Genomic DNA, 57,671 nt, shown 5'->3' on the forward strand with positions numbered 1-57,671 from the left:
GTGGGACGAGCGGTTGTGCCTGGCGCCCAACGGCGATCTGTTCAGGGTCATCCGGCACGGTAAGGCCGACGTGGTGACCGACACGATCGATCGGTTCACCAAGACCGGGATAAAGCTGGCGTCTGGCGAGGAGCTCGAGGCCGATATCATCGTCACCGCAACAGGTTTGAACCTGCAGCTGTTCGGTGGCGCGGTGATCTCACGCAACGGCGAGGCGGTCGAGCTCAACAACACGATGGCCTACAAGGGCATGATGTTGACGCACATGCCCAACCTGGCGTTCACCATCGGCTACACCAACTCGTCGTGGACCCTGAAGGCCGACCTGGTGTCCGAGTTCGTCTGCCGCGTCCTCAATTACATGGACGCCAAGGGTTATGACGTCGTCGAGCCGCAGCATCCCGGCAACAGTGTCGACGAGCGGCCGCTGATGGACTTCACACCCGGTTACGTGCTGCGCGCACTGGACTACCTGCCCAAGGCCGGAGCCGTTGCCCCGTGGCGGCTCAAGCAGAACTATCTGCTCGACCTGCGCCTGATCCGCCACGGCAAGGTCGACGACGAGGCGCTGAAGTTCACCAAACAGCGCGCACCGGTCACGGTTTAACTCGCTTACGGGGTGACCACGACGATGCCGTCGTCGTCGCTGTAGGCGATATCACCGGGGGCAAACACCAGACCGCCGAAGCCGACGGGGATATCCCGTTGTCCGGCACCGGTTTTGGTGCTCTTGCGCGGGTTGGTGCCTAAAGCCTTGACGCCGATGTCGAGCGTGCGCAGCATCGCCGCGTCCCGCACGGCACCGTTGATGATCAGTCCCGCCCAGCCGTTCTCCACGCCAAGACCGGCGATCACGTCGCCCACCAGCGCCGCGTGCACCGAGCCGTCGCCGTCGATCACCAGCACCCCGCCGTCACCGGGTTCCGACAGCACCGATTTCAGCAACGCGTTGTCCTGAAAGCATTTCACCGTGGTGATCGGACCGGCGAACTGTGCGCGGCCGCCGAACTGGCGCAGCTGCAGATCGCAGCTGCGCACGTCGGTGCCGATCTCGTCGACCAGGTCTGCAGTCGGGCGGGGCTCGATGCTCACCGTTTGATGCTAGCCACGATGATGTCGTGCACGAACTGGGCCAGGCCCGGTTCGGCGTCGTCGTAGTAGCGGGTGAACCGTTCGTCGGCCACGTACATCTGCCCGAGGCAGACGTGCATGTCATCGCTGCACTCGTAGTACCGCTCGATCGACGCGCGGTGCCGGGCCGCGAGCGCGTCGCCCTCGGCCGAACCGGGCGTCACGCCGTCGCGTTTGGCCTGAGCCAACGCCGCCAACAGCGCGTCGTTCTGCTCTTTGGCGTCGATCCAGTCCTGTTTGGTGAACGTCGAGACCCGCTGCTGGGACTGCTTCCATGCGTCGGTATCGCCCCAGCGCTGTTCGGCTTCCTGCGCGTACTCCTCGCTGAATGCGGTCGTGCCGAAGATCTCGATCTGCTCGTCGGCGGTCAACTGGATACCGCTGCGGTGTGCGTTCATCAGTTCCTCCACTGCCTTGATGGTGTGCTGTAGCCGGTCGGCCTGCTCGAGCAACAAACCGTGCTGGCGTTGCAGGTGCTCGAGCACATCGGCGTCGGCGTCGTCGAGCAGCGTGCGGATCTGCTCGAGTGACATGCCCACCGATCGGTAGACCAACACCAGGTGCAACCGTTCGACGTCGGCGTCGGTGTAGCCCCGGTAGCCCGACGGCGTGCGGACACTGGGCACCACTAGACCGATGTGGTCATAGTGGTGCAGGGTGCGCACGGAGACACCCGTGAGGGCGGCTACCGCGCCGACGGTTCTGGCGTCCATGACGCCACTATCGACTATGACGTCGCGTGAGGGTCAACTCTTGTCGGAGCCGCGGCGCACCAGCAGTACCACGAGGATGGCCAGCACACCGGCCGCGACGGCGGCCGCAACCGGCAGCCGCGAGGATTCCGGGCCGGGCGGCGGAACCGGTTCGGGCCCCGACACCGGGTTGCTCGCCGTCGCCACCGTCGCCTTCGCCTGCGCCGCAGTGACTTTCGCCGCCGACGTCAGGGTGTCCTCAGCCGCGGGCGGCTTCGGCGCCGCGGGCGCTTCCGGTGCCTTTTTGGCCGGTGCCTTTTTGGCCGATGCTTTCTTGGCCGGCGCCTTCTTGACGGCCTTCTTCGCCGGGGCCTTCTTGGCTGCCTTGGCCGGGGAAGCCTTCTTAGCCGCCTTGGCGGGCGGTTCGGTGGACTGCGCGTCCGGCGCCGGCGGCTTCGACTCGGGAGCCGGCGGCGTATTTTCCGGCTGCTCGTCGGGTCGGCCCTGCTGGTCTGCCATCGGGCTGCTCCTTTGCAGTATCTTTTGTCTCGGCCTGTCGGCATGCGCGCGGGAACCGGCAACGGTCCCATCATGCCAGGTCGGCCAAGCGCTAACCGGTGACGGCCAGCCCAGCGGCCAAGGCCAGTGCGACGGCCATCATCGTCAATTCGACCATCGACCGCGACCGCGATGCCCCCGCGGTGGCCCGATGCGAGCGCGCGGCGGGCAGCCACATCGTTCGGTTGCGCCAGCCCAGCACCACCAAGGCGACCGTCACCAGGATTTTCGCCGACAACACCCGGCCGTATCCGGTGGCCCACAGATCCGCAGCGGAATCCAGCCGGACCACCGCGCCGACCGTGCCCGCGGCCACCAACGCCAGCACACACCCCAGCGATAGCGTCGAAAACCCCGGCAACATCCGGGCCCACTGTCCGCGGTGCTCGACCGTCAACACCAGCGCGGCCAGCGCTCCGCACCACAGCGCCGCCGCCAGCATGTGCACCGCCACCGCCAACCCGCCCAACGCACTGTGCGCGAAGTGACCCGTCAACGGTCGCGCCACCACGCCGATGGCCGCCACCCCGGTCAGCGCCACCGCCGTCGACACCGCCCGAGGCGCGGCAAGCGCCGCCACGGCCACCACCGCGGCCGCGACCAGCGCCACCAAGCCGGACCGTCCCGCCGCCGTCGCGACCGCGAAATCAGCGACCGTACCGGCGCCCAGCGCACGGACCGGGACGCCAACGCTCTCGGCGGCCGCCGCCACCAACCGGGTCAGCTCCGAGAGCAGCCACACCGCGGCCGCGACCGCCAGCGGGGTCGCGGCCCGCGAGATCACCTCGGCGCGGTGCCGGCTTGCGTCGAGCATCGGCACCGCGGCCAACCCGAGCGTGACGACCGCCGCGCATACCGACACCGCGCGCACCAGCGTCACGGTCAGCGACGCCTGCGGATACGCCAGCGCCCACGCCAGCACCGAGGCGGCCGCCACCACCAGCGTCGCGCCGGCCACCGCCCTGCGAGGCGTCACGAGCGGCGCCGCACCGCCCACAGGACGGCCCCGCCGACGATCACGACGACGCCGGCGTAGAGCGGCCACATCGGGAACCCGTCGTCGCCCGGATCATCGGCCGTCGTCGCAGGCGACCCCGGGGCGCCGGCGCCCGCCACCGTCAGCTCAAAGGCCCAGGACCCGGAGATGACGTGCCCGTCGGCCGAGGTCGCCCGGTAGTTGACGGTGTAGGTGCCGGTCGGGCCCAGTGGTCGCACGCCGACGCTGACGACGGCACCGTCGACCTTCGGTTCGCCCGTCGACCACAGGTTGTCGTCGGGTCCCACCACGGTCATCGCCGCGAACTGCGGTTGCATCGCCTCGCTGAACGTCGCGGCGACGGTGGCCGGTGACTCGGTCAGCCGGGCGTTCTCGGCGGGGTCGGTGGCGATGCGGGTGGCGTGCGCCGACGCGCCCGCTGCCGTCGCCAGTGCGCCGGCCACCACCGCGACCGTCAGAAGCGCCGTCGCGACAAGGCGTTTCATGACCGCCTCCGCGCCAGCAGCGCTCCGGCCCCCACCACTGCGGCCAGCGCCAACGCGCCGCCGGCCAACCAGCGCGCCGTGGTGTCGGCGCTAGCGGGCTGCGGTGCGGTCGACCCGGTCAACTCCAGAACGGGCACGGGGAGTTCGGGCTCGCCGCCGTCGGGCAGCGGAGGCTGGTCCCAGCGCACGACCTCGCCGTCCGAATAGGTCTGGGTGGCCGGGAAGCTAACCGATTCGCTCTCGGGCAGCCGCACCGTAATCCGGAACAGCGCGAACTGGTCGGAGGAGATGCCGGTGCCGGGCGCCGCGGTCCAGGTGACCGACGAGACGGTGCCCGCGGCGACGTCGCGGTCGAGGCGAGCCGTCCAGCCCGGCATCACCTCGGTTCGCGCGGACGGCACATCGGGCAACTCAACGCTCAATTCTGTTGTCAAAGCGCCGGTTTCGGACTCACCGGGCACACGGAACGTGACGGTGGCGGTGCTGCCTGGGTCAGCGTGGTCGGCCTCGGCGTGGACGTGGGCCGAGGCCGTCGCTGCGGTCGCCAACGCTCCGATCAGCCCGGTCGAAACAGCGGCGGCGCCGGCGATCAGGGCGCGCGAAGACGCCTTCGCGAAGGAACTCATGTGTATGGATGCTTTCTGGTGTCGGTTACGGGGTTCGGGTCAGCGGCAGGCGCGGACCGGTGGACCCCGATGTGACACCGAAGCGGCGAGCAACAACGCCGAACGCATCGGCTGCTCGGCCCGGTGAACGACGGCGACCGTCGTCGCGGCCACCGGCGGGCGCTCGACGCGCACCACCGCACGCACGACCCGCAGCGCGGCGCGGTACCACCGCTCGCCGGTTGCGATGAGCGCGGCGCCGACCCCGACGGCCACCACATGGGCGGCCGGCATGACCCAGGCGGGTAGGGCGGCAGCCTGGGTGTGGTCGTGGCCGACGACCAGCATCGCGTGGCCGAGGAGTTGGCCGACCGCCAGCAGCCCGATCAGGACGCGGATTTCACCGGCGCGCGGTAGGGCCGCGGCCACCGCGCCCACCGTCGCGGCCAGCACGGCCAGCTGCGTGGCCGACGCTCCGGTCGGCGGCACACCGCTGCCCACCCCGTGCGCGGCGACCGCCAGTGCCGCGGTCAGCAGACCGCAGGACAACCCGCGGATGCGGACCGCGACGCGTGCCGGCGACATGGACACCTCAGCTGCCATCTCGGCTGCCACCTCAACTCACGCCAAGCCGTGCCATCAGGTCGGCGTCGATGCCATCGAGCTGGCGGGCGATCGCGGCGTGCGAGGAGCGCCGACGCGGCGTCGGCATGTGCTCGGCGGCGGTGACGGCGGCCGACAGGTCGCTGAGCCGCTCGGTCATGGCCGCGACGAACTGCTTGGTCTCGGCGTCCTTGGGCTTCTTCTGGGCGACCAGTCGCACCGAGTTCTCCGCACCGGCGATGCGCGCCGACAGTTCGGCGCCATGCCCGGAGAACTGGCCGAGCTGGCTGAGCGGAACACCCAGCCGCTCGGCTCGGCGTTCGTCGAGTACGCCCCGCACCGAGGTGGCGGCGCGGTAGGCCAGCGGCACCACGACCGGGGCGAGCAACCGGGTCACCGTGAGCATCCTGCGGATCCGCCCCGGGGCGAACACCTTGCCTTCCTGGGCGGCCTTCAACTGCGTCTCGGCCACCTTGAGCGCGGCGCGGTCGCTGTCGCGCTGAGCTTTCAGCTGCGCCTTGAGCGCCTTGTTCTCGGCCTTTTGCTCGGCTTTGAAGCGCCGGACCTCGTTCTTGGCCGACAGCTTGGCCTCGAGCTTGGCCTTGGCCTTGATGGCACGCGCTTCGGCCCGACGGGTGGCGCGGGTTTTGCGTCGCTTGAACGGGCTCATCCCGGCTGCCTCCCGGCTCTAGGTTCTGGTCACGGTGCAGCCCAACATTATCGTCCGGCAGATCGGGGCCGAAGGTGGCGGTGTTGGCAGCACCATCGGTAACGGGCATGCTGGACCCACGGGGCACCGCAAGGTTGGTCAACCGAGCGGAATCGCCCGCCTCATCGGGGCGGAGCGAGCATAGTGGACGTCGTTGATAGGGGGTTTGTATGGCTGCCAGCCGCCGTGTCACCCGAGCCGTGGGTGCGGTCCTGGATCTGGCCCCGCGACACGGGGAAGTGTCGCTGACCCGTCTCGTCGATGCGGTCAGCAAGGACCGCGGCCGCCCGATCGAGCTGAAGATGGCCGAACTGCCGCCCGGCGTGTGCGGCCAATGGCGCCAGTACACCGACCGCGACGTGTTCTTGATCCAGGAGGGTCTGCCCGCCTGGGACCGCACCTTGGCCCACGAACTCGGCCATCTGGTACTCGGCCACGAGGGCACACCGGTGGTCGAGGCGGCCCGCGAGAACGTCGAGGTGGCCAGCTTCGACCTCATCGGATACATGCTCAACCAGCGGACCGGCTGCATGGGACCCGCAGGTGAGGACGCCGAGCAGGAGGCCGAGGACTTTGCCGCGCTGCTGCTCTACCGGCTGGGCCGGCTGCCATCTGACCGCTCATCGATCGTGCAGGTACGGCTCGGAGAGGCGTTTGGTTGATCGTCTGGGTGATCGCCGGTCTGCTCGGGTTGGCCACCGGTCTGCGCATCGGCTGGGCGCTGGTCAACAAGCAGTCGCTGGTGAGCACCGCGATGATCTTGGCGTTGGGCAGCCTCGGGTTGGTCGCCGCGCTGAACTGGCAGCCGCTGACCCTTCTGATCGATACGGCGCTGCACTGGCCGAACATTTCGATGGGGCTGACCCAGATCGCGTTGATCGGCTGCGCGGCGGGCAGCTCGGTGATGATCACCACCGTCTCATCCGGCCGTAAACCCGCCACGATCCGCAAGATCGCCACGGTGCAGTACGGCGTCGCCGCCGTCATCGCCACGATCAGCCTGATCGCCTTCTTCAGCGCCGGTCAGCAGCCCGAGATGGCGCCCGACGAGTATCTGCGGCAGAACCTCGATTCCGGCGGTAACTCGCTGCCGTGGTTGTTGCCGCTGCTCTACGTGCTGCTCGCGCTGTCGTTGGTGTCGTGGGCGGGGATGCGCTACTCCAACCGCAGCCGACGCGGGCGTGCGCTGTTCGTCTTCACGGTCGGCATCGTGCTGATCGTCGCCGCGGCGGGGTTTTTCTTCCTGCGCGTGGTCGGCGATGCCGGCCCGGTGGGGGTGCGTACCGCGGCGACGCTGCTGGGCTGCGCGATGCTCGTCGTCGCGGCCGGATCGCTGCTGCCCAGCATCGAGGACTATTTCGGCGCCCGCCGCGAATTGCGGGTCATTCAACCGCTGCTGACCGAACTCGGGCGTCGGCAGCCGGACATCGGGATCGGGGTGCGTCCGCGCGGCCCGCTGGCCTTTCGGGTGGCCGAACGGATGTCGCTGATCTCTGACGCGCTGTTTCTGGAGGCCACCGCCGCAGACCACAAGCGCAAGCTACGGGTCGACGCCACCGGAGCCGGTTCGGACGTCGAGGAGGCTGGCGAGGAGGCCGAGACGCCGGACGTGCCGCCGCGCGAACAGGCGCGCGCCATCGCGCAGTGGATCTACACCGGCCGCCCGGACGCCGCAGACGCGGAGAAGGCGGTTTTTCCCGGTCCGGGCTGGCTGCGCCAACCGGAAAGCTATTCAGACCGCGAATGGATACTCGAAATCGCAGAGCAGTACCGCATGCTCGCCCGAGCCGGGAACCGCTCGGGGGACGCGTCCGGAAATACGCAGCCTCAACCGGCGTCGCGGTAAATCAACCCTGGTACTTCGCCGGGCCCTGGGGCCCGGCGAGCGGCGGGCTAATCGTCCAGGTGCTCCCGGCGACGCAACTCATCCACCTTTTGCGCAATGTCCTGCTGCGCTTCAGGGGACAGCCCGACGGTGCGTGCCGCAATACGGCGGACGCCTTCGTCGCGCATGTTGGCGAGCCAGGTCAGTTCCTTGTCGAGCTTCTCGTAGTACTCGTCGTCGGTGAAGTACGCCGGCTTGATCCGGAAGAAGTTGGCAAGGGCTGCCATGGTGGTCGCGGACGGGTTGGTGCGGTTGCCTGAGCGCAGCTGAGACAGGTACGGGGCTGACATCGTGACGCCCTCTGCCTTGAGCGCTGCGATCACTTCAGCCGACGTGTGCGGGCCCCGACCCGGTGGATAAACCGTGTCGAACAGCCGGTTTAGTCGGGCGGCGAACGTCGTGCTCATCGATATGACCTCCACATGCGTAGACGAGCGGGTTTATTGGCGGCATATTTGCTGATCATCGTAGCGAGTGTTGTGCTGTCAACCAAGTGCAAACCGCGTAAAAGTTGACCCACCTTGTCGTTGTCGGTAGCCGCCACGGGCGGTGGCGACGTCTGTAGGGTATGCGCATCGCGCAGGCCTGTGGGGCGTTCTGGCAAATAATGACGCTCGCGTCGTATTTGATTTGCCAGCCCGCCCGGCGCCCGCGCCTCAGTAATGGTGTCCAATCCCACTGGCAACGTCCATCACGCCGCCGCCGGGCGCTGTGAGCGTTTGCTGTTATCAAGTTGAGCTTAGTAACGAGGCGGCGTCGGCGCAGGCAGGCCGCCGGCCGGCACGCGTCGACGCCGCACGAGGCTGACAAGCAGCCAGCAGCCGGCGCCCGCGACCACCGAACCGGTGCCCAAAAGCGCGGCCCATCGCATCCCGAGGGCCGCGTCGAAGAGAATCCACACGCCGAACGACAGGAACAGCACACTCGCCAGGTTGTGCAGGAACCGCACGGGCAACCGCCTGTGCAAAAAGGCGCCCGCCGCGATCGCCACCGCGTCGGCGGCCACCATCCCGACAGTCGCGCCGATCCACACCCCGGACCAGCGGTGGTCGCTGGCCAGCGTCACCGTCGCGAGCATCGTTTTGTCGCCCAGCTCGGCGAGCACGAACGACGACACGATCGCGGGAATGATCCACCGGGTTTCGGCGACCCGAACGTCACCGTCGTCGCCGGTGCGGGCGGAACGCCACGTCCACGCGGCGAACAGCACGAAGGCGATGGCTGCGGCGAACGCGATCGGACGGTCGGGCAGCGTCAGCCCGAGGAAATGGCCGATGGCCACCGATAGGCCGTGCACCAGCAGCGCCGCCAGGCCGACGCCCGAGAGCACCACCCACCACCGGTGCCGCAGCGCGTAGGTCATGGCGATCAGTTGCGATTTGTCGCCCAGTTCGGCGACGAATACCACGGCGAGGCTGATCGCTATCGCGGTAAGCATGAATACGACCTTTCGACGCGTCGCCGTCGGACTCCGTGCTCAGCGGCCCGTCCGGCTTCGGTCGAAGGTCTCGCCCACCGCGCCCTTCAAGAGGTCGCGGTTCGCCGGCCGGGCTCGCGCCAGTATGTCGACACGACGATTGGGGGCTACTCCCCTTCGCTGATGAGACCGACCATAGCGGCGATATCCGAGGCGCGCCACCGCATACGGGGTTTTCGGGTGCCCGAATCAAGTGTTCAGGCAGGCGAATCTGGGTATTCGAAACCCCTTACGCCGCAAGCAGCATCGCCAGAATCGCGGTGTCGGGATGGCTGATGGGATCCACTCCGACGCGGCTCACCATCGAGGTGACCGTGCCGTCGGCTTCAGCTTCCACCCACGCAGCGCGGTGTTCGAGACCCAGGTGCGGAAGCCCGGGCAGCAGGACACAACCCGACGCGGCGCCTGTGCACTCGGGCAGTGACGGCATGGTTTCGGACGGCGGGTGCAGCATGAGCAGTGCGGGTGGCTGGTGCTGCGCGAAATGTCCTGGCGCAACCGCCGAATCGCCGACCACTGTGCCCTCGGCGACCACCAGCCCGACGGTGTCGGGTTCGGGTTCATCGGGCAACTCCTCGCGAGCGCCGAAAATCGTTGTGGTGTCCAGCAAGCCGGGCAGAGACGCGACCCGCACGGCAAGCGTCAACAGCTGCGCCCATTCTTTGGTGGAGTCTGGCCAACGTCCGGAGATGACGAAGCCCTTCAAGGCACCTCGTGAATGAAACGGGGCGATGCCGATCGCCCGACCGGAGCTCTGTTCCATGTCGCCTCCGCGCCATTGTTATTGGCTCAGGATGCGTGGCAAACGCTTGGCACACAAGACGACACGACTGCTAACGGTCGACTTTCCGTCGGACGACCCACACCACGCGGTAGGTATCTGCTGCGGCGACCCAGCCGAACTCACGCGAATCCATGGCGCCCGGTACACCGGGATTCTCCGAGCGGGCCTCGAAAGTCGTACTGCTACCGGCTCGGCGCACCTCGCCGACGCGCTTGACGAGCCACCGGGTGGACAGCAGCGGATCGCGGAATGCCCGCAGTTGCCCGGGCCGGGGCGTTCCGCAACGCAGTGCGAGCAGACCGTCGCCCGGCGTCAGGGTGGGGCGCATCGAATCTTCGACGACGGTGAATCGACGCAGCGGCCAACTGAACGGTCCATGGTTGCGGTCCACCCCCGAAGGGTAAGTTAGAGGCCATGCTGCATCGACTGTTCGCCAACGCAACCCCTGCCCATGCCCACTGCGATTTGTACTGCGGCGTGTACGACCCCGCCCAGGCCAAGATTGAAGCGCTTTCGTGTCTGAAGACACTGCAGAAGTACCATGATTCAGACGATGACCACTTCCGCACCCGCTGCGTCATCATCAAGGAGCGGCAGGCCGAGGAGGTCAAGCACCACCTGATGGTGCTGTGGGCCGACTTCTTCACCAAAGAGCACTTCGAACAATTCCCCAACCTGCACCAGTTGTTCTGGGACGGTGTGCACGGTGCCGGTGACGTGAAGAAGTCGACCGACGTGGCCGTCGCTGAGAACCTGCTCAAGACCATCGACGAGATCGCCGACATCTTCTGGCAGACCGAGAAGGCCAAGGGCATGGGCGTCTACCCGCCCGCCTGATCGACGTCCCTTTCCATCCCGCACACAGCCGCCGGAACGCTTTCAGTTCCGGCGGCTTTTTCGTATCGCTTAGGGCGTCGAGGTCAGAACAGGACGATCAGGGCGAGGATGCCCAGCAGCACCAAGGCGATGATGCCGGCGCGCACGCAGGCCACCAGCTGCGAGCGGTTGTAGACGTTCGAGGAGGACTGCCACTCAGATGGCGGTATCGCGGATCCCGGACCCATCGGATATGACCCCATCAAGTACTCCTGACCTGCACGTTCGCTAGTTCTCCTCAGTGAGCCCTGTCACAAGTGCGAGTTGTGACGCCGATCATAGCGCTTGTGGACGGTGCCGTGAAATCGCCCGGCCGCCACGGTTCGGCGGGTAGTCGTCGCTGCGGCCAGACACCCAGCTAGTACAGCTATCGATTTCGCTCGGCTCGGTGGAGTCTTGGTCAGAAGATGTCCAGGTTATCCACAGTGATCTTCAGCAACCGCACAGATTGAGCGGCTCACAGCGGATACCGGCCGATCATGGACCTGTGGATGAACCTGTGGAAACTGTGGATAGCTCGAAATTGCTGACATCGGGCATCGGGCCGCAACTGCGAGGTCGGGTGCCGCCGTCGCTAGGCTGGTCGGATGATCCAGGTGTGTTCCCAGTGCGGAACGCGGTGGAACGTGCGCGACCGCCGCCGGGTCTGGTGCCCGCGCTGCAACGGCAGCCTCCTGGCCCCGACCGGTCCCGAACCGGGAACCGAATGGAGCGCCCCGGCGACTTCCGCGCGTCCGGCGTCACCCGGCGCGACGCCCCCGCGGCTGCCGCCGGGCTATCGCTGGATCGCGGTGCGCCCGGGCACTCCACCGCCGCCGCGACGGGTAGGCAGACCGCTGGGCCCCACGCCGCGCTACCCGTTCATCCCCCGATGGGGGCTCACCGACCATTTCGAGCACGTCGAACCACAGCAGTCGACGCCGCAGACGGGTCCGGTGCCGGCGAAGGTGCGCACGCTGCTCGTCGCGACCATGGTGGTGCTCGGCGCGGCGGCGCTGATCCACCTGGTGCGCTATGCGCTGCTGATCATCAACCGCGGCACGCTGCTCAACCCGTGGATCGCCGGGTCGGCGACGTGGTTGGGCGTCGGCATCAGCGTGATCGCGATGTTCTGCGTGGTCGCCAGCATCGTGGTGCTGGCCAACTGGCTGGTCACCCGGCGCGCGGCCGCGTTCGCCCATCGCGGGCACGACGATCCTCGGCCGGCCTGGGCGCTGCGAGCCGGATGCCTGGTTCCGCTGGTCAACCTCGCGTGGGCGCCTGTGTTCGTGCTCGAACTCGCCGGTGTCGAGGAGCGGCTGACGTGGCTGCGCCGTCCCGTGGTGGTGTGGTGGCTGGTGTGGCTGGCCAGCTACGCCGTATCGATCTGGTCCATCGCGACCAGCTTCACCCAGGACGCCCAGGGCATCGCCGACAACACCGTGACGACCACCGTGGCCTACCTGCTGGCGCTGGCCGCGCTGCTGCTGGCCTACAAGGTCTTCGAGGGCTTCGAACGGCAACCCGTCGAGCGGCCGTCCAAACGCTGGGTGGTGGTTACCGAGCCCGAAACCGCAGAATCGGCCGAGGCTTCGGAGCAGCGCCCGGCAACCGCCGCCGTATGACTTCGGATGACGGCGGAGCCGCCGGATCGGCGAGTCCCGGGCCAGCACCCGGGACTCACCCCTTTGTCGTTGCACACCGCGGCGCCTCGGCCGACCGGCCCGAGCACACCCTGGCGGCCTACGAACTGGCGCTGGAAGAGGGCGCCGACGGCGTCGAGTGCGACGTGCGCCTGACCCGCGACGGCCATCTGGTGTGTCTGCACGACCGCAAAATCGACCGCACGTCAAACGGCACCGGTGTCGTCAGCGAGATGACGCTGGCGCAGCTGCGTGAACTCGACTACGGCTCATGGCATCCCAGCCAGCGCAACGACGCCGGCGACACCGGGTTGTTGACGCTGGACGAACTGATCTCGCTGGTGCTGGACTGGAACCGTCCGGTCAAGCTGTTCATCGAGACCAAACACCCCGTTCGCTACGGCGCGCTGGTGGAGAGCAAGGTGCTGGCCCTGCTGCACCGCTACGGCATCGCGGCACCGCCGTCGGCTGATCTGGCCCGCGCGGTGGTGATGTCATTCTCCGCGGCCGCGGTGTGGCGGATCCGGCGTGCGGCGCCGATGCTGCCGACGGTGCTGCTCGGCGACACGTCGCGCTTCTTGGGCGGCAGCGCGGCCACCACGGTCGGGGCCACCGCCGTCGGCCCCTCGATCATGACGCTGCGGCAATATCCCGAACTGGTCGACCGGGCCGCCGCGCAGGGCCGGGCGTTGTACTGCTGGACCGTCGACCATTTCGAGGACGTCGGCTATTGCCGTGATCTCGGGGTGGGGTGGGTTGCCACCAACCATCCCGGCCGCACCAAGACCTGGCTGCAGGACGGGTTGACCGGCGCCGGTCGCTGACCCGCCCGCTGGTTACAGTAGGCCGCCGGCGGCCTTCGGAGTTACGAAATCCTTTGCGCACGAGGGTATTCGCGTGAAAGGACATCTTCGAGGTGGTCGAGCAGATACTGCACCAGCATTAGCTGGCAAGGATTATGGCTGGGCGTCGAGGACAGTTTGGGGCACCGGTGAATCGGTACGCAGCGCCTCGAATAATTGGTCCGCCGCGTCGTCGTCCCAAACCACCACCGAACCCGAATTGCTGCCGGTGAATTGGCCGATCGGCACGGTCACGGTGGTGACGTCGCCGCGCAGCGCCCATGCCAGCCGCACCAGGTCCCAGATGTGGGCGCCCTCGTCGACGGCGACGGCCTTGCTGACCGACTCGGCCATCGGCTGCCAGCGCAGCGGGTTGAGCAGTACCGCGGGGCTGGCCGCCCGCTGCAGGAGGGCGGCCATGAAGGCGCGCTGATGGATCATCCGGTCCAGGTCGGCGCGTGGTGTCGCGCGGGTGCGGACGTATCCGAGCGCGCTGCGTCCGTCGAGCTTCTGGCATCCCGCGGGCAGGTCGATGCCGGCCAGCGGGTCGGAAATCGGTTGGTCGAGGCATATCGTCACGCCGCCGACGGCGTCGACCATTTCCGCGAAACCGTCGAATCCGATCTCGGCGTAGTGGTCGAGGCGCAGCCCGGTGGCCTGTTCGACGGTCTGGGCCAGCAGCGGTGCGCCGCCGAGGGTGAACGCCGCGTTGATCTTGTCGCTGCCGTAGCCGGGCACTTCGACGTAGGAGTCGCGCGGGATGGACACCATCGTGGTTTCGTTGCTCGACCCGAGCGCGGGGAGGTGCACCAGCAGGATGGTGTCGGTGCGGCCGTCGCCGATGTCGCCGCCGGTGGCGAGGTCGTTCTGTTGTTCGGGTGTCAGGTTGGCGCGGCTGTCGGATCCGACGAGCAGCCACGTGGTTCCCGCACCCGCCGCGGGACGGTCGCCGTGGTTCGGCAGCGCCGGTATGCGGTGCAGCGAGCGGTCCATCCACACCCCGGTGGCCACCAACGCGACGATCGCCACCAGCAGGCACGCGAGCAGCAGGCGGCCCCAATGTCGTTTGCGCCGAGGCTTTTTCGCTGTCGGTGCGGGTGGGGGCGGTGGTGGTCGGCGCGGCGGCGGTTTGCGCGGCGGCGGGGGAGGGGACGGTCTGTGTGACGGTGGTATCGGTGGCGGTGGTGGACGAAAGTTGGGGTCCCGGCGGATCACCTGCGACGGCTCCCGGCGGCTGCGGGGGTCCACACCCCGAGGCGGTCGCGGGTCGTCATTCACAGCAAGAAATCTACGTGGCGACCGCCGGTTTTTACTGGAGCCAGCTGAGGTGCCCCGCCGCCAGGGCATATCCGACGAACGCAACCGCGTCGATCAACGCGTGCGCGATGATCAAGGGCCACAGCCGCCCGGTGCGCAGGTAGACATAACCGAACACCACGCCCATCGCGACGTTGCCGAGACCGGCGCCGAAGCCCTGGTAGAGGTGGTAGAGCCCGCGCAACACGCTCGAGGCGACGACGGCAACCCACGGGTTGACCCGCAGTTGACGCAGCCGGGTGAGCAGGAAGCCGACCACGATCACCTCCTCGGCCCAGCCGTTGGCGAACGACACCAGCAGCAACACCGGGATGCGCCACCACGTGTCGTAGAGTTCGGCGGGTTCCACCGACGCGTTGAGGCCGAGGATGCGCGCGATCTGGTACAGCGCCAGGCCCGGCACCCCGATCAGCGCGGCAAGCCCGATGCCACCGAGTACGTCGGCCCGCCACCTCGGTAAGCCGAGACCGATCCGGTCAGGACCAAAACCGCTGCGCCACAACAGGTATACCGCCAGCGCGCCCCATGCCAGCAGTTGGAACACCCCGGCCAGGTTGAGGCCGAGGTCGATCAGGTCGAACTGTGAACGGCGCGGGTTGAGCGCGACCACCTGCGCGGCCAGGCCGAGCAACGCCGATTCGACAAGGCGCAACAGCGCGGTATAGGCCGACAGCGCGAACGTCACGGCCAGCACGACGGTGACCTCGATGCGCAGCGCGCGTCGCTGCGTTTCGGTCAGTTCGTCTGGGCCGCCAGTCACCGCAGCTACGGTAGCGGGCGGCGAATCGGGTCAGGGCCGGCGCGCACGTAGCCCGTTGAGGAAGGGGCAGCCCAGCAGCACCCTGATGGCCTGGGACAGGCCGGTGACGTCATCGACCGGTTTGGCGAACGGCAGCCGCACGTCGTGGTCGCCCTCGTCGTTCTCCACCCGCAGCCGCACCCCGTAGCGGTCCAGCCCCAGCGGGCGGACACGGCCCCGGCGCAGCGACATCGGCAGCCGGGTGGCCAGCCGGTCCACCACATCGCCGTGTGCCGACTCCAGATGCTGGATCCAGCAGACCTCCATGGCGCAGAACGGGTCTGGCTGCGCATCGAGTAGTTCGCTCACACCGATCGATTCGGCGCCGGTGGAATCGGCGACCACCACCGAATCCACCTCCAGGCGCACCAGTGCGTAGCGCACATCGCCGTCGTCGCGGGCCGGACCGGCGTTGACCGAAAGCAGCGCGGGGTTGGGATCCTCGGAGGCGATCAGGTCGAGCAGGGCCGGCACCTCGGCGCCGGGTACGTGATGCAGCCGACCGCGGCTCCACACCAGCGAGCGCACCGGCTCGCGCAGCGGCAGCGGCGCGTAGTCGGTCATCTCCAGGACGGCGGGCACACCGGTGGGTCCCGCAGCGGCCACCGTGGCGGCCAGCGTGCCGCCGAGCGGAACGGTGATCGCGAACGAACCGTCACGCAGCAGATGGTGCACGGGGGACTCGGTGGGATCGATGCCGTCGATCGCGAGCATCGCCGTGCCGGCCCTCGCGCATGCGCTGCGGATTCGTTCGGCCGTCGTAGGTGCCATCAGGGTCGCAACCATGTCACTCCTTGGATTAGGTGAGCCTAACTTAACTAGTGTCCAGCGAATCGCGCAAGGCTTACGTGCAGCGGAACGGGGTTACCCGGGGTGAACCGATAGGGTTGGCCTCGTGCCGCGCATCGCCTATCTCGGACCCGAGGGAACCTTCACCGAGGCGGCACTGCGCAAAATGGCAGCCACCGACATGGTCCCGAACACGGCGGCGAACGACGACGTGGTTCCGGTCGCGTTCGACAGCGCGGCAGCTGCGCTGGCGGCGGTACGGTCCGGCAACGCCGATTTCGCGTGTGTGCCGATCGAGAACTCGATCGAGGGTGCGGTGCTGCCGACGCTCGACAGCCTCGCGGCGGGAACGCCGCTGCAGATCTTCGCAGAACTCACCCTCGATGTGGCGTTCACGATCGCCGTTCGGCACGGCGTCACGGCCGCCGACGTGGCCACCGTCGCGGCGTTTCCGGTGGCCGCGGCGCAGGTGCGCCAATGGCTGGCGGCCAACCTGCCCGCAGCGCAGGTGGTGCCGGCCTATTCGAACGCCGCGGCCGCACACGACGTCGCCGAGGGACGCGCCGACGCCGGGGTGAGCACGGCCCTGGCCGCCGCACGCTGCGGGCTGGCGGCGTTGGCCACCGGCGTCGTCGACGAGGCCAGCGCCCGCACCCGATTCGTGCTGGCCGGGTCGCCCGCGGCGCCGCCGCAGCGCACCGGCGCCGACCGCACGTCGGTGGTGCTGCGCCTCGACAACGAGCCGGGCGCGCTGGTCTTGGCGCTGACCGAGTTCGCCGTGCGTGACATCGACCTCACCCGCATCGAATCCCGCCCCACCCGAACCGAGTTGGGCACCTACGTGTTTTTCCTCGATTGTGTCGGGCACATCGACGACGCCGCGGTCGCCGAGGCACTAAAGGCGTTGCACAGGCGTTGTGCAGATGTGCGCTATTTGGGTTCCTGGCCGACGGGATCGGCCGCCGGCGCGGTGCCGCCACAGTTGGACGAGGCATCCCGCTGGTTGACGCGGTTGCGGGAGGGCAAACAGTGAGTGGTCGGTTGGTATTGGTTCGGCACGGACAGTCACATGCCAATGTCGAACGGCGGCTGGACACGCGCCCGCCGGGTGCCCCGCTGACCGATCTGGGACGCAACCAGGCACGCACATTCGCCAGGCGCGCCGCGTCGATGACCCGCCCCGGTCTGCTTGCGCACTCCGCGGCCGTGCGGGCCGGCCAGACCGCCCATGAGATCGCGGCCGAACTGCGGTTGGACACTTACGAATTCGATGGCATCCACGAAGTTCAGGTCGGCGATCTGGAGAACCGCAACGATGACGCGGCCATCGCCGAGTTCGAGTCGGTCTACCAGCAGTGGCATCAGGGCGACCTGGAGGTGCCGATGCCCAACGGCGAATCGGGCCGCGACGTGCTCTACCGGTATCTGCCCGCGATCACCGAGCTGCGGCTGCGCCACCTCGACGACGCCTCCTGGCACAACGACATCGTCGTCGTCAGCCACGGCGCGGCGATCCGCCTGGTGTCGGCGGTGCTGGCGGGTGTGGACAGCAGCTTCGCGCTCGACCACCACCTCGGCAACGCCGAGTCGATCGTGTTGGCTCCGATCACCGACGGCCGCTGGAGCTGTGTGCAGTGGGGTGCGCTGACGCCGCCGTTCTATCCGGAGCCCGACGTGAGCCCGGTCGAGGATGCGCTGCAGTCAGCTGATCCGATGGGCTGACACCGCGACGCCGCACGTGCAGCCGGCGGCCTCGCAATCGATTTGAAAGACGTGCACCACCTCCGGCATCGCGCAGTCGGGTTCCGTGCACTCGGCGCGATCGGCCGCGTGATGGATGACGGTGCCGTGGCAGTGTTCGAGGCCCGTTCGGCATTCGCGGCACGCACTGCTCATGGCCCGTTCATAGCACTGTGTGGCGACAATTCGCGGATGCCGCGCCCGCCTATCCCCAACCCAGTTCGTGCAGGCGTTCGTCGTCGATACCGAAGTGGTGGGCGATCTCGTGGATGACCGTGATCGCCACCTCCTCGACCACCTGCTCCTCGGTTTCGCAGGCGTCCAGCAGCGCATCGCGGTAGATCGTGATGGTGTCCGGTAGCGAGCCCGCGGCGTACCAGGAGTCGCGTTCGGTCAGCGCGATGCCCTGATACAGCCCGAGGAGATCGGGTTCCTCCTCGCTGCGGTCCGCGACGAGCACGACGGCGTTGTCGATCGCAGCGGCGAGCTTGGGCGGTATGAGATCGAGCGCTTCGGAGACCAACTCGTCGAACCGTTGCGGGCTCATCCGCACCGCCACTACGGCACCGGTGGTGGCGGCGGGGCGGGCGCGGGCGCAGGTACCGGTGGTGGCGGCGGCAGACCCGGCGGCGGGGGTGGCGGCGGAAGACCCGGTGGCGGAGGCGGCGGCGGAACACCCGGCGGCGGTGCCGGCGGCGCCCCAGGAGCCGGCGGCCCGCCGAGGAAGGTGTTGCCGGGCTGTTCGACCTCCGGCGCGCCCTCGCTGCCCGGCGGGCCGTGGTGGGTCCCATCCGAGCTGCCGCCGCTGTGGGTGTTGCCGCTGCTACTGCCACTGCTCGCGCCGCTGCTGCTGCTTCCGCTGCTCGAGGACTGATTACTGCTGGCGGCCGAGGAACTGCTGACCTCCGGCATCGGGATCGGCGGGAAGTTCAGTCGCTCCTGCGGGATGTCGGGTGGCGGAATCGGCGGCTGACCGTTGATCAGCAGCGGGCCCTTGGCGCTGTTGAGCAGCGTTGACCAGCCACCGTTGCCCAGCGTGGCCCCGATGCTGCACGACACCTGACGGCTGCCCGCCGACCAGCTCGGCAGCGAAATTGTGCTGTAGATCAACGTCAGCGTGGTGCTGCGCAGCTCGATGGGTGCCAGGTATTCGTCGGTCATCCGGGTGCACGCGTCCTTGATGAACGCGTCCTGCTCGTTCTCCGGCGGAAGCGCGTCGGGGAACCGCTCGGCCAGGTTGACCGCGCCGGTCACCTCCATTGCGTGAGGTGCCGCGCAGTCGACGGGAACGTCGGTGGGCTGATTGGTCGACGGATCGATGCCCAGGCAGGTGCCCGCTGGCCACACCTTGGACTGGTCGATGTCGGCGACCTTGCCCTTGAACGGCAGCTGCTGGTTGTTGGGTCCGGGCAGCTGCAGACCGCACAGCATGCGCCTTTCGTCCTGGTTGCGCCACGCCCGTTCGCCCGACCACAGCATGCTCACCGTGAAACGGCTGTTCGGGTCGTAGTTGGCGCCGAGGTAGCGCCGCACCGACGTCGAGCACTGCTCCTGGCTGATCTGCTGGATGCGCGCCGGCGATGGCGGCTCGGCGTCGGGCCCGTACTCACTGCCCGGGTAGATACGCATATCGACCGACTGGGCGACCTCGAAGCGGTGCTCGTCCTTGCAGTCGACGATCTCGGCGGCGTCCGGCGTACGTTCCGGCCAGTTCAGACAATCACCGGCCTTGGCGTGCTCGAAGGTCTCGTTACCCCGCGGGCCCAGCGAGATCGTGCTGGCGGTCAGCCCCGTCGCACCGTCACGCTGCGGCACCGCGGTGATCAAACCGGCGATGAGCAGGGCACCGAGCGCGGTCAACAGTAGCCCGCGGCGCGTCGGCGTGGCATTCAAACTCTTCCACCACGCCACCCGCTGCGGCTGCTCGTCAGCCTCGGGAGCCTCGGGTACGTTCAACATCTGCTCCATTGTGACAGGCGTGTCGGGCACTGTGACAAGCGATGCATTTGTAAAGTTATGTGGTTGTGGCTCGCAACCCGACGCTCCGGTAGAAAACGAGGCTCTCGACCCCGCGCGCCGGGCCGAAAGTAGTGTTGCGGCCGTGATCGACCTCAAGCTGCTGCGCGAAAACCCCGATGCCGTCCGCGCGTCGCAACGCGCCCGCGGTGAGGATCCCGGACTTGTTGACACGTTGGTCGATGCCGACACCGCCCGCCGCGCGGCGGTGTCGGCCGCTGACAGCCTGCGCGCCGAACAGAAGGCCGCCAGCAAGAAGGTGGGCAAGGCGTCACCGGACGAGCGGCCCGCGCTACTCGAGCACGCCAAGAGCCTCGCCGAGAAGGTCAAAGCGGTCGAAGCCGAACAGGGGCAGGCCGAAAAGGCGTTCGCCGCAGCGCATACGGCGATCTCCAACGTCATTCTCGACGGTGTGCCCGCAGGCGGTGAGGACGATTTCGTCGTGCTCGAGACGGTCGGCGAACCGCGGGCCATCGACAACCCCAAGGACCACGTGGAGCTCGGCGAGTCGCTGGGGTTGATCGATCTGGAGCGCGGCGCCAAGGTGTCCGGTGCGCGGTTCTACTTCCTCACCGGCGCGGGCGCGCTGCTGCAACTGGGGCTGATGCAGCTCGCCGCGCGGCTGGCGACCGACAACGGGTTCACGCTGATGATCCCGCCGGTGCTGGTGCGTCCCGAGGTGATGGCGGGCACCGGGTTCCTCGGTGCGCACAGCGACGAGGTGTACCGGATCGAATCCGACGACCTCTACCTCGTCGGCACCTCCGAGGTCCCGTTGGCCGGCTACCACGCCGACGAGATCCTCGACCTGTCCGGCGCGCCGCTGCGCTATGCCGGCTGGTCGTCGTGCTTTCGCCGGGAGGCGGGCAGCCACGGCAAGGACACCCGCGGCATCATCCGCGTGCATCAGTTCGACAAGGTCGAGGGGTTCGTCTACTGCAGACCTGAGCAGGCCGAGGCCGAACATGACCGGCTACTCGGCTGGCAGCGCGAGATGCTGGCCCTGATCGACGTGCCGTACCGCATAATCGACATCGCCGCAGGGGATCTCGGGATGTCAGCGGCGCGCAAGTTCGACTGCGAGGCATGGGTTCCGACACAGCAGACGTATCGCGAGTTGACCTCGACGTCGAACTGCACGACGTTTCAGGCCCGTCGGCTGGCGGTGCGCTACCGCGACGACAACGGCAGGCCGCAGATCGCCGCGACGCTCAACGGCACGCTGGCCACCACCCGCTGGCTGGTGGCGATCCTGGAGAACCATCAGCAGCCCGACGGCAGCGTGCGGGTACCAGAAGCGTTGGTGCCGTTCGTCGGCGCCGAAGTGCTCGAACCGAAGCGCTAGCGCAGGTTTCGCCGCCTCCAGCCGGGGTATCGCCACCGGTCAGGAGGAGAGCATGCGAGCAATGGTGTACCGCGGCCCGTACAAGGTGCGGGTCGAGGAGAAGGCGCCGCCCAAGGTGGAGCATCCCAACGACGCAATCGTGCGGGTACAGCGCGCGGCGATCTGCGGTTCGGATCTGCACCTGTACCACGGCATGATGCCCGACACCCGGGTCGGCTTCACGTTCGGCCACGAGTTCATCGGAGTGGTCGAGGACGTCGGACCGTCGGTGCAGAACCTGAAGCGCGGCGACCGCGTGATGGTGCCGTTCAACGTCTACTGCGGGTCCTGCTACTACTGTGCGCGCGGCCTGTTCTCCAACTGCCACAACGTGAATCCGAACGCCACCGCGGTGGGCGGCATCTACGGCTACTCGCACACCTGCGGCGGATACGACGGCGGTCAGGCCGAGTTGGTCCGGGTACCGTTCGCCGACGTCGGGCCCGCCGTCATCCCGGAGTGGATGGCCGACGACGACGCGTTGATGTGCACCGACGCCCTGGCCACCGGGTACTTCGGTGCCCAGCTCGGCGACATCGTCGAAGGTGACACGGTGGTGGTGTTCGGGGCCGGACCGATCGGCCTGTTCGCCGCCAAATCGTCGTGGCTGATGGGCGCTGGCCGGGTGATCGTCATCGACCACCTCGACTACCGGTTGGAGAAGGCCCGCACCTTCGCGCACGCCGAGACCATCAACTTCGCCGAGTGCGACGACATCGTCGTCGAGATGAAGAAAACCACCGACTACCTCGGCGCAGATGTTGCGATCGACGCGGTCGGCGCCGAGGCCGACGGCAACTTCCTTCAGCATGTGACGTCCGCCAAGTTCAAGATGCAGGGTGGTTCGCCGGTCGCGTTGAACTGGGCGATCGACTCGGTCCGCAAGGGCGCGACGATATCGGTGATGGGCGCGTACGGACCGATCTTCTCGCTGGTGAAGTTCGGCGACGCGCTCAACAAGGGACTGACGTTGCGGATGAACCAGTGTCCGGTCAAACGCCAATGGCCCCGGCTGTTCTCACATATCCAGAACGGGTACCTGGCCCCCAGCGACATCATCACCCACCGCATTCCGCTCGAACACATCGCCGAGGGCTATCACATCTTCTCCGCCAAGCTGGATAACTGCATCAAACCGGTCATCCTGCCCGCGGCGGCCTGACCATCGAAGGACTCCACATGACCTACACCGCAGAGCATCCGAATCGGCCCGACATCACCGAGTTGCGTGCCCAAATCCCGGGTTGGGGAGTCGATCTCGATCCCAACGACCGCCCGTCGGTGCCGAAGCTGAAGTACGACCCCCAATCCACCGGTGCCCATTGGGATTTCCCCGACCGCCAAGAACAGGTGGTGCCGCGGGAACGTTCGATCGAGCACAAGTTCGTCACGCCGGTGTTCGGAACCGCCACACCGCTACACGGGCTCTCGGGTGCGATCCGCCGGTTCTCCTACCGCAAGTACAGCGAAGCCCGCGCGGCGCACTGGCTGCTGCTGATCGCTGCGGACCGGGTGGACGCGGTGGAAAGCCATCTGCGGTCGTTTCTCACGCTGCGGCCCGACAACCCGATCACTCAAACCGGCGTCAAGGCCGAGTTCACCCACCATGGTTGGCGTTCGCGCACCGACGGCAAGCGAGCGGACCGCAACCATCAGTGGATCGATCCGATCCTGGTCGGTGCGCCGTGGCTGGTGTCAGCCGGCGCCGGTGCGTGGGGGCTGCGGGCGGTACTGCGCCGGTTTCGCCGCTAGCTGTCCAGCAATTGGTCGAGGCTGGCCAGAAACTCGTCGGGCCGCTGCGGCGTGAAGGCCGGCTTGGGCCGGGTGCCGTCAACATCGAGCGTGACGAGCGTCGACTTGATCGGCCGCCAGACATCCAGCGGCAGCCAGCGACGCAGATCCGAACTGCCCCAGATCCGGAACCGGTGGGTGAACATTCCCAGCGGCTCGGCCTTGTACCCGCGGATCGACGACAGCGGGATCACCTTCGATGTGCCCGACGGAAAATGGTAGCGCCGCAACGTGATCGCTTGGCGATCGAGCTGGATCTGCCCGTCGTCGTAGTACTGGCGGGGTGCGGTCATAGTTTCCGCCTCCGCAGTTCGTGACCCTTGCTGGTCAGACACCGACCGTTCTCGAGGTTCCACTGCCACCCGTGCAGGTTGCAGGTCAGCGTCGAACCGTCCACCACGCCGAACTTCGACAGGTCGGCCTTCAGATGCGGACATCTCCGCTGAATTTCCCAGCCGTCCAACGTGATCGACGCCGTGTCATCGTGCGCCTCGGCGAACCAGCCGTCGGCGTAGGCGATGCGTTCGTCGGTGAGGCATTTGAAGAAGGTGTACAGGTACTCGTTGTAGCCCCCGACCCGCCAGGCCGAAAACCGCGTCGACAGGAAGATGGTGTTGACCCAGTCCGGTTCGTTGTCACGCAGCACGGTGCGCACCAACTCGGGGGCGATCCGAAAACCGTAACGGAACTTCTCATCCGGGATCGGTTCACGCACAGCGCGTTTGGGGAAGTCGAGCACGATGGTTTCGTTGTGGTCACGGCCGTGTAGCCGGAGTTCGACCGGATATCCGATACCGTCACAGATCTGGTCGCTCTGGATCATGATCGGCTCGAACACCGCGCGCAGCGGTTCCAGCAGCGACTCACCGGCGGCCGCCGCCCACCCCGCCTTCTCCGCGGCGAGCACCGGCGCCATCCGCTCGGCGTAGTCGGCGATGTAAGCGGCCTTGCCCGTGGTGAAGATGTCCTGCACCTCGTCGTCGGGCAGCGGATGGGTAAGCGAATCCAGCTGTGCCCCAGTGAACTCCGCCGTCGACCCCGGGATCATCAACAACCCGCCCTCATGGCCGTGGGTGCGCATCTGGTCGAGGAACACGACCTGATCGGGAAAGATGTTGGCCGGATCGCCGGAATCGTCGTTGAGGTGGCGCAACTCTGGATCCAGAAAACACGGCGGACCCGCCGACGGGATCACCCATCGGGCGCCGACCTGCGCGATGTACTGGCGGCAGCGGTCCATCTGTCGCTGCCGCTTCTGGATGCCGAACGCTTCCTTGGCCCGGGCCGGCATGTCGTAGACCATCGGATACCAGATCGCCCCGGAGTACTGCAGCATGTGCACGTCGACCTGGCCGAAGTCGGCGTGCACCACGTCCAGGTCGACCGGACGGGCGTCGTTCATGTTGAAGCAGACGGTTTCGCCGTCGTCGACCACCAGGCCGGAGTCTCCGATCGGCCCGTCGGCAGGAGCGCGCAGCGCGATGATCATCACATCGAGATGGCCCTTGGGGCCGCTGACGCGGTGCTTGACCGAGTCGGCGGTTTCCACGAAGCGGTGAAACCCCACCTTCTCCAGTTCGCGGCGCAGATCGGGGACCGGGAAATCGGGCAGCAGCACCACCGCGTCCTTGTTGACGTGCTCGCGCAGGTTCTTCGGGTCGAAGTGGTCGGCGTGCAGGTGCGAGACGTAGAGATAGTCGCAGTCGCCGAGGGCTTCCCAGTCCAGCGCGCTGTTGTCGGGGAACGGGAACCATGACCCGAAGTACGCCGGGTTCAGCCAGGGATCGCACAGGATGCTTCCGGCCCTGGTGTCAATGCGGAAACCCGCATGCCCGACGCTTGTGACCTGCACTAACATCCTTTCTCCGCGACGATGCTGACCCTTCGAGCTTAACGGCAACAGACAGCAGGAGTCGCATCCACGCAGGCGCACTACGCTGGCGGCTGTGGAACCGGTGTACGGCACAGTCATCCAACTTGCGCGGCTCATCTGGCGCGCGCAGGGGTTGACGTTCACCGTCACCGGCGTCGAAAACTTGCCGGTGACCGGTGGGGCGGTGGTGGCCATCAACCACACCAGCTACTTCGACTTCACGTTCGCCGGGCTGCCCGCCTACCGGCAGAAGCGCGGCCGCAAGGTGCGGTTCATGGCGAAAAAAGAGGTCTTCGACCACAAGATCGGCGGACCCCTGATGCGCAGCCTGCGCCACATCGAGGTGGACCGCGGCAGCGGCGCCGAATCGTATGGGGCGGCCTGTCAGATGCTGCGGGACGGCGAGCTGGTCGGCGTCTATCCGGAGGCCACCATCAGCCGCAGCTTCGAGATCAAGACGCTCAAGTCCGGCGCGGCGCGCATGGCGATCGACTGCAATGTGCCGATCGTGCCGCACATCGTGTGGGGCGCCCAGCGCATCTGGACCAAGGGGCACCCGAAGAATCTGTGGCGGCCCAAGGTGCCGATCGCGGTCGCGGTCGGGGAACCGATCGCCCCGACGCTGCCCGCGCCCGAGCTCACCGCGCTGCTGCATTCGCGGATGCAGCATCTGCTGGAACGCGTGCAGGATGCCTACGGTCCGCATCCGCCGGGCGAGTACTGGGTGCCGCACCGGCTGGGCGGCGGTGCACCGTCGCTGGCGGAGGCCAATCGGATGGACGCCGAGGAGGCGGCGCAGAAGGCGGCGCGGCGGGGAGGTCAGCCCGATACGAACGGGGCGCCGGGGTAGTGGCCAGGGAGCCGGTCTTCCGGACGCTCGAGGTTCTGGTCAAGGCGGCCGTCAAATTCAACGGCATCCGCATCACGTATAACGGCCTGGAGCACATCCCCACTTCTGGCGGCGCGGTGATCGCCATCAACCACACCAGCTACATCGACTGGCTGCCGGCGGCCCTGGCAGTGCACTACCGCGGGAGGCGGCTGCGGTTCATGATCAAAGAGGAGATGCAGGAAGTGAAGATCATCAACTTCCTCATCAGCCGCACCGGCACGATCCCGGTGGATCGCCGGGCCGGCGCCGGCGCCTACGCGGTCGCGGTGGACCGGTTGCGCGCCGGTGAACTGGTCGGGGTGTATCCCGAGGCGACCATCAGCCGCAGCTTCGAGCTCAAGGACTTCAAGACCGGTGCGGCGCGGATGGCGCGCGACGCCGACGTCGCGATGATTCCGTTGATCGTGTGGGGCGCGCAGCGCCTCTGGACCAAGGATCACCCACGGCGGTTGGGCCGCAGCAAGATTCCGATCACCGTTCAGGTCGGTGCTCCGCTGCACGCCGCCGACACCATGGAGCAGACGCTGACGGCGCTGCGGTCCTCGATGGGTGAGCTGCTGGACAAGGCCCAGCGCGAATATCCGCAACCGCCCGATGCGTACTGGCTACCGCGCCGGCTCGGTGGCAGCGCGCCGACGCTGGCCGAGGCCAAGGCGCTCGACGAAGCCGAACTCGCCGAGCGCGCCAGAAAGCGTGCGCAGCAAGAAGCCAAGAGTCGCCGATGAACCGGCCGATCATGATCGCCTCCGATGTGGACGGCACGCTGCTCGACGACGACGAGAAGGTCACCGCGCGCACCAACGCCGTCGTGCACGCGGCCGTGGCCGACGGGGCGCAGTTCGTGCTCGCAACGGGGCGTCCGCCGCGGTGGGTGCAGCCGGTCGTCGACGCATTGGGTTTCGCGCCGATGACGGTGTGCGCCAACGGCGCGGTGATCTACGACCCCGCCACGGACCGCATCGTCTCCGCGCGCACGTTGTCCACGGAGTTGCTGGCCGAACTCAGCGACATCGCCACCCGCGTCATCCCCGGTTCCGGGCTGGCCGTTGAACGGGTGGGCGAGAGCGCCCACGACGCGGCGACGCCACAGTTCGTCAGCTCACCGGGCTACGAGCACGCCTGGCTCAACCCGGACAACACCGAGGTGTCCATGTCGGATCTACTCAGCGCGCCGGCGATCAAGCTGCTCGTCCGCAAGGCCGGCGCCCGCAGTTCCGATATGGCCGATGTGCTGGCCCGGCATATCGGGGAGCGCGCCGACATCACCTACTCCACCGACAACGGCCTGATCGAGGTCATGCCGGTGGGCGTCAGCAAGGCCTCCGGAATCGAGGAGCTCACCCGTCCGCTGAACATCGCCGCCGACGAGGTGGTGACGTTCGGCGATATGCCCAACGACATTCCCATGCTGCAGTGGGCCGGGCTGGGGGTGGCCATGGCCCACGCCCATCCCGAGGCGTTGGCCGCCGCGGACGAGGTCACGTTGACCAACAACCAGGACGGGGTGGCCCGCGTCCTCGAACGTTGGTGGTGACTTGGCTTCAGCCTCGATCCACTGACTGATATGTGCCGCGGCCGCCAGTGGCGTCCCAACTGATCTGAAGCCAAAAGTAGTGGGCCCCCGCATCGCGAGGGCCCACTGGTCAGATGGAGCTACTCCTGCGAGCCGCTCGCGGAGTTCGGACTCTTGCTGCTGTCGCTGTCGCTGTCGCTGTCGCTGTCGCTGTCGCTCTCGCCCGTGTCGGACGTCGTCGACGTGGCCGCCTTCTCTGTATCCGTCTTCGCGCCATCAGCCTCGCCCGCGTCGATATCGGTATCGGTATCCGTCGTCGCGTCCCTGGTGTCCGCGTCAGTGACCTCGGCTCCGGCGCTGGCGTTGGCGTCGTCCGCCGTCGGATCGCTGGTGCTTTCGTCAGCGCCCCCGGTTTCGGCCGACGCTGCCGGATCCGCCGCGCCTGCCGCGGCTTCTGTGGTCTCCAAAGACGACTCCGAAGCTGTCGCGCCCGAGGAGACGTTGAGCGTGACGGCCGCGGGGCTCGGAAGCACCGCCGGCGAAGCGTTGGTCGACGCCGTCTTGCTGACCAGTGTGGTGTCAGGCGCGGTGTCGGCTGCCGGCGTCTTGACCAATTCGGCCAGCGGGTTGCCGATGCCACTCCACCCGATCGCCTTGGCGATGATCTGACCGAACGCCACCAGCGCCCCTATCGGCCCGATTCCGATACCGGGAATCTCCAGCGTGAGCGGGAATCCCATCATGTCGGTGGTGGTGGTCATGCCGATCGAGTTGAAGATCGAACCGCCAATGCTAACTGGCTCGCCAGTCATTGGGTCCACACCCGTGGAACCCGGGCTGAACAGCCCACCGAACTGGATGTTGAGGTTGTGCAGGGTGGTGCCCGGCGACAGCAGTCCCGCGTTGTTGAGCAGCGGGACCAGGCCGTCGAGGTTCATGTTGGCGCCGTTGAGCACCGCACCCACGATGTTGGCCGGGATGTTGATGACGCGCTGCATCGCGCCCGCGAAGTCGCCGGCGACCAGCGCGCTGACGATGTTGTGCACGCTGTTCACCACCGCCACCACGGGGCTGACGACCGGCCCGACCAACCCCATCGCGATGCCACTGATCGGGGAGGAGAGAACGTTGAGGAGTTCTTTGATCACCGCGACTGCCTGTGGGGGAGTACCCGCCGGCAGCAACTTGGGAATCGATTGCAACAGGATCGAGTGCCATCCGTCGAGCGATTCCTGACTCGGAAAGGGATTGTTGCTGGCATCGATGCCGAGCAGGGTGGCGGCGGCGAACGCGGCCTGCACGTTGCCGACCATCTGCCCGAGGACCGTGCCGATGCTGCCCGGGTTCTTCAGCACCTCACGCAGGTAACTTGCCTGGTTCGCCAAGATCTGTTGCAGCAGCACGGCGGGGGCTTCGGAGAAGGTGTCGCCGATCTGCGTGGCACCGGCAGATGCCGTTTGGAACGCCTCGATCCACGGCTGCAAGGGGTTGTAGGCGGCCGCCAATTGCACGGCAGCCGAGCTGACCGCAGGGGGCGATGGCACGGACGTCGGCACTGTCAAGGGCGTGACGGCGACGACACTGGCAGCTGCCAGAGCGACGCCGACCGTGAGCCGCGAACGTGGCGCTACCTGCATTGATACTCCTAAGTCGTGTTATGTCGGAGGTGACCAGGAGAACTTACTACACGGTAAGCTACTGTCAAGTAGGTCCCCGGTGGGTGACTCAGGTCGGGCTGATCGGCGGGGTGAACCGCTCCAGCTGAATCGGTTCGTGGTCGACGTAGGTCGGGGGCAGGTTGACCGCGATGCCGTCGATGACCCGTGTCACGCTGCCCGACTCGCGATCGAAGTTGAGCGTGCCGTGCTGGAAGTTCTGCACGATCCACAGCGGCTCGTGGATTTCCCCGCTGGTTGGCAGGCCGAGCGCGCCGCGTTCGAAGCCCAGCGACCCCCACGCCTTGTAGATCTCCCCGGTCAGCGGCTGGGCGCCGGTGGGCGGGGACCAGTACAGGGCGCCGCGCTCGAACGTCGCGTATCGGATGCCGTCTTGACCGGAGGCCTCAGGTGACGTCGGGTTGCCCAGTGGGCTGTTCGGTCCGCCCATCGCCTCCCAGCGCGCGAAGATCGCGCCGCCGCGCAGGGTGTCGACGAGGTCGGCGGGCCCCGGTGGGCTGTTGAACCGCGCGGCGATCTCACGGATCTGGTCCATCAGCGCGTAGGCCGCATTACCGGGGCATTCGGTGACGCCGACGTCGCGGTGGGTGAAGATCGCCGGCAGCGTCGGGGCGGCGCCGAACGGGAACTTGGCGAACGACCCTCCTGAGGAGGCCAGCACCACGGTGCCCCTCGGGTCGATGTGGTCCATGCCCATGCGCCAACCCAACAGCCGGCCCGTGGTGCCCAGCTGAATCGGGGTGGGCGGAACGGCATCGAAGTTGCCCATCATCGCCACGCCCCAGGTGTCGCGGTTAAACCCGCCGGTGTGGGCTCCCTCGACCGGCCTGGTGATCCCGCCCGCACGACCCTCGAACACCTGGCCGTACTTGTCGACCAGCGCGTTGTAGGCGATGTCGCACCAGCCCAACGTGCGGGTGTGGTACTCGTAGATGGACCGCACGATCCCGGCCGAGTCCTCGGGCGCGTACTCGTTGCTGCCCGCGGTGTGGTGCACGATGCCGGCCCGAATTCCACTGTCGTAGCGCGGTTCTCCGCACCGCCGCATCGATTCGTCGGCGCCCCATTGTGCGCGGTTGATGATGACCGGCGGCACGCCGGGGCTGTTGACCGCCGATGGCAGCGGCAGGTTGTCCACCGGCGCCTGCGGCGGGCTGATCAGCACGGCGTTGATGTTCTGGGCGAACGGCTGCTCGACGTTGGCGGGCAGGTAGCCCAACTCGGGGCGGTCCGCATCGGAAAACCGTTGGGGCCCAGGTGCGGGCGGGGTCGGTGTGGCGCCGGGCGACCGGGTGACCGCGATCTGCACCGTGGTGGTGCGCCCGACGAACACCGGTTCGGTGCCGCGGGGGCCGACCGCCTCGGGCCCCTCAGGGCCTACACCCTCGAGGGGTTCGGCCTCGTACCACGGCCCCCAGGTGCCGTCGGCCTTCTTGGCCCGCACCTTGGCCGAGGTGCCGGTGAGGTCGGACGCCGTGAGCGCGACCATCGCGAACGGCGTGTCCTGGTGGATCTCGCGGACGGTTTCGCCTGCGCCGAGATCGGCGAGCGGCTGTTCAGCCATCCGCGGCGCCTCCAGAGCCGGCGGCTTGTCACCGTCGTCACCGGGCATGCCGTAGACCGCCATCGGCAGCATGACGACCGTCGCCGCGACAGCGGTGAACAGCAACGACGGCATGGGACGGCGGCACGGCACAGACCGATGTTACGTATGTGTCAGTTGTTACTAATGTTTCGACACGGCGTTTGGGCTGGGAAAGTGACCGACCTGCAACGGCACCGCAGAGCCCCGATCGGCTTCTGCGGTGCCGTCTGAAACAGGTTTACGGCGCTGGGGCCGGTGCGGGAGCCGGTGCCGGCGGTTTGACGGCCGACATGATCGCTGGCATCACCATGCCCTTGAGCAGGTCGATCGCCTGCCCGGCGCCCAGCTGGTTGGCCATGCTGGACAGGTCGCCGATGATGCCGCCGCTGGCTGGGGCCGTCGCAGGCATCGTCGCCAGGGTCGGATCGCCGAGGATCGGATAGGTGCCCGCCGCGGGGTCCAGTCCGATGGGCGCCGAGATCGGCACCTCACCGGTGAGCCCCGTGGAGACCGGGGTGGCCAGGGCAGGATCGGTCAGAGCCGGCGGAGTCGACAGGCCCGGCGCGGTCAGATCCGGCGCGGTGAGCCCGGGCGTCGTCGCGGTCGGGGCGGTCAGCCCCGGCGCGGTCAGCTCCGGCGTGGTCAGTTCGGGGGTGGTGAGCCCGGGCGTGGTCAACGCGGGGTTGGTCAACGACGGATCGGCCAGCGCCGGATCGGTGAGCGAAGGCGCGGGCAAGGTCGCACCCGGCACGGTGGCGCTGGGAACGTCCAGGCTCGGCCCGGTTAGGCCCGGCGTGGTCAGTCCGGGCGTAGTCAATCCGGGCGTGGTGAGCGCCGGTGACGTCAGACCCGGAGAGGTCAGTCCGGGTGACGTCAGGCTGGGTGTCGTGGAGCCGGTTCCGGTGAGCATGCCGGTCGGCATCGGCGGCAGGTTGATGCCGAACTGCGACAGCCCCTGGGACAGGGCGGACATGATTTCACCCGGCAGGTCGGTGATCATCGCGGCCTGGACGAACTCGCGATGCTGAGGGCCGGGATCGGTGCTCGCGGACAAGTCGGTCACGGCGATGACTGCGGCTGGACTCGCGACCGCCAGGGCCACGACTGCGCTCGTGGCTGTGGAAAGCCGGCGTCGACGGCGGTTCGGCACGGAAGTCTCCTCAATATCTGGACTACGTCGGGTGGGGTGATCTTGTGATCAACCCAGGTCTCGCACTGTCGGCGGAGGACCGACGTGAACGACGTTACTGATGTGACTAATGAGGCAAAAGTGACGATGCGTAATCGTGAGCCGATCGCAACCTTCGGCCGCCCGCCGCAGGCTTGTCGGATTCGGGCGGGGTACGCGTGTTCGGATACCCTTGCTGCCGATGACCACCTCTGTTCCCCCGGTCGTCCCCGGCGCTTCGCGCGGGGGCCCAGCGCACCCACCGTCCGGAGCCCGTTATGACCTCTTTGTCGTCGGTTCCGGATTTTTCGGCCTGACGATTGCCGAGCGCGCGGCTACGCAGCTGAACCAGCGCGTCCTGGTTCTCGAGCGTCGGCCGCACATCGGGGGTAACGCCTACTCCGAGCCCGACCCGCAGACCGGTATCGAAGTGCACCGCTACGGCGCCCACCTGTTCCACACCTCCAACAAGCGGGTGTGGGACTACGTGCGCCAGTTCACCGACTTCACCGGATACCAGCACCGCGTCTTCGCCATGCACAACGGACAGGCCTACCAGTTCCCGATGGGCCTGGGCCTGGTGTCGCAGTTCTTCGGCCGCTATTTCTCACCCGATGAGGCCCGTGCACTGATCAAGGAGCAGGCCGCCGAGATCAGCACCGAGGACGCCCAGAACCTGGAGGAGAAAGCGATCTCGCTGATCGGGCGTCCGCTCTACGAGGCGTTCGTCAAGGGATACACCGCCAAACAGTGGCAAACCGACCCCAAGGAGCTACCCGCTTCCAACATCACCCGGCTGCCCGTGCGGTACACCTTCGACAACCGGTACTTCAACGACACCTACGAAGGCCTGCCGGTCGACGGCTACACCGCGTGGCTGCAGAACATGGCCGCCGATGACCGCATCGAGGTGCGCCTCGACACCGACTGGTTCGACGTCCGTGACCAGCTGCGCAACGAGTCGCCGTCGGCCCCGGTCGTCTACACCGGCCCGCTGGACCGCTACTTCGACTACGCCGAGGGCCGGTTGGGCTGGCGCACCCTCGATTTCGAGCTCGAGGTGCTGCCCACCGGGGATTTCCAAGGCACGCCGGTGATGAACTACAACGACCTCGAGGTGCCCTACACGCGTATTCACGAGTTCCGCCACTTCCACCCCGAGCGCAGCTATCCGTCCGACAAGACCGTCATCATGCGGGAGTTCTCTCGCTTCGCCGATGACAACGACGAGCCCTACTATCCGATCAACACCGAGGCCGACCGTGACATGCTGGCCGGATACCGGGCCAGGGCGAGAGCCGAAACGGCGTCGGCGAAGGTGCTGTTCGGTGGCCGGCTGGGCACCTATCAGTACCTCGACATGCACATGGCCATCGCCAGCGCGTTGAGCATGTACGACAACATCCTGGCGCCGCACCTGACCGACGGCGCCCCACTGAGCAACGGCACAGAAAGCAGCAGCGCATGAGTGACATCCCGTCCGGGGCGCTCGACGCCGGAGAGTCCAAGGCCGTCAGCCTGCTGGCGCGCATCATCTCGCCGCGCCCGGGCGAACCGCACGACGTTCGCAAGCTCTATATAGAGGAATCGAGCACCAACACCCGTCGTGCCCACGCGCCGACGCGCACCAGCCTCGAGATCGGCGCCGAATCCGAGGTGTCGTTCGCGACGTACTTCAACGCGTTTCCCGCCAGTTACTGGCGGCGCTGGTCGACGCTGGACACCGTGGTGCTGCGCGTCGAGCTGACCGGCAGCGGGCGCGTCGACGTGTACCGCTCCAAGGCCACCGGCGCGCGGATCACCGTGGGCGGGGCACCGGTCAGCGGCGAGCACGCCTCGGTCGAGTTCGAGATCGACATTTCGCCGTTCGAGGACGGCGGCTGGATCTGGTTCGACATCGCCACCGACAGCAACACCACGCTGCACAGCGCCGGTTGGTACGCGACGTCGCCCGCGCCGGTGCGGGCCAACATCGCGGTCGGCATTCCGACGTTCAACCGGCCCGCCGACTGCGTCAACGCGTTGGCCGCCCTGACCGCAGATCCTTTGGTGGACGAGGTGGTGGGCGCGGTGATCGTGTCCGATCAGGGCACCCAAAAGGCCAAGGACCATCCGGGGTTTGCGGCGGCCGCCGCCGCGCTCGGCGACCGGCTGTCAGTGCACAACCAGCCGAACCTCGGCGGATCCGGCGGCTACAGCCGGGTGATGTACGAAGCGCTGAAAAACACCGACTGCGAACAGATCCTGTTCATGGACGATGACATTCGCATCGAGCCCGACTCGATCCTGCGGGCGTTGGCGATGAGCCGGTTCGCCAAGGCACCCACCCTCGTCGGCGGTCAGATGCTCAACCTGCAGGAGCCCTCCCATCTGCACGTGATGGGTGAGATGGTGGCCCAGCAGAACTTCATGTGGACCAACGCGCTCAACACCGAATACGACCACAACTTCGCGAAGTACCCGCTCGCCGATGAAGACGAGCCCCGTAGCAAGCTGCTGCACCGACGCATCGACGTCGACTACAACGGTTGGTGGATGTGCATGATCCCGCGGCAGGTCGCCGAGGAACTCGGTCAGCCGCTGCCGCTGTTCATCAAGTGGGACGACGCCGACTACGGGTTGCGCGCCGCCGAGCACGGATACGGCACCGTGACCCTGCCCGGTGCAGCGATCTGGCACATGGCCTGGAGCGACAAGGACGACGCCATCGACTGGCAGGCGTACTTCCACCTGCGCAACCGCCTGGTGGTCGCAGCCCTGCACTGGGACGGCAACATCCGCGGTCTGATGGCCAGCCACCTGAAGGCCACCCTCAAACACCTTTTGTGCCTTGAGTATTCGACCGTCGCGATCCAGAACAAGGCGATGGACGACTTTCTGGCCGGACCCGAACACCTCTTTTCGATCCTGGAGTCCGCGCTGCCCGAGGTGCGCAAGATGCGCCAGCAGTTCCCCGATGCGGTGGTGCTCCCCGGTGCCACCGCGCTGCCGCCGCCTTCGGACAAGGCGCGCAAGAAGGTGAAGATCCCCACCAACCCGCTGTCCATCTCGACGCGGCTGAGCCGCGGGGTGATTCACCAACTCAAGCCGCACGATCCGCAGCACCACCACCGCCCGCAGTTCAACGTGGCCACGCAGGACGCCAGGTGGTTCACACTGTGTGTGGTCGACGGCGTCACCGTCACCACCGCCGACGGCCGCGGTGTGGTGTACCGCCAGCGTGACCGCGAGAAGATGTTCAGCCTGCTTCGTTCCTCGCTGCGGCGGCAACTTCGGGTCGCCCGCACGTTCAACCGGATGCGCAAGGTCTACCGCGAAGCCCTGCCGGTGCTCTCCAGCAAGCAGAAGTGGGAGTCGGTGCTGCTCGAGGCATCACCGCATGCCTGACTCGGTCCGCGGCGAAGAAGCCGCGCTGGTCGCCGTCCAGCACGCACTGGCCGGGCGGCCCGGTGTGCTGCCCGGTGCACGGGCGCTGAGCCATTTCGGTGAACACAGCCTGGGCTGGCTGGCCGTCGCGGCGCTGGGTGCGTTGCTCTCGCCGAACCGTCGTCACGCCTGGTTGGCCGCGGGCGCCGGTGCGTTTTTCGCACATGCGGCAGCGGTGCTGATCAAGCGGGTGGTGCGCCGCGAACGCCCACACCATCCGTCGATCGCGGTCAACGTCACAACGCCGAGCCGGCTGAGCTTCCCGTCGGCACACGCGACGTCCACCACCGCGGCCGCGCTGCTGCTGGCGCGGGCCACCGGCCTGCCGCTGGCTGCGCTTCTGGTGCCGCCGATGGCACTGTCCCGGTTGGTTCTCGGCGTGCATTACCCCACCGACGTCCTCACCGGCGTCGCCGTCGGGGCGGCCGTCGCGAAAGCGGTCAGTACGGTCGCCGACCGGAGAGAAGGGGACCGATGAGCATCTCGAAGGAAAGCGCAGCGGGGGCACCGCAGTACCGCGAAGATCCCACGTCGGGCAAGGGTCCACCGCGCAACGTCGCAACCGGCATCGTCAAGGCCATCCGCCCCCGCCAGTGGGTGAAGAACGTCCTGGTCTTCGCCGCGCCGCTGGCCGCGCTCGGTGACGACCGCTACGTCTACGACTATCGCGAGGTGCTGGTCCGGGTTCTGCTGGCGTTCGCGGTCTTCAGCCTGGCCGCCTCGGCGGTCTACCTCGTCAACGACGCCCGTGACGTCGAAGCCGACCGCGCGCATCCGACCAAGCGGTTCCGGCCGATCGCGGCGGGCGTGGTGCCCGAATGGCTGGCCTACACCCTCGCCGTGGTGCTGGGTGCGGGCTCGCTGGCGGTGTCGTGGCTGGTGACGCCGAACCTGGCGTTGGTCATGGCGATCTACATCGGCATCCAGCTGGCCTACTGCTTCGGTCTCAAACACCAGCCGGTCATCGACATCTGCATCGTTTCCTCAGGATTTCTCATCCGCGCCATCGCCGGCGGTGTCGCCGCCGATGTCCCGCTGTCGCAATGGTTCTTGTTGATGATGGCGTTCGGCTCGCTGTTCATGGCGGCCGGCAAACGGTACGCCGAACTTCAGCTGGCCGAACGCACCGGCGCCAAGATCCGCAAGTCGCTGGAGAGCTACACCAGTTCCTACCTGCGGTTCGTGTGGACCTTGTCGGCGACCGCGCTGGTGTTGTGCTACGGGCTGTGGGCCTTCGAGCGGGACGGCTCGGGCGGGACATCGTGGTTCGTCGTGTCGATGATCCCCTTCACGATCGCGATACTGCGATATGCCGTCGACGTCGACGGCGGCCTTGCCGGTGAGCCGGAGGAGATCGCGCTGAAGGACCGGGTGCTGCAGCTGCTGGCCGTCACGTGGATCGGAACCCTCGGTGCCGCAGTCTTCCTCAGTTGACCAGCTCACCCTGACAGCCGCGCACCTGGTGGTGCGCGGCCCGCGGTTTGCCTACGACAAGACCGTCCGGATCAGCCTGTGGGCCAGCGTGGTCGTGGTCGCGGCCCTGTTCACCTGGGCCGCGTGGCAGCGCCGCTGGATCGCCGACGACGGCCTGATCGTGTTGCGCACCGTGCGAAACCTGTTGGCGGGCAACGGTCCGGTGTTCAACGCCGGCGAGCGGGTCGAGGCCAACACGTCCACCCTGTGGACCTATCTGGTCTATGTCGGCAGTGTCATCGGCGGGCCGGTGCGGTTGGAGTACGTGGTGCTCGCGCTGGCGCTCACGCTCAGCGTGGCCGGTGTCGTGCTGGCGATGCTGGGCGCCGGGCGGCTGTACGCGCCGAGCCTGCAGGGTCGACGCGCGTTGATGCTGCCCGCCGGTGTGCTCGTCTACATCGCGGTCCCGCCCGCGCGCGACTTCGCCACCTCGGGACTCGAAAACGGTTTGGTCCTGGCCTATCTGGGGCTGCTGTGGTGGATGATGGTCTGCTGGTCGCAGGCATTCCACTCCAACCGGCCCGCGCAAAGACCTCCACCGCGGGACGGGACGCCGAGCATCCGCAGGCACCCGGTCGGCACGGCAGGCGCAGGCCCGCAGCAGCGGCACGCGGTCAGCGGGTTCTTCGACGGCGCACTGGCTTTCGTGGCTGGGCTGAGCGTGCTGGTGCGGCCCGAGCTGGCGCTGATCGGCGGCGGCGCGCTGGTGATGATGCTGATCGCCGCCCGCGACTGGCGCCGACGCGGGCTGATCGTGCTCGCCGGCGGCCTGCTCCCGGTGCTCTACCAGATCTTCCGGATGGGTTACTACGCGCTGATCTTCCCGGGCACCGCGGTGGCCAAGGAAGCGTCCGGATCGAAATGGGCCCAGGGCTTTACCTACCTGGCCAACTTCAACCAGCCCTACCTGCTGTGGGCGCCTGCGATCCTGCTGGCCGGGTTGGCGGCGGTGGTGCTGGTGACCCGCGGCCGGCCCTGGTGGACACACCGTGCCGTCGCACCCGGCTACGGGTGGGTGGCGCGGATGGTGCAGAGCCCCGCCGCGGTGGTGATCTTCTTCATCGTCAGCGGGCTGCTGCAGGCGTTGTACTGGATCCGCCAGGGCGGCGACTTCATGCACGGTCGGGTCCTGCTGACACCCATGTTCTGCATGCTGCTGCCGATCGCGGTGATCCCGATCGTGCTGCCCGACACCACCCGAATGGCGCGCGGCGCGGGGTATCTGTTTGTCGGAGCCACCAGCGTGCTCTGGCTGGCGGTCGCGGGCTGGGCGTTGTGGGCGGCCAACTCCAGCGGTATGGGCGCCGACGCCACCCGGGTGACCTACTCCGGCATCGTCGACGAGCGGCGGTTCTACAGCCAGGCCACCGGACATGCGCACCCGCTGACCGCGGCCGACTATCTCGACTATCCGCGCATGCGCGCGGTGCTTCGGGCGATCAACAACACACCCGACGGCGCGCTGCTGCTGCCTGCCGGCAACTACGACCAGTGGGACGTGGTGCCGGCGATCCCGCCGCCCCCGGACGCCCCGTCCGAGGTGAAGAACCAAAACGGACCGCACACAGTCTTTTTCACCAACCTCGGCATGCTCGGCATGAACGTCGGCCTCGACGTGCGGGTGATCGACCAGATCGGCCTGGCGAATCCGCTGGCCGCGCACTCCGACCGGCTCGAGGACGGCCGCATCGGCCACGACAAGAACCTCTTCCCGGATTGGGCGGTGGCCGAAGGTCCGTTCCTGAAGACCGAGCCCTACATCCCGTCCTACCTCGACGAGAAATGGGTGGCCCAGGCCGAGGCGGCGCTGAAATGTCCTGCGACCGACGCGATGCTGAACTCGGTGCGCGGACCGATGGGACCGCGGCGGTTCCTGTCCAACCTGGTGCACGCCTACGAGTTCACCCAGTACCGCATCGACCGGGTGCCGCTCTACGAGCTGATCCGCTGTGGTCTGGAGATCCCCGAATACACGATGTCCCCGTACACCGGCATGCCGGCAGCGGGGCCCTGACCGGCGACGAGGCCTCGACATTCGGTAACGCCGCAGCCCTATCGCGGCGATAGACCTGTCGCGGACCGCCTTTCACGCGGCGCCGGACACACGAACGGATGGTAGGACCTGTGCGAACCTGGCTTCGCCGCGCGCTGGCGACCACGGCGGCCGTCGTCGCGCTGCCCGCTCTCACGGTGGCGGCGGGCCCGGCGCCCCGTGCCGACGCGTTCTCGCGGGAAGGGCTGCCCGTCGAATACCTCGACGTGTACTCGACGTCGATGGGGCGCAACGTACGGGTCCAGTTTCAGCCCGGAGGCCCGCACGCGGTGTACCTGCTGGACGGCCTGCGAGCCCGCGATGACTACAACGGCTGGGATATCGAAACCCCAGCGTTCGAGTGGTTTCACGAGTCCGGAATCGCCGCGGTGCTGCCCGTGGGCGGCCAGTCCAGCTTCTACAGCGACTGGTACTCCCCGTCAAGCTTCAACAATCAGCCCTACACCTATAAATGGGAGACGTTTCTGACCGGTGAGCTGCCGCAGTGGCTGGCCGCCAACAAGCAGATCTCGACCACCGGCAACGGCGTGGTCGGGTTGTCCATGTCGGGCAGCGCGGCGCTAATCCTCGCCGCCTACCACCCGGCTCAATTCCGTTACGCCGCATCGTTGTCCGGCTTCCTCAACCCGTCGGCGCCGTTCATGCAACCGGCCATCCGGGTGGCGATGCTCGATGCGGGCGGCTACAACGTCGACAACATGTGGGGCGCGCCGTGGGATTCGGCGTGGCGGCGTAACGACCCGACCGTGCAGGTCGGCATGCTGGTCGCCAACGACACCAGGCTGTGGATCTACTGCGCGCCAGGCGGCATCACCCCGCTGGACGCGAACGTCGACCCCAACCAGGTGTTCACCGCCCACAGCCTGGAATCCATGGCGTTGAAGAGCAACAAAGACTTCGAAAAGGCCTATCGGGCCGCCGGGGGCACCAACGCGACTTTTGTGTTCCCGCCGGCCGGGAATCACGCCTGGCCGTACTGGGGTGAGCAGCTGCAAACGCTCAAACCAGACCTGATCGCGACCCTCAACGGTTAAGGAGTGACCAGGCACGATACCTGCGAAATAGAAGGATCACAGCAAGTTGTGGTTGACTGCACGAGCAACGCGGCACGGTCTGGGGGCAGCATCCGCGTGCGGCATACGACAGATGGGATAGATCAAGCATGAAGTTTGTTGGCAAGATCCGGCGTGCGGCGAGAACGCTGCCGCGCCGGCTCACGGTTGCGGCCCTCGCAGCAGCCGTGCTGCCCGGGTTCGTCAGCCTCGCTGGAGGCTCGGCGACCGCGGAGGCCTTCTCTCGTCCGGGTCTGCCGGTCGAGTACCTGATGGTGCCATCCGCGGGGATGGGACGCGACATCAAGGTGCAGTTCCAAAACGGCGGCCCCGACGCACCAGGGGTCTATCTTCTGGACGGGCTTCGCGCCCGCGACGACTTCAACGGCTGGGACATCGAGACCGCCGCCTTCGAGTGGTATCTGGACTCCGGCCTCGCGGTGATCATGCCCGTCGGCGGCCAGTCCAGCTTCTACAGCGACTGGTACAGCCCGGCCTGCGGCGACAACGGCTGCTCGACCTACAAGTGGGAGACGTTCCTCACCCAGGAACTGCCTGCCTACCTGGCCGCCAACAAGGGCGTGAACCCCAATCGCAACGCGGCGGTGGGCCTGTCGATGGCGGGCTCGGCCGCGCTGACGCTGGCGATCTACTACCCGCAGCAGTTCCAGTACGCCGGATCCCTCTCGGGCTTCTTGAACCTGTCCGAGGGCTGGTGGCCGATGCTGGTCAACATGTCGATGGGCGATGCCGGCGGCTATGACGCCAACGACATGTGGGGCCGCACCGAAGACCCCAACAACGCGTGGGAGCGCAACGACCCGATGGTCAACATCGACCGGCTGGTCGCCAACAACACCCGGATCTGGGTGTTCTGCGGCAACGGCAAGCCTGCCGAGATCAACGGCCGGTTGGCCGGTGACAACTTCAACGCGGAGTTCCTGGAGAAGTTCACCTTGCGGACCAACGAGACGTTCCAGGAGGAGTACCTCGCTGCCGGCGGTAAGAACGGTGTGTTCAACTTCCCGCAATCCGGTACCCACAGCTGGGAGTACTGGGGTCAGCAGCTGCAGCAGATGAAACCGGATATCCAGCGCGTGCTGGGTGCCACCCCGCAGCCGACCACTCCGATCGCCACGGAGGCCTCGGTGACGTCGGAGGACGGCAGCTAACCGGCTGATCCGCGACACGTAGTTGACGGCGGCGATCCTCTGCGGGTCGCCGCCGTCAGCCATTTCGGGCGGTTCCCGGGTGCTGGTGTGATTGACTACCTCGCGCGGGGACATCAGACGAACGTGAGGTGGCGTAGTTGATGCGTGGTTTGATCCGAGGACTCCTGACGCTGGCGCTGACGCTGGGCCTGTGGTCGGCAGGCACGTCCATGGCGCCCGACGCCAAGGCCGTCGAGATGTTGATGGTGCCGTCACCGGCGATGGGCCGCGACATCCCGGTCTCGTTCTTGGCAGGCGGCCCGCACGCCGTCGTGCTGCTCGATGCCTTCAACGCCGCGCCCGACGTCAGCAACTGGGTGACGGCAGGCAACGCGATGAACACCCTCGCGGGTCAGGGCATCTCGGTGGTGGCCCCGGCAGGCGGCGCGTGGAGCATGTACACCAACTGGGAGCTGGACGGCAGCAAGCAGTGGGAGACGTTCCTGGCCGATGAGCTGCCGAACTGGCTGGCCGCCAACAAGGGCCTCGCACCCGGCGGCCACGGCATCGTCGGCGCCGCGCAGGGCGGCTACGGCGCGATGGCGATGGCGACGTTTCACCCGGACCGCTACCGTTTCGCCGGTTCGCTGTCGGGCTTTTTGACCCCGGAGCGCACCGGGGTCGACGGCGCGATCACAGCGGGCCTGGCGCAGTACGGCGGTGTGGAAACCCGCAACATGTGGGGTTTGCCACAGTTGGGCCGGTGGAAGTGGCATTCGCCCAACGTGCACGTGCAGTTGCTCGCCGACAACAACACCCGGCTATGGGTGTTCAGCCCACCCGCCGGTGGATGCACCGATCCGGCCGCGATGATCGGCTACTGCGATATCGCCCAGGGCACCAACCGCGAGTTCTACCAGCACTATCGCGGTGTCGGCGGTAAAAACGGGCACTTCGACTTCCCGACCTCCGGCAATCACGACTGGGGCAACTGGAGTGCTCAGCTGGCCGCGATGAAGGGCGAATTGGTCACCACGATCAAGTAACTCAAGCGTTGCCGCGCTGGGCGGTTCGCACAGACTCAGCCGGTACCTTAGAGGCGTGCAAGCGGGACTCAGAAGGGCGGCGGTGACGCTGCCGTCGCTACTGGTGGCCTCCGCGACCCTGTTGCTGAGCGGATGCGCGGGCGACGAGGAGATCGCGATCAAAGAACCCACCGCCGAGACCGAGGCGGTGCACGGCCACGGCGGCGCCACGCCGCCGGGCCCACCCGCCTCGGGCGGTGAATCCAACGCGCTCGTCGTCACCGACCGCCAGCGGAGCTACCTCGACGCGCTTGCTGCGGCGGGCGTGACGCCGTCGAGTGACCTGATGGCGTTGAACATCGGCTCCTACGTATGTCAGGCGCGCGCGGCCAAGCACGGCGAGGAGGCGGTGTGGGACATCGTCCATCCGCTGGTGCGCAGCGACGCCGACGACGACCAGCTTTCTGCCAACCCACCGTCGGCGGCGGATGTCGACGCAGCGACTGCCGACTACATTCGCATCGCGACCCAACGACTCTGCTAACGGAAGATCCGAGCATCCATGGCCAAGACCAATCGGCGGAAACGCCATCGCATCCTCGCGCTCACCGCAGCTGGGGCGGTAGCGCTGGTGGTGGTGTTGGTCGCGACCCTGGTGTGGGTGTGGCAGCGCACACCCGACACGCGTCCAGGTGCCGTGCCGCCCACCACGGCGCCTCCCGGCGTCGTGGTGCCGCCCAGGAAGCCGCGCCCGGAGTTCCAGGACGCCAGCTGCCCGGATGTGCAGCTGATCTCGGTGCCCGGCACGTGGGAATCGTCACCGCAGATGGATCCGCACAACCCCGCGCAGTTCCCCATCGCGTTGCTGCTCAACGCCACCAACCCGATCCGTGCGGAGTTCGGTCAGGACCGCCTCGAGGTGTACACCGTTCCGTACACGGCGCAGTTCAGCAACCCGTTCTCATCAGACAACCAGATGTCCTACAACGACAGCCGCGCCGAGGGCTACCACAACACGGTCAAGGCCATGACCGACATGAACGAACGCTGCCCGCTGACCAGCTACGTGCTGATCGGATTCTCGCAGGGTGCGGTGATCGCCGGTGACATCGCCAGCGATATCGGCAACGGCCGCGGACCGGTCGACGAGGACCTTGTGCTCGGGGTGACACTGATCGCCGACGGCCGCCGCCAGACCGGCGTCGGCAAGGACGTCGGCCCCACCCCGCCGGGCGTCGGCGCCGAGATCACGCTCGACGAGATCCCGCTGTTGGATGAGTTCGGCCTGGATATGACCGGGCCGCGGCCGGGCGGCTTCGGACTGCTCAACGACCGCACCTACGAGATCTGTGCGCGCGGCGATCTGATCTGTTCGGCGCCCGAATCGGCGTTCAACATCACCCAACTGCCCAAGACGCTGGAAGTGCTCAGCGGAGGGGCCGGCCAACCGATCCACGCCATGTACGCCACGCCCGAGTTCTGGAATGTCAACGGGGCTTCGGCCACCGCCTGGACCCTCAATTGGGCACGGGAACTGATCGATAACGCTCCGCGCCCGAAACATGGCTGACCTGTGACCGAAGGGATTTGGCGAGTGACCTGCGGTCACCTAACATTAAGAAATAGCTAAGACCAGCGGGCGTCGGCGCGCCCGAACAACGCAGCTCAGAGCGCCCCACCTGGTGCGGGTCTTACACCGGCTACGATCTGGGGGTTTGGGGTTGCGCAGGATGCGTGATCACCGGCGCTGACGCGAGTGGTTCTTGACAGGAGTATGAGATGGCCTTCCACAATCCGTTCATCAAAGACGGACTGATCAAGTTCCCGGACAACGGCAGCTTGGTCAAGCACGTCGAACGGTGGGCGAAGGTGCGTGGGGACAAGGTCGCCTACCGGTTCCTGGACTTCTCCACCGAGCGCGACGGCGTCGCACGCGATCTGCACTGGGCGGACTTCGGCATCCGAAACCGCGCGGTGGGCGCGCGCCTGCAGCAGGTCACCGAACCCGGCGACCGGGTCGCGATCCTGTGCCCGCAGAACCTCGAGTACCTGGTCGCGTTCTTCGGCACGCTCTACTCCGGGCGCATCGCGGTTCCGCTGTTCGATCCGGGCGAGCCAGGCCACGTCGGACGCCTGCACGCCGTGCTCGACGACTGCCACCCCTCGGCCATCCTGACCACGACCGAGGCCGCCGAAGGGGTGCGTAAGTTCTTCCGCAGCCGGCCGGCCAAGGAACGTCCCCGTGTCATCGCCGTCGACGCGGTGCCCGACGAAGTCGGTGCCACCTGGGAGCCGGTCGACGTCCAACACGACACCATCGCCTACCTGCAGTACACCTCCGGTTCGACGCGCATCCCGACCGGGGTGCAGATCACCCACCTGAACCTGGCCACCAACGTGGTGCAGGTGATTGAGGCGCTCGACGGTCAGGAAGGCGACCGGGGCGTGTCCTGGTTGCCGTTCTTCCATGACATGGGCCTGATCACCGTGCTGCTGTCGCCGATGATCGGCCACTACATCACGTTCATGACGCCCGCGGCGTTCGTGCGCAGGCCCGGTCGGTGGATCCGTGAGCTGGCCCGTAAGGAAGACGACACCGGGGGCACCATCTCGGTGGCGCCGAACTTCGCGTTCGACCACGCTGCGGCGCGCGGCGTGCCCAAAGACGGTGAGCCGCCGCTGGACCTGTCCAACGTCAAGTGCATCCTCAACGGCAGCGAGCCGATCTCGGCGGCCACCGTGCGCCGGTTCAACGAGGCTTTCGGCCCCTTCGGATTTCAGCCGCAGGCCATCAAACCGTCCTACGGGCTGGCCGAGGCGACGCTGTTCGTGTCGACCACACCGATGGACGCCGAACCGTCGATCGTCTACGTCGACCGCGACGAGCTGAACAACCACCGCTTCGTGGAGGTTCCCGAGGACTCGCCGAAGGCGGTGGCGCAGGCCGGCGCGGGCAAGATCGGGCTGGCCGAGTGGGCCGTCATCGTCGACAACGACACCGCGACCGAACTGCCCGACGGGCAGATCGGCGAGGTCTGGATCAGCGGCCAGAACATGGGCACCGGGTACTGGGGTAAGCCCGAGGAGACGTTGGCCACCTTCCAGAACATCCTGAAGTCGCGCACCAACCCGTCGCACGCCGAGGGCGCCTCCGACGACGCGACCTGGGTGCGCACCGGTGACCTGGGTGCCTACCACGACGGCGAGCTCTACATCACCGGGCGCACCAAGGATCTGGTGATCATCGACGGCCGCAACCACTACCCGCAGGACCTCGAGTACTCGGCGCAGGAAGCGACCAAGGCGCTGCGCACCGGATTCGTCGCGGCGTTCTCGGTTCCGGCCAACCAGTTGCCGGCCGAGGTTTTCGCGGACTCACACGCCGGGCTCAAACGCGATCCCAGCGACACCTCCGAACAGCTTGTGATCGTCGGTGAGCGGGCGCCGGGAGCGCACAAGCTCGACATGGGCCCGATCGCCGACGACATCCGCGCTGCGATCGCCGTGCGCCACGGTGTCACGGTGCGCGACGTGCTGCTGACCGCGGCGGGCGCGATTCCGCGCACGTCCAGCGGCAAGATCGGCCGACGCGCCTGCCGCGCCGCCTATCTGGACGGTAGCCTGCGCAGCGGCAAGATCGCCAACGCCTTCCCCGACGAAACCGACTGACGGTGATACTTCGCTGAAATGGCTGATACACAAGACGATTCCCAGCACGCGGACTCCGCCGCGGCACCCGAGATCCAGCTGGCGACCGAAAATTCGGAGACCGCGCCCCGGTCCGATGTCGCCGCTGACGCGGCTCCGAGAACCGACATGACGGTCGCCGAGATGCGCGCCTGGCTGCGCAACTGGATCGCCAACGCCACCGGACAGTCCGCCGACCAGATCAACGACTCCACCGCGATGGTGGAGTTGGGCCTGTCCTCGCGCGACGCGGTCGCGATGGCCAGCGACATCGAGGACCTCACCGGCGTCACGCTGACCGCCACGGTCGCGTTCCGGCATCCGACCATCGAGTCGTTGGCGACCGTGATCATCGAGGGCGAACCGGAACTCGAAGACGCCGACGTCGCCGGGGCCGAGGACTGGACCCGCGATGTCGACGAAGACACCGCCAACATCGCCATCGTGGGCATCGCCACCCGCTTTCCCGGCGATATGAACACCGCGGAGCAGACGTGGCAGGCGCTGCTGGAAGGGCGCGACGCGATCACCGATCTGCCCGAGGGCCGCTGGGAGGAGTTCCTCGGCGAACCGCGCATCGCCGAACGGGTCGCCAAGGCGCGCACCCGCGGCGGATACCTGTCCGATATCAAGGGTTTTGACTCCGAGTTCTTCGCGCTGTCGAAGATGGAGGCCGACAACATCGATCCGCAGCAGCGGATGGCGCTCGAATTGACCTGGGAGGCATTGGAACACGCCCGCATCCCGGCGTCGAGCCTGCGCGGGGAGAGCGTCGGCGTCTACATCGGCAGCTCGCTGAACGACTACAGCTTCCTGGCGATGTCTGATCCGTCGATCGCGCACCCGTACGCGATCACCGGCACGGCCAGTTCGATCATCGCCAACCGGGTGTCCTACTTCTACGACTTCCGCGGCCCGTCGGTCGCCATCGACACGGCGTGCTCGAGCTCGCTGGTGGCCGCCCACCAGGGTGTGCAGGCGCTGCGGTCCGGTGAGGCCGACGTCGCGATCGTCGGCGGGGTCAACGCGCTGATCACGCCGCTGGTCACCGTCGGCTTCGACGAGGTCGGCGGCGTGCTGGCGCCGGACGGGCGGATCAAGTCCTTCTCCGCCGACGCCGACGGCTACGCCCGCTCCGAGGGCGGCGGCATGCTGGTGCTCAAACGTCTCGGCGATGCGCGCCGCGACGGGGACGACATCATCGCCGTCATCGCCGGCAGCGCGGTCAACCACGACGGCCGGTCCAACGGGCTGCTCGCGCCCAACCCCGACGCGCAGGCCGAGGTGTTGCGCAAGGCGTACAAGGACGCCGGAATCGACCCGCGCGTCGTCGACTACGTCGAGGCGCACGGCACCGGCACCATCCTGGGCGACCCGATCGAGGCCGACGCGCTGGGACGTGTCGTCGGCAGGGGACGCGCAGCTGATAAGCCGGCGCTGCTGGGCGCAGTGAAATCCAATGTGGGCCACCTGGAATCGGCGGCGGGCGCGGCCAGCCTCGCGAAGATGGCGATGGCGCTGCGTAACGACAAGATCCCCCCGTCGATCAACTACGCCGGGCCTAACCCGTACATCGACTTCGACGGCGTGCACCTGAAGGTGGCCGACACCGTCACCGACTGGCCGCGCTACAGCGGGCACGCCATCACCGGCGTGTCCGGGTTCGGTTTCGGCGGCGCCAACGCGCATCTGGTGCTGCGCGAGGTGTTGCCGTCCGATCTGGTCGAGCCCGAACCGAAGCCGGAGCCCGAACCCGAGAAGCCGGCGGCGTCGGAGGCCGAGGCGGTCTACGTGGGCGGCGTGCGGATGGACGAGTACGGCGAGTTCATCTCTGACGACGATGACGACGGTTTGGATCGCCCGGCGCACGTGGCCGAGGACGAACCGGAACTGCCGGGGCTGACCGAAGAGGCGCTGCGGCTGCTGGCGGTGGCTCGCGAGGAGCTGGAGTCCGGTGAACAGCCGACACCGGTTGTACCGCTTGCGGTTTCGGGATTTTTGACGTCGCGCAAGAAGGCCACCGCTGCTGAGCTGGCCGACTGGATCGACAGCCCGGAAGGTCGCGCGTCGTCGCTGGAGTCGATCGGGCGGGCGCTGTCGCGTCGCAACCACGGCCGCTCGCGCGCCGTGGTGCTGGCCCACGACCACGATGAAGCCATCAAGGGGCTGCGGGCCGTCGCCGAGGGCAAGCAGAACCCGAACGTGTACAGCGCCGACGGCCCGGTCACCAACGGGCCGGTGTGGGTGCTGGCGGGATTCGGTGCGCAGCACCGCAAGATGGCCAAGAGCCTGTACCTGCGTAACGACGTCTTCGCCGAGTGGATCAACAAGGTCGACGCGCATGTGCAGGACGAGCGCGGCTATTCGATCGTCGAGCTGATCCTCGACGACGCGCAGGACTACGGCATCGAGACCACGCAGATCACCATCTTCGGGATCCAGATCGCACTCGGTGAGCTGCTGCGCCACCATGGCGCGAAACCCGCTGCGGTGGTGGGTCAGTCGCTAGGTGAGGCGGCCGCGGCCTACTTCGCGGGCGGTTTGTCGCTGGAGGACGCCACCCGCACCATCTGCTCACGCTCGCATCTGATGGGCGAGGGCGAGGCGATGCTGTTCGGCGAGTGGATCCGGTTGATGGCCTTGGTCGAGTATTCGCCCGAGGAGATCGAGACGGTGTTCGCCGACTTCAACGACCTCGAGGTGTGCGTTTACGCCGCGCCCACCCAGACCGTCATCGGCGGACCGCCCGAACAGGTGGACGCGATCATCGCCCGCGCCGAGTCCGAGGGTAAGTTCGCCCGCAAGTTCCAGACCAAGGGCGCCAGCCACACCTCGCAGATGGACCCGCTGCTCGGTGAACTGGCCGCCGAACTGATCGGGATCGAAGCCCATCCGATCAAGATCGGATACTTCTCGACCGTGCACGAGGGCAACTACATCCGCCCCGGCGAGACGATCCACGACGTGGACTACTGGAAGAAGGGGCTGCGGCACAGCGTCTACTTCACCCACGGCGTGCGCAACGCCGTCGACAACGGCCACACCACGTTCCTCGAGCTGGCCCCGAACCCGGTGGCGCTCATGCAGGTTGGCCTCACCACGGCCGCTGCAGGCCTGCACGACGCACAGCTGATCGCGACGTTGGCGCGCAAGCAGGACGAAGTCGACTCAATGATCTCGGCGATGGCGCAGCTGTACGTGCATGGGCACGACCTGGACTTCCGGACCCTGTTTCCCCGGCGGTCCACCGGGGTCGAGTACGCCAACATCCCGCCGACCCGGTTCCGCCGCAAGCCGCACTGGCTGGAGGCGCGGTTCACCGGTGACAGCTCGATGATGATGCCCGGCAACCATGTCGCCATGCCCGACGGGCGCCATGTCTGGGAGTTTGCACCCAAGGGTGAACCGGATTTGGCGGCGCTGGTGAAAGCCGCTGCCGCACAGGTGCTCCCGGATGCCAAGCTGGTCGCATCCGAGCAGCGCGCGGTGCCCGGCGAAGGCGCGCGGCTGGTTACCACGCTGACCCGTCATCCCGGCGGCGCGGCCGTGCAGGTGCACTCACGCATCGACGAGTCGTTCACGCTGGTATACGACGCGGTGGTGAGCCGCGATGGTGCGGCAGGCGCGTTGCCGATCGCGGTGGCCACGGGTTCGACGGTGGCCGAACAGGTTTCAGCTGCTCCTGCCGATGGTCCCGAGGAAGACTCTGCGGAGATCTTGCAGGACAATTTGACTGCGGGCGCGGGGCTGGCCGCGGGCTTCGCCAAGTGGTCACCGGACTCCGGGGAGACCATTCATGACCGGCTGGGCGCGATCGTCGGCGGCGCAATGGGTTACGAGCCCGAGGACCTGCCGTGGGAGGTTCCGCTGATCGAGCTCGGCCTGGACTCCCTGATGGCGGTGCGGATCAAGAACCGCGTCGAATACGACTTCGACCTGCCGCCGATCCAGCTGACCGCGGTGCGTGACGCCAACCTGTACGCGGTCGAGAAGCTGATCGAGTACGCGATCGAGCACCGCGACGAGGTCGACCAGCTCGCCGAACACCAGAAGACCAAGACCCCCGAGGAGATCGCGGCCGAGCAGGCCGAGCTGATGGGTGGCGCGTCCACCGTCGCCGAACTCGAGCAGGTGCTGGCCGAGCGAACCGGTGAATCCCCGCTCACCAGCGCGGGCACGGCCACGGAGTCCGACATCCCCGCGCCGCCGACCGATCCGAGCGGTCCGCCGATTCCGCCGCCGCCGACGGATCCCAGCGGACCCCAGGCTGACGGGCCGTCGAAGTCGACGGTGGCCGCCGCGTCCAAAGTGCTGACCCAGGAAGCGGTCACCGAGGCGTTGGGCTCCGACGTGCCGCCGCGCGATGCCGCCGAGCGCGTCACGTTCGCGACCTGGGCCATCATCACCGGAAAGTCGCCGGGCGGCATCTTCAACGATCTGCCCACGATCGACGACGCCACCGCGGCCAAGATCGCCGAGCGGCTGACCGAACGGGTCGACGAGGGCACCGTCACCGTCGACGACGTGCGCGCCGCCAAGACCATCGAGGAACTGGCCACGACGGTCCGCGAGTACCTCGAAGGCGGCAAGATCGACGGCTTCGTGCGGACGCTGCGCGCACCGCAGGAAGGGTCGGACCGCATCCCGGTGTACGTGTTCCATGCCGCGGGCGGATCGACGGTGGTCTACGAGCCGCTGCTGAAACGCCTGCCGACGGACACCCCGATGTACGGCATCGAGCGGGTGGAGGGCTCGATCGAGGAGCGCGCCCGCGAATATGTGCCGAAGCTGTTGGAGCTCAACGGCGACAAACCGTTCATCCTCGCCGGCTGGTCGCTGGGCGGGGTGCTCGCCTATGCGTGCGCGATCGGACTCAAGCAGGCCGGCGCCAACGTCGGCTTCGTCGGGCTGATCGACGCGGTGCGCCCGGGCGAGGAGATCCCGCAGACGCAGGAAGAGACCCGGGCCCGCTGGGACCGCTACGCCCGCTTCGCCGAGCGCACGTTCAACGTCGAAGTTCCCGAGATCCCGTACGAGGAGCTCGAAAAGCTCGACGACGAGGGCCAGGTGCAGTTCGTGCTCGACGTGGTGAGCCAGAGCGGCGTGCAGATCCCGGGCGGCATCATCGAGCACCAGCGCACGTCGTACCTGGACCAGCGGGCGATCGACACCGCCGAGATCAAGCCCTATGACGGCAAGGTCACCCTGTACATGGCCGACCGCTACCACGATGACGCGATCTATTTCGAGCCGCGCTACGCGACGCGCAAACCCGACGGCGGGTGGGGCGAGTTCGTCTCCGACCTGGAGGTCGTGCCCATCGGGGGTGAACACATCCAGGCGATCGACGAGCCGTACATTGCGAAGGTCGGCGCCCATATGAGCGAAGCGATCAGCCGTATCGAGTCTGAGGAGAAGCAGGCGAAGTGACCACGGAATCTCTCCCGCCCACCCGCTCCAAGACCACCGCTGAACTGTTGGCCGAGCTGCGCGAAAAGCTGGAGCAGGCCAAGGAGCCCGGCGGTGAGAAGGCAGTCGCCAAGCGCGCGAAGAAGGGCATTCCCAGCGCCCGCGACCGCATCCATGCGCTGCTGGACCCGGGCAGCTTCCTTGAGATCGGCGCCTTGGCGAAGACTCCCGGTGATCCCGACGCGCTGTTCGGCGACGGTGTGGTGACCGGACACGGCCGGATCAACGGCAGGCCGGTCGGGGTGTTCAGCCACGACCAGACGGTCTTTCAGGGCTCGGTCGGGGAGATGTTCGGCCGCAAAGTCGCCAAGCTGATGGAGTGGGTGGCGATGGTCGGCTGTCCGATCATCGGCATCAACGACTCCGCAGGGGCCCGGATCCAGGACGCGGTGACCTCGCTGGCGTGGTACGCCGAGCTGGGTCGCCGCCACGAGCTGCTGCGGGGCCTGGTGCCCGAGGTGTCCATCATCCTCGGTAAATGCGCTGGGGGAGCGGTGTATTCACCGATCCAGACCGACCTCGTGGTGGCGGTGCGCGATCAGGGCTACATGTTCGTCACCGGGCCGGACGTGATCAAGGACGTCACCGGGGAGGACGTATCGCTCGACGAACTCGGTGGTGCCGACGCGCAGGCCCGCTACGGCAACATCCACCAAGTCGTCGAGGACGAGGCCGCGGCGTTCCAATACGTCCGCGACTACCTGAGCTTCCTGCCCGCCAACACCTTTGACGACGCACCGATCGTCAACCCGGGTCTGGAACCCGAGATCACTCCGCACGATTACGAACTCGACTCGATCGTGCCGGACAGCGACAACATGGCCTACGACATGCACGAGATCCTGTTGCGGATCTTCGACGACGGCGACGTGTTCGATGTCGCAGAGCAGCAGGGCCCGGCGATCATCACCGCGTTCGCCCGTGTCGACGGGCGTCCGGTCGGGGTGATCGCCAACCAGCCGATGTATCTGTCCGGCTCGATCGACAACGAAGCTTCCGACAAGGCGGCCCGCTTCATCCGGTTCTGCGACTCCTACAACCTGCCACTGGTTTTCGTGGTGGACACCCCCGGCTTCATGCCCGGTGTCGAGCAGGAGAAGGGCGGTATCATCAAGCGCGGCGGACGTTTCCTCAACGCCGTCGTCGAGGCCGATGTGCCGAAGGTGACGATCACGATCCGCAAGTCCTACGGTGGCGCGTACGCGGTGATGGGCTCCAAGCAGCTCTCCGCCGACCTGAACTTCGCGTGGCCGACGGCCCGGATCGCGGTGATCGGCGCCGAGGGTGCCGCGCAGCTGTTGGTGAAGCGGTTCCCGGACCCCACCGCACCGGAGGTGCAGAAGATCCGGGCCGAGTTCATCGAGGGCTACAACCTGAACATGGCCACCCCGTGGATCGCGGCCGAGCGCGGTTACATCGACGGGGTGATCCAGCCGCACGAGACCCGGCTGCTTCTGCGCAGGTCGCTGAACCTGTTGCGCGACAAGCAGATCAACCGCGTGCAGCGCAAGCACGGCCTGACCCCGATTTAACCTCTCACCTTGTTGCTGCGAGCGTGCGTGTCAGAGGGCGACACGCCGAGCTTTCGCGGGAGTTTGCGCACGCTCGTCACAGCGGCGTCTCAGATCGGTGAAAACTCGAGCCAGTCGTCGACCATGAACGCGTCCCCGCGCGCAACGACCGTCACACCGCCGTGCCCCGGATAGTGCGCGGGAACGACCGCCGCGCGACGCCGGGACGCTTCGGTGAGGATCCGTCGGCGCGTCATGGCCGCCGCCTCGAAATCCTCGTCCCACGCACAGGGATCACCGGGCCGGGCGAGTTGGATAGGGCAGTGGGTCAGGTCCCCGACGAACACCGCGGGGTTGCCAGCGTCCAGCCACACCACCGACGACCCCGGGGTGTGTCCCGGCGCGGGGCGCAACCACACCGACTCGCTGATCTGGTGGTCCTCGGACCACAGCTCGATCTGATCCTCGACGGGAGAAACGCTGTCCGCGAACACTATTCGGACATGATCCTGAGCCGACTGCTCGTCTTCGGTGTGCGGCGTCGACGTCTGCACCGGCCCGTCGGGCGCGAAGTGCCGATAGTCGGCCGCCGGCATCAGGTAACGGGCATTGGGGAAGGTCGGCACCCAGGTCTGGCCGTCGCGCATGGTGTTCCAGCCGACGTGGTCGAAGTGCAGATGGGTGTTGACGACCACGTCGATGTCGGCGGGATCGAACCCCGCGGCCGAAAGCGTCCGTAGGAAGTCGGTTTGAAGATTGTCCAGCACGGCCATCCGCGGCCGGGACTTGCCGTTGCCCGCGCCGGTGTCGATGAGCACGGTGAGCCCGTCGACCTCGATCACCCACACCTGCATGGCGATACGCCACCCGGTGTCGGTCCAGAACGCCGGCGAGAACTCATCGGCGTGCTCTTGCCACGCCTCGGCGGGGGTGTGCGGGAACACCGCCGTGGGAAGGTGGTCAACCTGCCACTCGATGACCCGGGTGAGCGCCGCGCCGCCGAGCCGTAGTCGATCCACGGCCCCAGGCTAGATCACGACGAGCGTGCGCAAACTCCGGCGAAATACCGGCGTGTCGCCCTCGGACACGCGCGCTCGCGCGAGAAAAGGGGGGCGCGCACCTACGGTTTGATCCGGATGCGGCCGGGGGAGTACAGCCCGCTGTGGGTGGTGGTGCCGAACTCGAGTTCGGCCGGCTGCGCTCCCTGCGCGTCGGGGGTGAGCTCGTACTTGCGCAGTGAACCCCAGTCGCGGCCCCAGTCCTGCGACAGGTAGGTGGCCATCACATGCGCGCGCAGCAGCAGATCGGTGATGCCCAGCAGCCCACCGCTGAGACCGTCCTGCCAGGTGTCGGTGTCTTTACGTTTGGCGTTGTAGTCCGGCGTGATTCGGAACTTGGGAATCTCGGTGACCCCGTTGGCGTGCAGCATCGGCTGCTGGCACGGGAACGCCAGGCCCACCGCCCAGTCCATCAGCACCGGCTGCTCGGATCCGACGTACTCCTGAACCGACCGCAGCTCAGGTACCCGCGGCGGGGTGACCGCCACCCAGTCGCCGCGCGTCAACGAATCGTCATCGGCCACAACGCGTACCGCGACCGCGTCGGCCGGAATTTCGGAGCGGGGGAACCGCAGATTGCGCCATGACGGGATGGGCCCGAGGTCGTAGGGCACCATTCGGCCCGCGGGCACGGGCGTTCCGTCCGGGCCGGGCAGGGCGTACTCGAGTTCGACGGTCTGGCCCTCGGTGCGGGCGTTGAACACGCTGTCTCCGGTGATGGTGCCCGCGGCGGTGACGACGACCAACGGGTGCGCGTCGTCGGGCGGTGGCAGCTCGTACCACGCCGACGTCAACAGGCTTTCCTGTTGCGGCCCGGTGCTGTAACTACCGGCCAGCGGTACCCGCGCCGGGTCGAGCTGGTACGGCAGCGGCACCGTCGACCCGTTGATGCCCGGGGTGTCGAGTTCGGTGGGCCGGTCCCAGTCGTAGTCCGTACCGGGCATCGGCAGGTTCATCCGGATCGCTTCGGCGACAATCTTTTCCGGCACCCCGTCGGGCGTGAAGCCGACCGGGTCGACACCGCCCAGCGGTCCCAGCGCGCCGTAATCACCCGGCAGCGGGGTCAAAAAGCCCTCGTTGGGATCGGGTTCGACCAGCACGTCGTCGGCCAGCCCGCAGCCACCGGCGAAGGCGCGCAGGTTCGCCCACGCGTTGGAGTAGGTGGGGTACTGGCGGATCGCGCCCACCAGCATCGAACCGACGAACACCACCACCATGAACCCGGCGGTGACGGGGATGGGCGCGGCGGTCAGCGCCCGCACGATCCGGCCTTCTCCGCGATCACGAGACCCGAAGTGCAGCCACAAGGCGTAGAGCGCGGTGATCGCGAACAGCACGAAGAAGATGGCGCTGATGGTGACACCGCCGATCTCCGGCATGTCGTTGTTGAACGGCACCCCGAAACTCGACACGTACCACCAGCCGTTGGTGGTGGCGAAACACAACGCCAGCAGGAAGAACACCGCGGCCAGGAACGCCATCCGGTTACGTGACCAGCGCAGCACCGCCGGCGACACCAGCACTGTCGCCAGCGCCGCCATCGCGGCGCCGACCGCCGCGAACAGCCCGAAGTGGTGCACCCACTTGGTCGGGGTGAACATCAGGAAGAAAATGGTGCCGAAGATGACACCCATCAACCGCCACGCCGGACCCCGCGCCACACCGGGAATCCGCTTGCGCCGCATCATGATGAACATCGACGCGAACAGGCACAGCGCGGTGATCAGGAACCCGAACCGCCGCGACAGCGATCCGTCCACCGTCGGCAGGATCAGGTAGTAGTAGCGCAGGTTCTCGGTGTACCACTCCTGGTTCGGCCCGACGTCCGTGCGGATTCTGGTCGCCTCGAGCACGGTCGCGAACGTCTGGTCGAAGAAGACGAAAGCCAGGATGACGGTGCCCGCCGCCAACATCGGCGCCACCAGCGGCCAGGTGCCGACAAAGCGGCGTCGCCGCACCAGGATTCGCAGGATCGGTCGGCCGCCGGCGAGCAGCGCGGCGACCGCGATCAGCCCGGTCGGCTGGATGCCGAGCGTGAACGCCGCGGTCAGCGTCGCCAACGCGGCCGGTGTCAGCCGACCCGAGACGATGGCCCGCTCGATCAGCACGTAGGTGATCAGCGCGCCGGTGGCGATCTGGCCCTCCGGGCGCAGGCCGTTGTTGAACGGCATCCACGCTGCCAGCAGTACCAGGCCGGCCGCCCACAGCGCGGGCTTGCTGGCCGCGACCGCGGGGCCCAGCCGGGGCAGCACTTCACGAGACAGCAGGAGCCAGCAGATGATTCCGCACACCAGATCCGGCAACCGGATCCAGATGCTGGCGTCGCTGACGCTGGTCATCATCGCCAGCAGGTTGTAGTACCAGCCGAACGGATCTTCGGGGCTGCCGAACCACCGGAAGTAGTTCGACATGTATCCGGCGTGCCCGGCGACGCGGGCCATGCCGAGGATGTAGCCGTCGTCCGACGAGTTGGCGCCGATGACATGCCACAGCGCAAACCCGCCGATGACGGTGGCGTCGGTGGCGGTGAACGTGCGCCACCGCTGCGGGATCAGCCGGTGCATGCGTCGCCCGTCGATGCGGTCCAGCCGCCACAGCGCCAGCAGCGCGAGCACGGTGCTGAGAATCGCCAGCACCATCGAGGTCAGCTTCAAAGGTGTCGGCTTCGACGAGAACCGGGTGTCGATGGTGGCCGACACCGAAAGGCCGGGCGGTGCGGGGCCGGTCAACTCGGTGAAGATGCCGACGATCTGGGGGCGCAGGTTCGGGTCGGCGAACCCGCTGCGCAGTTCGGAGCCGTCGGTGTCGGTCAGCCCGACGAACGTCGCGTACGTGCCCTCTTCCGATGACGTGATCTCGATGCTGGAACATCCTGGCGACGTTCCGCCGCCAACCACCTGTGCGCGCGGCACGCTGGCCACCACCACGTTGCGGTCGGTGATGTCGACCCGCTCGGCGGACACGTCGACGAACAGCGACTGCAGGGCGGCCTGCTTACCGTCGCTGGGTGCGGTGCCGAACACCATGCCCCCCGACGGTGGCAGCGAGCGGACCACATCGCATGGCACCGTCGCGGTCATCGACACCGGGGTCAACGAGATCAGCGGTGCGGTCACGTCATTGACCTGGCTCTGGCCGTCTTGACGTTGCGGCCATTCTAAGGTGGCCGTCGTCTGCACCACCGGCAACAGCGGCGTCGCGACCGACAGCACGAAGCCCAGCAGACCGGCGACGATCGCCACCCAGCGCGCGATCCGCACGTCACGGCTCGCGGTGGACTCGGTCATGATCGCGTTCCTGGCACCCGTCATGGCAGCGCCCTGATCGGTCCGTTGCGCGTCCACCCGAAGACGCGTCGGGTGCCCTCTTCCACGGCGGCCGTCGGTGCCTGCGAGGCGGGCACCACCCGGTCGTAGCGTTCGATCGAACCCCAGTCGCGGTACCAGTCACCGCGCAGATACGTCGGAATCGCCGAGGTGCGCAGCAGCGCCTGGATGTACAGGAACGGTCCGCCGTCCTGGGCGGACTGCCACATGTTCGACGAGGACACCACCTGCTTGAAGTTGGGCAGGATGCGGTACTCCGGTAGTTCGGCGATGCCCAGGTGCTGGGAGGCCGGGCGCTGGCACGGGAAGTTCGCGGCCGTGGCGATGTCCATCAACACCGGGGTCTGCGATCCGAGGAAGTCCTGGGCGGTCTCGAGCACCGGTACCCGCGGCGGCGTGAACGCGAACCACTGATCGGTCGACAGGTTCGGATCATCGGCGACGATGCGTGCCACGTTCGCCTCCGGCGGCGCCCATGACAGCGGGAATCTCAGGTTACGCCATGCCTTTTGGGGGAAGATGTCGATGGGCTGCACTTCACCGAGCGCCTGGTAGCTGCCGTCGGGATGGTGTACACCCCACTGCAGTTTGAGCGACTGTCCGTAGTTGAACGAGCCGTCCTCCTCGTAGT

Annotated in this window: 53 protein-coding genes (2 of these 53 cut by a window edge); 27 read left to right on the top strand and 26 right to left on the bottom strand. The window is 67.4% G+C overall.

Annotated elements, in window-relative coordinates; all coding sequences use genetic code 11:
• On the top strand, positions 1-607 hold the end of the coding sequence (locus tag ABQF13_RS05635) for a flavin-containing monooxygenase (RefSeq protein ID WP_448391733.1). It extends 863 nt beyond the left edge of the window; 607 of the gene's 1,470 nt are visible here — the last part of the coding sequence; its start codon lies beyond the left edge, outside the window; its stop codon occupies positions 605-607.
• A gap of 5 nt (positions 608-612) precedes the next feature.
• On the opposite strand, the gene rraA is transcribed toward ABQF13_RS05635, so the two are convergent.
• The 8 genes from rraA to ABQF13_RS05675 all read right to left on the bottom strand — a co-directional run bounded on the left by rraA (position 613) and on the right by ABQF13_RS05675 (position 5,741).
• Entirely contained in the window at positions 613-1,092 is a 480-nt protein-coding gene (gene rraA / locus ABQF13_RS05640) for a ribonuclease E activity regulator RraA (protein WP_448391734.1), read from the bottom strand.
• The gene (locus ABQF13_RS05645; RefSeq protein ID WP_448391735.1) at positions 1,089-1,844 is read right to left on the bottom strand and encodes a MerR family transcriptional regulator; all 756 of its coding nucleotides are present in this window, start codon (positions 1,842-1,844) and stop codon (positions 1,089-1,091) included. The genes rraA and ABQF13_RS05645 overlap by 4 nt, the downstream gene beginning before the upstream one ends.
• Before the next feature lie 33 nt (positions 1,845-1,877).
• Entirely contained in the window at positions 1,878-2,342 is a 465-nt protein-coding gene (locus ABQF13_RS05650) for a hypothetical protein (RefSeq protein ID WP_448391736.1), read from the bottom strand.
• 91 nt (positions 2,343-2,433) lie between these two features.
• Complete coding sequence (locus ABQF13_RS05655; RefSeq protein WP_448391737.1) at positions 2,434-3,378, bottom strand: CopD family protein; 945 nt, start codon at positions 3,376-3,378, stop codon at positions 2,434-2,436.
• The gene (locus ABQF13_RS05660; protein ID WP_448391738.1) at positions 3,354-3,863 is read right to left on the bottom strand and encodes a copper resistance CopC family protein; all 510 of its coding nucleotides are present in this window, start codon (positions 3,861-3,863) and stop codon (positions 3,354-3,356) included. Before ABQF13_RS05660 ends, ABQF13_RS05655 begins: the two co-directional genes overlap by 25 nt.
• Positions 3,860-4,489, bottom strand: a complete 630-nt coding sequence (locus ABQF13_RS05665; RefSeq protein ID WP_448391739.1) for a YcnI family copper-binding membrane protein — start codon at positions 4,487-4,489, stop codon at positions 3,860-3,862. Before ABQF13_RS05665 ends, ABQF13_RS05660 begins: the two co-directional genes overlap by 4 nt.
• Positions 4,490-4,528: 39 nt before the next feature.
• The gene (locus ABQF13_RS05670) at positions 4,529-5,071 is read right to left on the bottom strand and encodes a hypothetical protein (protein WP_448391740.1); all 543 of its coding nucleotides are present in this window, start codon (positions 5,069-5,071) and stop codon (positions 4,529-4,531) included.
• 13 nt (positions 5,072-5,084) lie between these two features.
• A complete protein-coding gene (locus tag ABQF13_RS05675) occupies positions 5,085-5,741 on the bottom strand; it encodes a DUF6474 family protein (RefSeq protein ID WP_448391741.1) in 657 nt (218 codons plus the stop codon).
• 209 nt (positions 5,742-5,950) lie between these two features.
• Between ABQF13_RS05675 and ABQF13_RS05680 the strand changes: the two genes are divergently transcribed.
• Positions 5,951-6,442: an ImmA/IrrE family metallo-endopeptidase gene (locus ABQF13_RS05680; RefSeq protein ID WP_448391742.1), complete on the top strand. Its 492-nt coding sequence runs from the start codon at positions 5,951-5,953 to the stop codon at positions 6,440-6,442.
• Positions 6,439-7,626 carry a hypothetical protein gene (locus tag ABQF13_RS05685; RefSeq protein ID WP_448391743.1) on the top strand — a complete coding sequence of 396 codons (1,188 nt, stop codon included), beginning with the start codon at positions 6,439-6,441 and terminating at the stop codon, positions 7,624-7,626. The genes ABQF13_RS05680 and ABQF13_RS05685 overlap by 4 nt, the downstream gene beginning before the upstream one ends.
• 47 nt (positions 7,627-7,673) lie before the next feature.
• Here ABQF13_RS05685 and ABQF13_RS05690 read toward each other — a convergent pair whose 3' ends face one another.
• From ABQF13_RS05690 to ABQF13_RS05705, 4 genes are all read right to left on the bottom strand, one after another.
• Complete coding sequence (locus ABQF13_RS05690) at positions 7,674-8,072, bottom strand: transcriptional regulator (RefSeq protein ID WP_448391744.1); 399 nt, start codon at positions 8,070-8,072, stop codon at positions 7,674-7,676.
• Positions 8,073-8,404: 332 nt separating this feature from the next.
• The gene (locus ABQF13_RS05695) at positions 8,405-9,103 is read right to left on the bottom strand and encodes a TMEM165/GDT1 family protein (RefSeq protein WP_448391745.1); all 699 of its coding nucleotides are present in this window, start codon (positions 9,101-9,103) and stop codon (positions 8,405-8,407) included.
• Between the two features lie 268 nt (positions 9,104-9,371).
• On the bottom strand, positions 9,372-9,905 hold the full coding sequence (locus tag ABQF13_RS05700; protein ID WP_448391746.1) for a peptidase: 534 nt from the start codon (positions 9,903-9,905) through the stop codon (positions 9,372-9,374).
• A 70-nt stretch (positions 9,906-9,975) separates the two neighbouring features.
• Positions 9,976-10,254 (bottom strand): S24/S26 family peptidase, encoded by a 279-nt coding sequence (locus ABQF13_RS05705; protein WP_448392028.1) that lies wholly within the window; start codon positions 10,252-10,254, stop codon positions 9,976-9,978.
• Positions 10,255-10,340: 86 nt separating this feature from the next.
• Between ABQF13_RS05705 and sodN the strand changes: the two genes are divergently transcribed.
• Entirely contained in the window at positions 10,341-10,763 is a 423-nt protein-coding gene (sodN, locus tag ABQF13_RS05710; protein WP_448391747.1) for a superoxide dismutase, Ni, read from the top strand.
• 83 nt (positions 10,764-10,846) lie between these two features.
• Here the strand turns inward: sodN and ABQF13_RS05715 are convergent, their stop codons facing one another.
• Positions 10,847-11,005, bottom strand: a complete 159-nt coding sequence (locus ABQF13_RS05715; RefSeq protein WP_448391748.1) for a hypothetical protein — start codon at positions 11,003-11,005, stop codon at positions 10,847-10,849.
• A gap of 384 nt (positions 11,006-11,389) precedes the next feature.
• Between ABQF13_RS05715 and ABQF13_RS05720 the strand changes: the two genes are divergently transcribed.
• Both ABQF13_RS05720 and ABQF13_RS05725 read left to right on the top strand, forming a co-directional pair.
• Positions 11,390-12,406, top strand: a complete 1,017-nt coding sequence (locus ABQF13_RS05720) for a DUF4328 domain-containing protein (RefSeq protein ID WP_448391749.1) — start codon at positions 11,390-11,392, stop codon at positions 12,404-12,406.
• Positions 12,403-13,248 carry a glycerophosphodiester phosphodiesterase gene (locus ABQF13_RS05725; protein WP_448391750.1) on the top strand — a complete coding sequence of 282 codons (846 nt, stop codon included), beginning with the start codon at positions 12,403-12,405 and terminating at the stop codon, positions 13,246-13,248. Before ABQF13_RS05720 ends, ABQF13_RS05725 begins: the two co-directional genes overlap by 4 nt.
• A 132-nt stretch (positions 13,249-13,380) precedes the next feature.
• Here the strand turns inward: ABQF13_RS05725 and ABQF13_RS05730 are convergent, their stop codons facing one another.
• Genes ABQF13_RS05730 through ABQF13_RS05740 form a run of 3 tightly spaced genes read right to left on the bottom strand, consistent with a single transcriptional unit; the run spans position 13,381 to position 16,168 of the window.
• Entirely contained in the window at positions 13,381-14,613 is a 1,233-nt protein-coding gene (locus ABQF13_RS05730) for an LCP family protein (RefSeq protein WP_448391751.1), read from the bottom strand.
• Positions 14,576-15,343: a CPBP family intramembrane glutamic endopeptidase gene (locus tag ABQF13_RS05735; protein ID WP_448391752.1), complete on the bottom strand. Its 768-nt coding sequence runs from the start codon at positions 15,341-15,343 to the stop codon at positions 14,576-14,578. The genes ABQF13_RS05730 and ABQF13_RS05735 overlap by 38 nt, the downstream gene beginning before the upstream one ends.
• Before the next feature lie 30 nt (positions 15,344-15,373).
• A complete protein-coding gene (locus tag ABQF13_RS05740) occupies positions 15,374-16,168 on the bottom strand; it encodes a DUF2470 domain-containing protein (protein ID WP_448391753.1) in 795 nt (264 codons plus the stop codon).
• A gap of 109 nt (positions 16,169-16,277) precedes the next feature.
• Between ABQF13_RS05740 and pheA the strand changes: the two genes are divergently transcribed.
• Positions 16,278-17,204 carry a prephenate dehydratase gene (pheA, locus tag ABQF13_RS05745; RefSeq protein ID WP_448391754.1) on the top strand — a complete coding sequence of 309 codons (927 nt, stop codon included), beginning with the start codon at positions 16,278-16,280 and terminating at the stop codon, positions 17,202-17,204.
• On the top strand, positions 17,201-17,893 hold the full coding sequence (locus ABQF13_RS05750) for a histidine phosphatase family protein (RefSeq protein WP_448391755.1): 693 nt from the start codon (positions 17,201-17,203) through the stop codon (positions 17,891-17,893). The genes pheA and ABQF13_RS05750 overlap by 4 nt, the downstream gene beginning before the upstream one ends.
• A gap of 223 nt (positions 17,894-18,116) precedes the next feature.
• Here the strand turns inward: ABQF13_RS05750 and ABQF13_RS05755 are convergent, their stop codons facing one another.
• Positions 18,117-18,458, bottom strand: a complete 342-nt coding sequence (locus ABQF13_RS05755; protein WP_448391756.1) for a metallopeptidase family protein — start codon at positions 18,456-18,458, stop codon at positions 18,117-18,119.
• Between the two features lie 11 nt (positions 18,459-18,469).
• Positions 18,470-19,879 (bottom strand): septum formation family protein, encoded by a 1,410-nt coding sequence (locus ABQF13_RS05760; RefSeq protein WP_448391757.1) that lies wholly within the window; start codon positions 19,877-19,879, stop codon positions 18,470-18,472.
• A 133-nt stretch (positions 19,880-20,012) separates the two neighbouring features.
• Between ABQF13_RS05760 and serS the strand changes: the two genes are divergently transcribed.
• From serS to ABQF13_RS05775, 3 genes are read left to right on the top strand one after another with little or no spacing between them, the layout of a single operon-like run.
• On the top strand, positions 20,013-21,272 hold the full coding sequence (gene serS, locus ABQF13_RS05765) for a serine--tRNA ligase (RefSeq protein WP_448391758.1): 1,260 nt from the start codon (positions 20,013-20,015) through the stop codon (positions 21,270-21,272).
• Between the two features lie 52 nt (positions 21,273-21,324).
• On the top strand, positions 21,325-22,473 hold the full coding sequence (locus ABQF13_RS05770) for a zinc-dependent alcohol dehydrogenase (RefSeq protein WP_448391759.1): 1,149 nt from the start codon (positions 21,325-21,327) through the stop codon (positions 22,471-22,473).
• A gap of 17 nt (positions 22,474-22,490) precedes the next feature.
• Entirely contained in the window at positions 22,491-23,063 is a 573-nt protein-coding gene (locus tag ABQF13_RS05775; RefSeq protein ID WP_448391760.1) for a hypothetical protein, read from the top strand.
• Here ABQF13_RS05775 and ABQF13_RS05780 read toward each other — a convergent pair.
• Both ABQF13_RS05780 and ABQF13_RS05785 read right to left on the bottom strand, forming a co-directional pair.
• Positions 23,060-23,395 (bottom strand): hypothetical protein, encoded by a 336-nt coding sequence (locus ABQF13_RS05780; RefSeq protein ID WP_448391761.1) that lies wholly within the window; start codon positions 23,393-23,395, stop codon positions 23,060-23,062. The genes ABQF13_RS05775 and ABQF13_RS05780 overlap by 4 nt on opposite strands.
• A complete protein-coding gene (locus ABQF13_RS05785) occupies positions 23,392-24,954 on the bottom strand; it encodes a Rieske 2Fe-2S domain-containing protein (RefSeq protein ID WP_448391762.1) in 1,563 nt (520 codons plus the stop codon). Before ABQF13_RS05785 ends, ABQF13_RS05780 begins: the two co-directional genes overlap by 4 nt.
• A 94-nt stretch (positions 24,955-25,048) precedes the next feature.
• Here ABQF13_RS05785 and ABQF13_RS05790 point away from each other — a divergent pair, with 94 nt between their 5' ends.
• From ABQF13_RS05790 to ABQF13_RS05800, 3 genes are read left to right on the top strand one after another with little or no spacing between them, the layout of a single operon-like run.
• Complete coding sequence (locus ABQF13_RS05790) at positions 25,049-25,825, top strand: lysophospholipid acyltransferase family protein (RefSeq protein WP_448391763.1); 777 nt, start codon at positions 25,049-25,051, stop codon at positions 25,823-25,825.
• A complete protein-coding gene (locus ABQF13_RS05795; RefSeq protein ID WP_448391764.1) occupies positions 25,825-26,592 on the top strand; it encodes a lysophospholipid acyltransferase family protein in 768 nt (255 codons plus the stop codon). The genes ABQF13_RS05790 and ABQF13_RS05795 overlap by 1 nt, the downstream gene beginning before the upstream one ends.
• On the top strand, positions 26,589-27,401 hold the full coding sequence (locus ABQF13_RS05800) for an HAD family hydrolase (protein WP_448391765.1): 813 nt from the start codon (positions 26,589-26,591) through the stop codon (positions 27,399-27,401). Before ABQF13_RS05795 ends, ABQF13_RS05800 begins: the two co-directional genes overlap by 4 nt.
• A 119-nt stretch (positions 27,402-27,520) precedes the next feature.
• Here ABQF13_RS05800 and gjpA read toward each other — a convergent pair whose 3' ends face one another.
• From gjpA to ABQF13_RS05815, 3 genes are all read right to left on the bottom strand, one after another.
• The gene (gene gjpA, locus ABQF13_RS05805; RefSeq protein WP_448391766.1) at positions 27,521-29,017 is read right to left on the bottom strand and encodes an outer membrane porin GjpA; all 1,497 of its coding nucleotides are present in this window, start codon (positions 29,015-29,017) and stop codon (positions 27,521-27,523) included.
• An 88-nt stretch (positions 29,018-29,105) separates the two neighbouring features.
• The gene (locus ABQF13_RS05810) at positions 29,106-30,734 is read right to left on the bottom strand and encodes an N-acetylmuramoyl-L-alanine amidase (protein WP_448392030.1); all 1,629 of its coding nucleotides are present in this window, start codon (positions 30,732-30,734) and stop codon (positions 29,106-29,108) included.
• Between the two features lie 145 nt (positions 30,735-30,879).
• Positions 30,880-31,791, bottom strand: a complete 912-nt coding sequence (locus tag ABQF13_RS05815) for a hypothetical protein (protein WP_448391767.1) — start codon at positions 31,789-31,791, stop codon at positions 30,880-30,882.
• 220 nt (positions 31,792-32,011) lie between these two features.
• On the opposite strand from ABQF13_RS05815, the gene glf reads away from it, so the two are divergent.
• The 13 genes from glf (at position 32,012) to ABQF13_RS05880 (ending at position 52,677) form a co-directional block, all read left to right on the top strand.
• Entirely contained in the window at positions 32,012-33,277 is a 1,266-nt protein-coding gene (gene glf / locus ABQF13_RS05820) for a UDP-galactopyranose mutase (protein ID WP_448391768.1), read from the top strand.
• Complete coding sequence (locus tag ABQF13_RS05825) at positions 33,274-35,196, top strand: glycosyltransferase (RefSeq protein WP_448391769.1); 1,923 nt, start codon at positions 33,274-33,276, stop codon at positions 35,194-35,196. Before glf ends, ABQF13_RS05825 begins: the two co-directional genes overlap by 4 nt.
• Positions 35,189-35,713, top strand: coding sequence for a phosphatase PAP2 family protein (locus ABQF13_RS05830; RefSeq protein ID WP_448391770.1), 525 nt, complete (start codon positions 35,189-35,191; stop codon positions 35,711-35,713). Before ABQF13_RS05825 ends, ABQF13_RS05830 begins: the two co-directional genes overlap by 8 nt.
• Positions 35,710-36,669, top strand: coding sequence for a decaprenyl-phosphate phosphoribosyltransferase (locus tag ABQF13_RS05835; protein WP_448391771.1), 960 nt, complete (start codon positions 35,710-35,712; stop codon positions 36,667-36,669). The genes ABQF13_RS05830 and ABQF13_RS05835 overlap by 4 nt, the downstream gene beginning before the upstream one ends.
• On the top strand, positions 36,647-38,722 hold the full coding sequence (gene zomB, locus ABQF13_RS05840; RefSeq protein ID WP_448391772.1) for a terminal beta-(1->2)-arabinofuranosyltransferase: 2,076 nt from the start codon (positions 36,647-36,649) through the stop codon (positions 38,720-38,722). Before ABQF13_RS05835 ends, zomB begins: the two co-directional genes overlap by 23 nt.
• Before the next feature lie 98 nt (positions 38,723-38,820).
• Positions 38,821-39,795 (top strand): alpha/beta hydrolase, encoded by a 975-nt coding sequence (locus ABQF13_RS05845; protein WP_448391773.1) that lies wholly within the window; start codon positions 38,821-38,823, stop codon positions 39,793-39,795.
• Positions 39,796-39,923: 128 nt separating this feature from the next.
• On the top strand, positions 39,924-40,985 hold the full coding sequence (locus ABQF13_RS05850; RefSeq protein ID WP_448391774.1) for an esterase family protein: 1,062 nt from the start codon (positions 39,924-39,926) through the stop codon (positions 40,983-40,985).
• Positions 40,986-41,125: 140 nt separating this feature from the next.
• Positions 41,126-42,010, top strand: a complete 885-nt coding sequence (locus ABQF13_RS05855) for an alpha/beta hydrolase-fold protein (protein ID WP_448391775.1) — start codon at positions 41,126-41,128, stop codon at positions 42,008-42,010.
• Between the two features lie 55 nt (positions 42,011-42,065).
• On the top strand, positions 42,066-42,533 hold the full coding sequence (locus tag ABQF13_RS05860) for a DUF732 domain-containing protein (RefSeq protein ID WP_448391776.1): 468 nt from the start codon (positions 42,066-42,068) through the stop codon (positions 42,531-42,533).
• Between the two features lie 18 nt (positions 42,534-42,551).
• The gene (culp6, locus tag ABQF13_RS05865) at positions 42,552-43,559 is read left to right on the top strand and encodes a carboxylesterase Culp6 (RefSeq protein ID WP_448391777.1); all 1,008 of its coding nucleotides are present in this window, start codon (positions 42,552-42,554) and stop codon (positions 43,557-43,559) included.
• A 209-nt stretch (positions 43,560-43,768) separates the two neighbouring features.
• Positions 43,769-45,658 carry a long-chain-fatty-acid--AMP ligase FadD32 gene (fadD32, locus tag ABQF13_RS05870; RefSeq protein ID WP_448391778.1) on the top strand — a complete coding sequence of 630 codons (1,890 nt, stop codon included), beginning with the start codon at positions 43,769-43,771 and terminating at the stop codon, positions 45,656-45,658.
• An 18-nt stretch (positions 45,659-45,676) separates the two neighbouring features.
• Positions 45,677-51,106, top strand: coding sequence for a polyketide synthase Pks13 (gene pks13 / locus ABQF13_RS05875; protein WP_448391779.1), 5,430 nt, complete (start codon positions 45,677-45,679; stop codon positions 51,104-51,106).
• Positions 51,103-52,677, top strand: coding sequence for an acyl-CoA carboxylase subunit beta (locus tag ABQF13_RS05880; protein WP_448391780.1), 1,575 nt, complete (start codon positions 51,103-51,105; stop codon positions 52,675-52,677). The genes pks13 and ABQF13_RS05880 overlap by 4 nt, the downstream gene beginning before the upstream one ends.
• An 89-nt stretch (positions 52,678-52,766) precedes the next feature.
• Here ABQF13_RS05880 and ABQF13_RS05885 read toward each other — a convergent pair whose 3' ends face one another.
• The 3 genes from ABQF13_RS05885 to ABQF13_RS05895 all read right to left on the bottom strand — a co-directional run.
• Complete coding sequence (locus ABQF13_RS05885) at positions 52,767-53,675, bottom strand: MBL fold metallo-hydrolase (protein ID WP_448391781.1); 909 nt, start codon at positions 53,673-53,675, stop codon at positions 52,767-52,769.
• Between the two features lie 101 nt (positions 53,676-53,776).
• Positions 53,777-57,001 carry an arabinosyltransferase domain-containing protein gene (locus tag ABQF13_RS05890; protein ID WP_448391782.1) on the bottom strand — a complete coding sequence of 1,075 codons (3,225 nt, stop codon included), beginning with the start codon at positions 56,999-57,001 and terminating at the stop codon, positions 53,777-53,779.
• A gap of 20 nt (positions 57,002-57,021) precedes the next feature.
• Positions 57,022-57,671, bottom strand: partial view of an arabinosyltransferase domain-containing protein gene (locus ABQF13_RS05895; protein ID WP_448391783.1) — the 3' portion only. 2,632 nt of this gene lie beyond the right edge of the window; 650 of the gene's 3,282 nt are visible here — the last part of the coding sequence; its start codon lies beyond the right edge, outside the window — the gene reads right to left on this strand; its stop codon occupies positions 57,022-57,024.

The sequence above is a fragment of the Mycolicibacterium sp. XJ879 genome (genome assembly GCF_053483935.1).

Coding starts and splice junctions, on each gene's coding strand:
- ABQF13_RS05645 (WP_448391735.1), bottom strand. CDS start 1,844: ATGGACGCCAGAACCGTCGGCGCGGTAGCCGCCCTCACGGGTGTCTCC.
- ABQF13_RS05650 (WP_448391736.1), bottom strand. CDS start 2,342: ATGGCAGACCAGCAGGGCCGACCCGACGAGCAGCCGGAAAATACGCCG.
- ABQF13_RS05660 (WP_448391738.1), bottom strand. CDS start 3,863: ATGAAACGCCTTGTCGCGACGGCGCTTCTGACGGTCGCGGTGGTGGCC.
- ABQF13_RS05665 (WP_448391739.1), bottom strand. CDS start 4,489: ATGAGTTCCTTCGCGAAGGCGTCTTCGCGCGCCCTGATCGCCGGCGCC.
- ABQF13_RS05670 (WP_448391740.1), bottom strand. CDS start 5,071: ATGGCAGCTGAGGTGTCCATGTCGCCGGCACGCGTCGCGGTCCGCATC.
- ABQF13_RS05675 (WP_448391741.1), bottom strand. CDS start 5,741: ATGAGCCCGTTCAAGCGACGCAAAACCCGCGCCACCCGTCGGGCCGAA.
- ABQF13_RS05680 (WP_448391742.1), top strand. CDS start 5,951: ATGGCTGCCAGCCGCCGTGTCACCCGAGCCGTGGGTGCGGTCCTGGAT.
- ABQF13_RS05690 (WP_448391744.1), bottom strand. CDS start 8,072: ATGAGCACGACGTTCGCCGCCCGACTAAACCGGCTGTTCGACACGGTT.
- ABQF13_RS05695 (WP_448391745.1), bottom strand. CDS start 9,103: ATGCTTACCGCGATAGCGATCAGCCTCGCCGTGGTATTCGTCGCCGAA.
- ABQF13_RS05700 (WP_448391746.1), bottom strand. CDS start 9,905: ATGGAACAGAGCTCCGGTCGGGCGATCGGCATCGCCCCGTTTCATTCA.
- ABQF13_RS05705 (WP_448392028.1), bottom strand. CDS start 10,254: ATGCGCCCCACCCTGACGCCGGGCGACGGTCTGCTCGCACTGCGTTGC.
- sodN (WP_448391747.1), top strand. CDS start 10,341: ATGCTGCATCGACTGTTCGCCAACGCAACCCCTGCCCATGCCCACTGC.
- ABQF13_RS05715 (WP_448391748.1), bottom strand. CDS start 11,005: ATGGGGTCATATCCGATGGGTCCGGGATCCGCGATACCGCCATCTGAG.
- ABQF13_RS05720 (WP_448391749.1), top strand. CDS start 11,390: ATGATCCAGGTGTGTTCCCAGTGCGGAACGCGGTGGAACGTGCGCGAC.
- ABQF13_RS05725 (WP_448391750.1), top strand. CDS start 12,403: ATGACTTCGGATGACGGCGGAGCCGCCGGATCGGCGAGTCCCGGGCCA.
- ABQF13_RS05730 (WP_448391751.1), bottom strand. CDS start 14,613: ATGCCCTGGCGGCGGGGCACCTCAGCTGGCTCCAGTAAAAACCGGCGG.
- ABQF13_RS05740 (WP_448391753.1), bottom strand. CDS start 16,168: ATGGTTGCGACCCTGATGGCACCTACGACGGCCGAACGAATCCGCAGC.
- ABQF13_RS05755 (WP_448391756.1), bottom strand. CDS start 18,458: ATGAGCCCGCAACGGTTCGACGAGTTGGTCTCCGAAGCGCTCGATCTC.
- ABQF13_RS05760 (WP_448391757.1), bottom strand. CDS start 19,879: ATGGAGCAGATGTTGAACGTACCCGAGGCTCCCGAGGCTGACGAGCAG.
- ABQF13_RS05770 (WP_448391759.1), top strand. CDS start 21,325: ATGCGAGCAATGGTGTACCGCGGCCCGTACAAGGTGCGGGTCGAGGAG.
- ABQF13_RS05775 (WP_448391760.1), top strand. CDS start 22,491: ATGACCTACACCGCAGAGCATCCGAATCGGCCCGACATCACCGAGTTG.
- ABQF13_RS05780 (WP_448391761.1), bottom strand. CDS start 23,395: ATGACCGCACCCCGCCAGTACTACGACGACGGGCAGATCCAGCTCGAT.
- ABQF13_RS05800 (WP_448391765.1), top strand. CDS start 26,589: ATGAACCGGCCGATCATGATCGCCTCCGATGTGGACGGCACGCTGCTC.
- gjpA (WP_448391766.1), bottom strand. CDS start 29,017: ATGCAGGTAGCGCCACGTTCGCGGCTCACGGTCGGCGTCGCTCTGGCA.
- ABQF13_RS05810 (WP_448392030.1), bottom strand. CDS start 30,734: ATGCCGTCGTTGCTGTTCACCGCTGTCGCGGCGACGGTCGTCATGCTG.
- glf (WP_448391768.1), top strand. CDS start 32,012: ATGACCACCTCTGTTCCCCCGGTCGTCCCCGGCGCTTCGCGCGGGGGC.
- ABQF13_RS05825 (WP_448391769.1), top strand. CDS start 33,274: ATGAGTGACATCCCGTCCGGGGCGCTCGACGCCGGAGAGTCCAAGGCC.
- ABQF13_RS05830 (WP_448391770.1), top strand. CDS start 35,189: ATGCCTGACTCGGTCCGCGGCGAAGAAGCCGCGCTGGTCGCCGTCCAG.
- ABQF13_RS05835 (WP_448391771.1), top strand. CDS start 35,710: ATGAGCATCTCGAAGGAAAGCGCAGCGGGGGCACCGCAGTACCGCGAA.
- ABQF13_RS05845 (WP_448391773.1), top strand. CDS start 38,821: ATGGTAGGACCTGTGCGAACCTGGCTTCGCCGCGCGCTGGCGACCACG.
- ABQF13_RS05850 (WP_448391774.1), top strand. CDS start 39,924: ATGAAGTTTGTTGGCAAGATCCGGCGTGCGGCGAGAACGCTGCCGCGC.
- ABQF13_RS05855 (WP_448391775.1), top strand. CDS start 41,126: ATGCGTGGTTTGATCCGAGGACTCCTGACGCTGGCGCTGACGCTGGGC.
- culp6 (WP_448391777.1), top strand. CDS start 42,552: ATGGCCAAGACCAATCGGCGGAAACGCCATCGCATCCTCGCGCTCACC.
- fadD32 (WP_448391778.1), top strand. CDS start 43,769: ATGGCCTTCCACAATCCGTTCATCAAAGACGGACTGATCAAGTTCCCG.
- pks13 (WP_448391779.1), top strand. CDS start 45,677: ATGGCTGATACACAAGACGATTCCCAGCACGCGGACTCCGCCGCGGCA.
- ABQF13_RS05890 (WP_448391782.1), bottom strand. CDS start 57,001: ATGACCGAGTCCACCGCGAGCCGTGACGTGCGGATCGCGCGCTGGGTG.